This is a genomic window from Rufibacter psychrotolerans (assembly GCF_016924645.1).
Classification (GTDB): domain Bacteria; phylum Bacteroidota; class Bacteroidia; order Cytophagales; family Hymenobacteraceae; genus Nibribacter; species Nibribacter psychrotolerans.
Map to the genome: position 1 here is coordinate 115,343 of NZ_JAFFJV010000003.1, position 57,671 is coordinate 173,013.

Annotated in this window: 52 protein-coding genes (1 of these 52 cut by a window edge); 26 read left to right on the plus strand and 26 right to left on the minus strand. The window is 55.7% G+C overall.

The window, feature by feature from the left end:
- The 5 genes from JT718_RS03310 to JT718_RS03330 all read left to right on the plus strand — a co-directional run.
- Positions 1–75: the final stretch of an NADPH-dependent F420 reductase gene (locus tag JT718_RS03310; protein WP_205500370.1), read on the plus strand. It extends 528 nt beyond the left edge of the window; 75 of the gene's 603 nt are visible here — the last part of the coding sequence; the start codon falls outside the window, past its left edge; it ends in the stop codon at positions 73–75.
- A gap of 349 nt (positions 76–424) precedes the next feature.
- Positions 425–1,024: a hypothetical protein gene (locus JT718_RS03315; RefSeq protein ID WP_205500372.1), complete on the plus strand. Its 600-nt coding sequence runs from the start codon at positions 425–427 to the stop codon at positions 1,022–1,024.
- Positions 1,025–1,316: 292 nt separating this feature from the next.
- Entirely contained in the window at positions 1,317–2,783 is a 1,467-nt protein-coding gene (locus JT718_RS03320) for an SDR family oxidoreductase (RefSeq protein ID WP_205500374.1), read from the plus strand.
- A gap of 263 nt (positions 2,784–3,046) precedes the next feature.
- Positions 3,047–3,550, plus strand: coding sequence for a VOC family protein (locus JT718_RS03325; RefSeq protein ID WP_205500376.1), 504 nt, complete (start codon positions 3,047–3,049; stop codon positions 3,548–3,550).
- A 129-nt stretch (positions 3,551–3,679) separates the two neighbouring features.
- On the plus strand, positions 3,680–5,074 hold the full coding sequence (locus JT718_RS03330; protein WP_205500378.1) for an MATE family efflux transporter: 1,395 nt from the start codon (positions 3,680–3,682) through the stop codon (positions 5,072–5,074).
- A gap of 112 nt (positions 5,075–5,186) precedes the next feature.
- Here the strand turns inward: JT718_RS03330 and JT718_RS03335 are convergent, their stop codons facing one another.
- Entirely contained in the window at positions 5,187–6,101 is a 915-nt protein-coding gene (locus JT718_RS03335) for a M90 family metallopeptidase (RefSeq protein ID WP_240336894.1), read from the minus strand.
- A 302-nt stretch (positions 6,102–6,403) separates the two neighbouring features.
- Between JT718_RS03335 and JT718_RS03340 the strand changes: the two genes are divergently transcribed.
- Together JT718_RS03340 and JT718_RS03345 are read left to right on the plus strand one after the other, a co-directional pair.
- Entirely contained in the window at positions 6,404–6,859 is a 456-nt protein-coding gene (locus JT718_RS03340) for a DUF1801 domain-containing protein (protein WP_205500382.1), read from the plus strand.
- Positions 6,860–6,965: 106 nt separating this feature from the next.
- The gene (locus JT718_RS03345; protein ID WP_205500384.1) at positions 6,966–7,499 is read left to right on the plus strand and encodes a dihydrofolate reductase family protein; all 534 of its coding nucleotides are present in this window, start codon (positions 6,966–6,968) and stop codon (positions 7,497–7,499) included.
- Between the two features lie 282 nt (positions 7,500–7,781).
- Here JT718_RS03345 and JT718_RS03350 read toward each other — a convergent pair whose 3' ends face one another.
- Both JT718_RS03350 and JT718_RS03355 read right to left on the minus strand, forming a co-directional pair.
- A complete protein-coding gene (locus JT718_RS03350) occupies positions 7,782–8,660 on the minus strand; it encodes a c-type cytochrome (RefSeq protein WP_205500386.1) in 879 nt (292 codons plus the stop codon).
- Positions 8,661–8,912: 252 nt separating this feature from the next.
- Positions 8,913–11,033: a GAF domain-containing sensor histidine kinase gene (locus tag JT718_RS03355; protein WP_240336895.1), complete on the minus strand. Its 2,121-nt coding sequence runs from the start codon at positions 11,031–11,033 to the stop codon at positions 8,913–8,915.
- A 428-nt stretch (positions 11,034–11,461) separates the two neighbouring features.
- Between JT718_RS03355 and JT718_RS03360 the strand changes: the two genes are divergently transcribed.
- Together JT718_RS03360 and JT718_RS03365 are read left to right on the plus strand one after the other, a co-directional pair.
- On the plus strand, positions 11,462–14,455 hold the full coding sequence (locus tag JT718_RS03360) for a M16 family metallopeptidase (RefSeq protein ID WP_205500388.1): 2,994 nt from the start codon (positions 11,462–11,464) through the stop codon (positions 14,453–14,455).
- Between the two features lie 328 nt (positions 14,456–14,783).
- Positions 14,784–15,449: a YceI family protein gene (locus tag JT718_RS03365; RefSeq protein WP_205500391.1), complete on the plus strand. Its 666-nt coding sequence runs from the start codon at positions 14,784–14,786 to the stop codon at positions 15,447–15,449.
- Between the two features lie 146 nt (positions 15,450–15,595).
- Here the strand turns inward: JT718_RS03365 and JT718_RS03370 are convergent, their stop codons facing one another.
- The 3 genes from JT718_RS03370 to JT718_RS03380 all read right to left on the minus strand — a co-directional run bounded on the left by JT718_RS03370 (position 15,596) and on the right by JT718_RS03380 (position 18,588).
- Positions 15,596–16,231 carry a DUF4136 domain-containing protein gene (locus JT718_RS03370; protein ID WP_317195467.1) on the minus strand — a complete coding sequence of 212 codons (636 nt, stop codon included), beginning with the start codon at positions 16,229–16,231 and terminating at the stop codon, positions 15,596–15,598.
- Positions 16,232–16,439: 208 nt separating this feature from the next.
- Positions 16,440–17,378, minus strand: coding sequence for an alpha/beta hydrolase family protein (locus JT718_RS03375; RefSeq protein ID WP_240336896.1), 939 nt, complete (start codon positions 17,376–17,378; stop codon positions 16,440–16,442).
- Positions 17,379–17,529: 151 nt separating this feature from the next.
- On the minus strand, positions 17,530–18,588 hold the full coding sequence (locus JT718_RS03380; RefSeq protein WP_205500395.1) for a proline iminopeptidase-family hydrolase: 1,059 nt from the start codon (positions 18,586–18,588) through the stop codon (positions 17,530–17,532).
- 521 nt (positions 18,589–19,109) lie between these two features.
- Here JT718_RS03380 and JT718_RS03385 point away from each other — a divergent pair.
- The 3 genes from JT718_RS03385 to JT718_RS03395 all read left to right on the plus strand — a co-directional run bounded on the left by JT718_RS03385 (position 19,110) and on the right by JT718_RS03395 (position 20,839).
- Entirely contained in the window at positions 19,110–19,589 is a 480-nt protein-coding gene (locus tag JT718_RS03385; protein WP_205500397.1) for a hypothetical protein, read from the plus strand.
- 69 nt (positions 19,590–19,658) lie between these two features.
- The gene (locus JT718_RS03390) at positions 19,659–20,153 is read left to right on the plus strand and encodes a T9SS type A sorting domain-containing protein (RefSeq protein ID WP_205500399.1); all 495 of its coding nucleotides are present in this window, start codon (positions 19,659–19,661) and stop codon (positions 20,151–20,153) included.
- A 167-nt stretch (positions 20,154–20,320) separates the two neighbouring features.
- Complete coding sequence (locus tag JT718_RS03395; RefSeq protein ID WP_205500402.1) at positions 20,321–20,839, plus strand: transposase; 519 nt, start codon at positions 20,321–20,323, stop codon at positions 20,837–20,839.
- A gap of 376 nt (positions 20,840–21,215) precedes the next feature.
- Here the strand turns inward: JT718_RS03395 and ettA are convergent, their stop codons facing one another.
- A complete protein-coding gene (gene ettA, locus JT718_RS03400; RefSeq protein ID WP_205500404.1) occupies positions 21,216–22,883 on the minus strand; it encodes an energy-dependent translational throttle protein EttA in 1,668 nt (555 codons plus the stop codon).
- A 250-nt stretch (positions 22,884–23,133) separates the two neighbouring features.
- Here ettA and JT718_RS03405 point away from each other — a divergent pair, with 250 nt between their 5' ends.
- The 4 genes from JT718_RS03405 (at position 23,134) to JT718_RS03420 (ending at position 26,521) form a co-directional block, all read left to right on the plus strand.
- Entirely contained in the window at positions 23,134–24,450 is a 1,317-nt protein-coding gene (locus tag JT718_RS03405) for a DUF349 domain-containing protein (RefSeq protein ID WP_205500406.1), read from the plus strand.
- A 50-nt stretch (positions 24,451–24,500) separates the two neighbouring features.
- Positions 24,501–25,295 (plus strand): porin family protein, encoded by a 795-nt coding sequence (locus JT718_RS03410; RefSeq protein WP_205500426.1) that lies wholly within the window; start codon positions 24,501–24,503, stop codon positions 25,293–25,295.
- 176 nt (positions 25,296–25,471) lie between these two features.
- Positions 25,472–25,693, plus strand: coding sequence for a DUF2795 domain-containing protein (locus tag JT718_RS03415; RefSeq protein ID WP_022821757.1), 222 nt, complete (start codon positions 25,472–25,474; stop codon positions 25,691–25,693).
- Positions 25,694–25,783: 90 nt separating this feature from the next.
- Positions 25,784–26,521 carry an ABC transporter ATP-binding protein gene (locus JT718_RS03420; RefSeq protein ID WP_205500429.1) on the plus strand — a complete coding sequence of 246 codons (738 nt, stop codon included), beginning with the start codon at positions 25,784–25,786 and terminating at the stop codon, positions 26,519–26,521.
- On the opposite strand, the gene JT718_RS03425 is transcribed toward JT718_RS03420, so the two are convergent.
- From JT718_RS03425 to queA, 4 genes are all read right to left on the minus strand, one after another.
- Complete coding sequence (locus tag JT718_RS03425; protein ID WP_205500431.1) at positions 26,511–27,137, minus strand: hypothetical protein; 627 nt, start codon at positions 27,135–27,137, stop codon at positions 26,511–26,513. The genes JT718_RS03420 and JT718_RS03425 overlap by 11 nt on opposite strands.
- 94 nt (positions 27,138–27,231) lie before the next feature.
- Positions 27,232–27,954: a 2-C-methyl-D-erythritol 4-phosphate cytidylyltransferase gene (locus JT718_RS03430; RefSeq protein WP_205500433.1), complete on the minus strand. Its 723-nt coding sequence runs from the start codon at positions 27,952–27,954 to the stop codon at positions 27,232–27,234.
- Positions 27,955–28,090: 136 nt separating this feature from the next.
- Positions 28,091–30,685, minus strand: coding sequence for a PAS domain S-box protein (locus JT718_RS03435; RefSeq protein WP_205500435.1), 2,595 nt, complete (start codon positions 30,683–30,685; stop codon positions 28,091–28,093).
- Positions 30,686–31,058: 373 nt separating this feature from the next.
- Positions 31,059–32,105, minus strand: coding sequence for a tRNA preQ1(34) S-adenosylmethionine ribosyltransferase-isomerase QueA (queA, locus tag JT718_RS03440; protein WP_205500437.1), 1,047 nt, complete (start codon positions 32,103–32,105; stop codon positions 31,059–31,061).
- Positions 32,106–32,344: 239 nt separating this feature from the next.
- Here queA and JT718_RS03445 point away from each other — a divergent pair, with 239 nt between their 5' ends.
- The 8 genes from JT718_RS03445 (at position 32,345) to uvrA (ending at position 42,521) form a co-directional block, all read left to right on the plus strand.
- Complete coding sequence (locus JT718_RS03445) at positions 32,345–33,598, plus strand: ABC transporter permease (protein ID WP_205500450.1); 1,254 nt, start codon at positions 32,345–32,347, stop codon at positions 33,596–33,598.
- 108 nt (positions 33,599–33,706) lie between these two features.
- Entirely contained in the window at positions 33,707–34,570 is an 864-nt protein-coding gene (locus JT718_RS03450; protein WP_205500460.1) for an LOG family protein, read from the plus strand.
- Between the two features lie 201 nt (positions 34,571–34,771).
- Entirely contained in the window at positions 34,772–35,272 is a 501-nt protein-coding gene (locus tag JT718_RS03455) for a hypothetical protein (protein ID WP_205500462.1), read from the plus strand.
- A gap of 121 nt (positions 35,273–35,393) precedes the next feature.
- Positions 35,394–36,020, plus strand: a complete 627-nt coding sequence (locus JT718_RS03460; RefSeq protein ID WP_205500464.1) for a PepSY-associated TM helix domain-containing protein — start codon at positions 35,394–35,396, stop codon at positions 36,018–36,020.
- Positions 36,021–36,150: 130 nt separating this feature from the next.
- Positions 36,151–37,032, plus strand: a complete 882-nt coding sequence (locus tag JT718_RS03465; RefSeq protein ID WP_205500466.1) for a helix-turn-helix domain-containing protein — start codon at positions 36,151–36,153, stop codon at positions 37,030–37,032.
- A gap of 114 nt (positions 37,033–37,146) precedes the next feature.
- Positions 37,147–37,746, plus strand: coding sequence for a 3-keto-alpha-glucoside-1,2-lyase-like domain-containing protein (locus JT718_RS03470; protein WP_205500468.1), 600 nt, complete (start codon positions 37,147–37,149; stop codon positions 37,744–37,746).
- Positions 37,747–37,812: 66 nt separating this feature from the next.
- On the plus strand, positions 37,813–38,925 hold the full coding sequence (locus JT718_RS03475) for an alanine racemase (protein WP_205500470.1): 1,113 nt from the start codon (positions 37,813–37,815) through the stop codon (positions 38,923–38,925).
- Between the two features lie 569 nt (positions 38,926–39,494).
- The gene (uvrA, locus tag JT718_RS03480) at positions 39,495–42,521 is read left to right on the plus strand and encodes an excinuclease ABC subunit UvrA (protein ID WP_205500479.1); all 3,027 of its coding nucleotides are present in this window, start codon (positions 39,495–39,497) and stop codon (positions 42,519–42,521) included.
- 153 nt (positions 42,522–42,674) lie between these two features.
- On the opposite strand, the gene JT718_RS03485 is transcribed toward uvrA, so the two are convergent.
- From JT718_RS03485 to rpoN, 15 genes are all read right to left on the minus strand, one after another.
- Complete coding sequence (locus JT718_RS03485; protein ID WP_205500480.1) at positions 42,675–42,938, minus strand: hypothetical protein; 264 nt, start codon at positions 42,936–42,938, stop codon at positions 42,675–42,677.
- Between the two features lie 282 nt (positions 42,939–43,220).
- Complete coding sequence (locus tag JT718_RS03490) at positions 43,221–43,523, minus strand: hypothetical protein (RefSeq protein WP_205500481.1); 303 nt, start codon at positions 43,521–43,523, stop codon at positions 43,221–43,223.
- Between the two features lie 238 nt (positions 43,524–43,761).
- Positions 43,762–44,496 carry a DUF4142 domain-containing protein gene (locus tag JT718_RS03495; RefSeq protein WP_205500482.1) on the minus strand — a complete coding sequence of 245 codons (735 nt, stop codon included), beginning with the start codon at positions 44,494–44,496 and terminating at the stop codon, positions 43,762–43,764.
- A gap of 122 nt (positions 44,497–44,618) precedes the next feature.
- Positions 44,619–44,849, minus strand: a complete 231-nt coding sequence (locus JT718_RS03500) for a hypothetical protein (protein WP_205500483.1) — start codon at positions 44,847–44,849, stop codon at positions 44,619–44,621.
- Between the two features lie 85 nt (positions 44,850–44,934).
- Positions 44,935–45,555 (minus strand): DUF4142 domain-containing protein, encoded by a 621-nt coding sequence (locus JT718_RS03505; protein WP_205500484.1) that lies wholly within the window; start codon positions 45,553–45,555, stop codon positions 44,935–44,937.
- Between the two features lie 115 nt (positions 45,556–45,670).
- Positions 45,671–46,330 carry a DUF4142 domain-containing protein gene (locus JT718_RS03510; RefSeq protein WP_205500485.1) on the minus strand — a complete coding sequence of 220 codons (660 nt, stop codon included), beginning with the start codon at positions 46,328–46,330 and terminating at the stop codon, positions 45,671–45,673.
- Between the two features lie 57 nt (positions 46,331–46,387).
- Positions 46,388–46,945, minus strand: a complete 558-nt coding sequence (locus JT718_RS03515; RefSeq protein WP_205500486.1) for a DUF4142 domain-containing protein — start codon at positions 46,943–46,945, stop codon at positions 46,388–46,390.
- A 33-nt stretch (positions 46,946–46,978) separates the two neighbouring features.
- Positions 46,979–47,551, minus strand: coding sequence for a DUF4142 domain-containing protein (locus tag JT718_RS03520; RefSeq protein WP_205500487.1), 573 nt, complete (start codon positions 47,549–47,551; stop codon positions 46,979–46,981).
- Between the two features lie 314 nt (positions 47,552–47,865).
- Positions 47,866–48,333, minus strand: coding sequence for a hypothetical protein (locus JT718_RS03525; protein WP_205500488.1), 468 nt, complete (start codon positions 48,331–48,333; stop codon positions 47,866–47,868).
- A gap of 9 nt (positions 48,334–48,342) precedes the next feature.
- The gene (locus JT718_RS03530) at positions 48,343–48,528 is read right to left on the minus strand and encodes a hypothetical protein (RefSeq protein WP_205500489.1); all 186 of its coding nucleotides are present in this window, start codon (positions 48,526–48,528) and stop codon (positions 48,343–48,345) included.
- 120 nt (positions 48,529–48,648) lie between these two features.
- Positions 48,649–50,298, minus strand: coding sequence for a beta-N-acetylhexosaminidase (locus JT718_RS03535; RefSeq protein ID WP_205500490.1), 1,650 nt, complete (start codon positions 50,296–50,298; stop codon positions 48,649–48,651).
- 154 nt (positions 50,299–50,452) lie between these two features.
- On the minus strand, positions 50,453–52,009 hold the full coding sequence (locus tag JT718_RS03540) for a M20/M25/M40 family metallo-hydrolase (RefSeq protein WP_205500491.1): 1,557 nt from the start codon (positions 52,007–52,009) through the stop codon (positions 50,453–50,455).
- 100 nt (positions 52,010–52,109) lie between these two features.
- Positions 52,110–52,712 carry a hypothetical protein gene (locus tag JT718_RS03545; protein WP_205500492.1) on the minus strand — a complete coding sequence of 201 codons (603 nt, stop codon included), beginning with the start codon at positions 52,710–52,712 and terminating at the stop codon, positions 52,110–52,112.
- Positions 52,713–52,827: 115 nt separating this feature from the next.
- Positions 52,828–53,448 carry a hypothetical protein gene (locus JT718_RS03550; RefSeq protein WP_205500493.1) on the minus strand — a complete coding sequence of 207 codons (621 nt, stop codon included), beginning with the start codon at positions 53,446–53,448 and terminating at the stop codon, positions 52,828–52,830.
- A gap of 151 nt (positions 53,449–53,599) precedes the next feature.
- Positions 53,600–55,081 (minus strand): RNA polymerase factor sigma-54, encoded by a 1,482-nt coding sequence (gene rpoN, locus JT718_RS03555; protein WP_205500494.1) that lies wholly within the window; start codon positions 55,079–55,081, stop codon positions 53,600–53,602.
- 231 nt (positions 55,082–55,312) lie between these two features.
- Here rpoN and asnS point away from each other — a divergent pair, with 231 nt between their 5' ends.
- Together asnS and JT718_RS03565 are read left to right on the plus strand one after the other, a co-directional pair.
- Entirely contained in the window at positions 55,313–56,701 is a 1,389-nt protein-coding gene (asnS, locus tag JT718_RS03560) for an asparagine--tRNA ligase (RefSeq protein WP_205500495.1), read from the plus strand.
- Between the two features lie 408 nt (positions 56,702–57,109).
- Positions 57,110–57,610: a cell envelope integrity TolA family protein gene (locus JT718_RS03565; RefSeq protein WP_205500496.1), complete on the plus strand. Its 501-nt coding sequence runs from the start codon at positions 57,110–57,112 to the stop codon at positions 57,608–57,610.
- Positions 57,611–57,671 lie beyond the last annotated feature (61 nt).

The window sequence follows — 57,671 nt, forward strand, 5'->3', positions numbered from 1 at the left end:
CAGACCTCGGCCAAACTGCAGCAATTCCCCGGCGGCTCCCTGCCCGGCCTGAACCTGATCAAGCTGCCCGACTAAGAAAGAGCCCCTGGACCTATCTCACGACTTCCATCCACCCGCACATCCACTTGCTGGCTTTCTCCGTTTCCAACCTGTTTCTCCTAAAACAGGTGGAAAACGGCGGAAATCACCCGCGCTTTTGGTAGGCTGTTTTTCCCTTCCGCGTGGAAGAACGCATCGGCATTCCCCTTTCTCCCGGCGCTCCGTTTCTGACTTGTTTTGCTGAGGCTTAGGGGAAAAGGAACAGTAATCCGTCTTATACTCAGGAACCCAAAACCTGGGGAGGCCACCTCTTGCCCCCCTTTTCAAAGAGACTTAAGCTGTTTACACGCTCAAATCATTGAACCCCCACCAAACTTCTAAGCAAATGAAAAGAACTTACGGCCCTTATCTCTCCCTGCTTTCTCTGGCGCTGGCCTTGGGTACGTTGCTCTGCCTCCCTTCCTGTTCTGCAGACGATGAAGCCGAAAACCGCATTCCCAGCATTGCCGGCTACTATAGGTTTGTGTCCATCACCTCCTCAGCAGCCGTTGACCTGAACCAGGACGGAGTGCTCTCTACCAATCTACTGGCAGAAATTGAGGGGTATGATTTCACTTACCCCGAGGCAAACCTGGAACTGCGGCCCACCAGGCACAACACCACCAACCACAAACGCATTGACATCTTCTTCCCGCATCCTAACCTGGTACTGGACATCACCACCGGGCAGGAAGTGATGCTGTACACCAAGAACGCACTTAACGGCACCGGCTACACCTACAGCTATGATGAAAAGACCTCGGCCATTGACATCATTCGCACTGCCAATCACCCAGAAACGGAACAGGAATGGGGCCGGTTGAACCGTCTTACGGTGTCAGGAACGAACCAACTGGAGGCCAGCATCTCCAAAAGGTATTATGACTTTCACACCCAAAGCTGGCTCCCGCTGAACATCACCGCGGTCTATGAGAAGGTAGAGTAACCAGGCCGCTTTCTCCGGTTGCGCGGTTCTCTGGTTAGGCTTTCACATGCCCTCTAAAACCATATTTTCAAGCCAGTTTCAGGAAAACAGCCCGAAAACCCGCTGCGCGACCCACAGGAGCGATTGGCTGAAAACCCTTTCTTTTTACCCCGAAACCTTCTCGCCTACTCTTTCCGCAGAAGCGTCTATTTTTGCCCTTTTTTTCTGGAAAGGAGGCCAAAACAGGTTTGTTTATAACCTTCCGCGCCGAGGCTTGTTTTGGTTTCAATAACACGGGGAAACTCATTGGGGCATGAAGATTTTGTTGACAGGCGCTACGGGCTACATCGGGAAAAGGCTGCTGCCGGTGCTGCTGGAACAGGGCCACGAGGTCATCTGCTGCGTGCGCGACAAGAACCGGGTTCCTGCCGAGGGCGCGTACCAACACCCCAGGGTTTCTTTGCTGGAGATCGATTTTCTGCAGCAGAAGGAGACACCTGAAGCCATCCGTAACATAGACGCGGCCTATTACCTCATTCACTCCATGAGTTCTCCGCACCAGGATTTTCAGAAGTTGGAGGAAACCTCGGCCCAGAATTTCATGCAGCTGGTGGCGCAAACGGCGGCCCGGCAGATTATCTATCTGGGCGGCATTACCAATGAAGAGAAGCTCTCTCGGCACCTGGCCTCCCGGAAAAAGGTGGAGGAGATTCTGCGGCAAAGCGCTGTTCCGCTTACCTGCCTCAAAGCGGCCATTATTGTGGGCTCGGGCAGCGCTTCGTTTGAGATCATCCGGGATCTGGTGGAGAAACTGCCCGTCATGATCGCACCCAAATGGCTCAACACCAAGAGCCAGCCTATTGCCATCCGCAACGTGCTGGAATACCTCACCGGCGTTCTGCTCCGGCCCGAGACGTTTCACCAGTCCTATGACATCGGCGGGCCCGATGTGCTGTCTTACAAAGAGATGCTGCTTCAGTTTGCCGAGGTGCGCGGCCTGAAACGCTACATCTTCACGGTACCGGTCATGACTCCGCGGCTGTCCTCTTACTGGCTGTATTTTGTGACGTCTACTTCTTACACCCTGGCCGTGCACCTGGTGAACAGCATGAAGGTGGAGGTGATCGCCAAAGACAATGCGCTGGAACAGCTGTTGGGTATTCAGCCCATTTCTTACAAAAAGGCCGTGAAAATGGCGTTCCAGAAGATAGAGCAGAACAACGTGGTCTCCAGCTGGAAAGACGCCCTGGTGTCCAGTTACCAGGACAATTCCTTGCTGCAGCACATCCACGTGCCCACCAACGGGGTGTATGTGGATAAGCGGCAAAAGCCCATCACCAGCAATGCCCATCAGGTGCTGGAAAATATCTGGTCTATTGGCGGCAACCGTGGCTGGTACTACGCCGATTGGCTCTGGGAACTGCGGGGCTTTCTGGACAAAGTCTTTGGAGGGGTGGGTCTGCGCCGCGGCAGAACCAATGAGCATGCCATCCACACCGGCGACACCCTGGATTTCTGGCGTGTTCTGGCCGCCGACAAGCAAAACCAGCGCCTGCTGCTCTACGCTGAGATGAAACTGCCCGGCGAGGCCTGGCTGGAGTTCAACATCATCCGGAAGGAAGGCAAGCCCTACCTCACGCAAACCGCCACGTTCCGGCCCAAGGGTTTGCTGGGCCGGTTGTACTGGTACTCGGTGCTGCCGTTCCATTTCTTCATTTTTGATGGCATGGCCCAGAATCTTGTAGCGTATCAGCCTACGTCCCGTGCTCTGACTACTTAATCTGGAAATGGGAAGAACCAAGGCTTTTTCGCCTAAGAAGAGAAGCTGTTTTTAAGGCATTTTGCGGAAAACAGCCTGTAAACGGTCTCGCTTCATGGCCGCTGCTTTCCGTTATGAACGCTTTGCTCAGACGCGAAGCGTGTCTTAACCCACAGCAAAAAAACAGCCCAAGGCGCAAACCACCCCTCGTTTTGTCGTGTCTGCACCGCCTTTAAGTCAAAGCAGCTCAGTACGTTTGTATGGAACAAAACAAGACAAACGCTATGGAAATACAGCACAACCATCCCCAGAAAATTACGCCGTTTTTGTGGTTCAACGGCAACGCCGAGGAGGCCATGCACTTCTACACCTCGGTGTTCAAAGACTCCAAAATCTTGAACGTGATGCGCTACACCCAGGCCGGTCCCGGCCCCAAAGGCAGTGTGATGTCTGGCACGTTCCAGTTGGCGGGGCAAGAGTTCATGGCCCTGAACGGCGGACCGCAGTACGCATTTACGCCGGCCATCTCGTTCTTTGTGCACTGTGACACGCAGGCCGAGCTAGACGAGTACTGGGACAAGTTCCTGGATGGCGGGCAGCCACAACAATGCGGGTGGATTCAGGACAGGTTTGGGGTGTGCTGGCAGATTGTTCCTACCGCCCTAGGCCAGATGCTGCAGGACCCCGATGCCGAAAAAGCCGGCCGCGTAATGCAAGCCATGCTGCAGATGGTAAAGCTTGACATTGCCACCCTAAGGCAAGCGTACGAGGCCGAACCGGTGGCCTAACCTTGCGCAGCCGCGTACGCGAGGCGCCCGGCCCCATACGCCTCTCCCCCTGTGGCGCATGAGCACGGCTCTCCCTGATTTGTCACCCAGAAAACAGAACTTCCTGGCCCAGAAATGGTATCTTTCCCCATGAATTCGCGCAAAGAGCTGTTTCGTTTGATATGGGCGGCGGTGAAGGGACAAGAGCAAGACTACACCCGGCTTAGCCTCAAGAAATCTATCCTGCTGCTGGCCACGCCCATGATCCTGGAAATGCTCATGGAGTCGTTGTTCGCGGTGGTAGACATCTTCTTTGTGGGCCGGCTGGGGCCCGATGCCATTGCCACCGTGGGGCTCACCGAATCTATCCTGATGCTGATGTACGCCATAGGCATGGGCATTAGCATGGCGGGCACGGCCATGGTGGCGCGGCGCATTGGCGAAAAGCAGTACAAAAAAGCGGGCACCACCACGTTTCAGCTCCTGATCACTGGTCTGGTGCTGGCCTCGGCCATGGGCCTGCTCACGTTCCTGTTCGCCCCGGAAATCCTGCGCCTGATGGGGGCTACGCCCGAGATCCTGGCCATTGGGGTGCCGTACGCGCGCATCATCTTCGCCGGAAACCTCTCCATTATCCTGCTGTTCCTGATCAACGGGGCGTTCAGGGGGGCGGGGCAGCCGCACCTGGCCATGCGCACGCTTTGGTTCGCCAACGGGGTGAACATTATCCTGGCCCCGCTGCTCATTTTCGGGTTGGGACCCGTGGAGGGCCTGGGGCTGGCCGGGGCCGCCTGGGCCACCACCAGCGCCCGAACCCTGGGCGTGGTGTACCAGCTTTACCACCTGTTCAACGGCAAGCACCTGCTCAGGATTACCCGGGAGAACATGCGGGTGCAGTACAAGGTGGTGGTAGAGATCCTGAAAGTGTCGGTGGGCGGAATGGGCCAGTTCATGATTGACTCAGCCAGCTGGATTTTTCTCACCCGCATCATGGTGGAGTTCGGGAGCCATGCGCTGGCCGGCTACACCATTGCATTCCGGGTGATTTCGTTTACCCTGCTGCCGGCCTGGGGCCTGTCGTCGGCGGCGGCCACGCTGGTGGGCCAAAACCTGGGGGCCGGCAAGCCGCGCCGCGCCGAGCTGGCCGTCTGGCTCACCGCCCGGTACAACATGATCTTTCTGGCGGCCGCCACGCTGGGCTTCTTCCTGTTTGGCCGGTACCTCACCGGCTTTTTCACCCAGGACCCCGAGGTTATTGCCATTGGCACCGAGGGCCTGAAGATCATTACGCTGGGCTACGTGTTCTTCGGGCTGGGCATGGTAATGGTGCAGTCGTTCAACGGGGCCGGCGACACCAGGACCCCGGCCTTCATCAACATTCTGGTGCTCTGGTTTCTGGAGGTTCCCCTGGCCTACCTTTTTGCCGTGTACCTGAAGCTAGGGGCCACGGGCATCTTCATCATCATTGCCTTCAGCCACTCTACGCACGCGCTCATTAGCTGGTGGCTGTTCAGGAAAGGCCGCTGGAAAACGGTGAAAATTTAACCCACCGCGCACTGCGCCTTGCGTCAGCGGCTGCCAAGGGTTTCAGGGCTGTTTCTGGTAAAACAGGCCTAAAACAGGGATGGGTGAGCGCAAGCCCAGAGCCGGAGCGGCCTCAGGCAGCGGTTTTCTTGGGCAGGCAGCACTGCTTGTACTTCTGGCCGCTGCCGCAAGGGCACGGCTCGTTGCGGCCCAGGCGCTTGCCGTACGGGTTCAGCAACTCCCGGAAGTTAAGCCCGAACCGCCGTTTGGGGTTCTGGTGGAAAATCTTGGTGAGCAGGTTGTACAGCCGCGGGTGCCGCTCGGCCAGCTGGCCGGGTTTCTCAAAGAAATACTCCGTAGACACGGCAAAGAATTCGGCCTCATTGGTGGCCGCATACGGGTTGATGTCTGATTCGCCTTTCCTGATTTGTTTGATCTTGCGGTCTACCAGCTCCTGCCAGGGCTTTACCAGTTCATCGGGCAGGTACGCGGCGGGCGTGCCGTCAATCTCGCCGTCGGCCTGGTCCAGCAGGTGCGCAAACTCATGGATGCCCACGTTCTGGCGGTCGGCCATGTCGTTGAAGCCGCGCTCCAGGGCCGGTTTGGAGAGGGTCACGTAATGGTCGTTCTGGAACGGGTTTACGCGGCCCAGCACCTCAGAGACGGCCTCACTGTCTTCGTGCTTGAACCGCTCTAAACTGCCCGGAAACACCAGCACCTCGCCCAGGTTCTGGTACTCCCAGTCCTGAATGCCGAAGATGGGAATAATGGCGCTGGCCGCCACCAGCACTTTGGTGGTATCGTCTATGGCGACTTCAATGCCCGTGATGCGCTTCTCAGACAGGAACAGCTGCACCATCTTCTCAAAGCGGTGCTTTTCCTCCTCGGTCTTCAGGGTGTGGTAAAAGCCCACCCGGTCTGTGAGGATTTTGCGCCACTCCGCCGGAAACTCCTGCGCCAGCACTTTCTTGCGCCGGCGCGGCTTGCGGGTAGCCCACCGGTAAAACACCACCACCACTACCGCCACTACTACTAAAAATGCGACCATTCCCATAGCCGATTCCAACGTTCGTTGCGGGAGAAAGATATGCACCGGGCCAAGAATAGTGTTGCACCCAACGTTACCCCAAGCAACCGGCCCGTTGTTGGGCAGCGCCACCTCTTTCCCGTTCCTTTTCCGCAAAACGGCCCTGAAACGCCCCACCTTTGAACCCGTGCGCGGGTAAGCATCACAGGAGCGCCGCGGCCCCCAACCAGCCACTTGCAATGCACAGAATACTTTTTACATTTGGTGAACGGCACCCTTTCGGCGGTGCCTGGTTAGAAAAATCCACTGTAAACAAACTGGTTATGCCCACTACCGCCCTTCGTCCACAGGACTACCTGGAAACCCTGCCCGAGGACCGCAAACAAGCCATGGCGCAGTTGCGGAGCACCCTGCTGGAAAACCTGCCCAGCGGCTTTTCTGAGGAAATGAGCTATGGCATGATTGGCTACGTGGTGCCGCACACGCTCTACCCGGCTGGTTACCACTGCAACCCCAGTTTACCGCTGCCGTTCCTGAGCATTGCCTCGCAGAAAAACTTTATTGCCGTGTACCACATGGGTCTGTACGCCGACCCTGAGCTGCTGGCCTGGTTCACGGCGGAGTACCCCAAGCACAGCAAAACCAAACTGGACATGGGCAAAAGCTGCATCCGGTTCAAGAAGCCAGACCAGATTCCCTTTGAGCTGCTGGCCCAACTGGCCGCCAAAATAACGCCCCAGGACTGGATTGACCGGTACGAGGCCCAGTACAAAAAATAACGGGACCGCCCCCAGCGCTGGCCCATGCGGGCAAACCGCCGGTTAGGCCTAGCCAAGTCCTCCTTTCAAGGCTTTTTTCTGGTAAAAACCCCAAAAACACCCCGAGATGCGAAAGGTAGTTCTCTACATTGCCATGAGCCTGGACGGCTACATCGCCACGGAAGACGACAACATTGATTTCCTGAGTTTGGTGGAAAGGCCCGGTGAAGACTACGGGTACCGGGCATTCCAGCAGACGGTAGACACCCTTATCTGGGGCCGCCGCACCTATGAGAAAGTGCTCTCGTTTGGCATGCCCGAGTTTCCGCACAAAGACAAAAAGTGCTACGTGCTCTCCACCACCAGGACCGGCCATGACGAAAACGTGGAGTTCTACGGCGGCGACCTGAAAGACCTTATTTCCGCGCTGCGGCAACAGCCCGGCAAAGACATCTACTGTGATGGCGGCGGCGAGGTGGTCTACAGCCTGCTCAAAGAACGCCTCATTGACAAGCTGATCATCTCGGTGATTCCGCACCTGCTGGGCAGCGGCATAAGGCTGTTCAAAGACGGCCGCCCCGAGCAGCACCTCACCCTCACCCAAAGCCTCACGTTTCCTGCCTCGGGCCTGGTGCAGCTCTGGTTTGACAGAAAAGACTGATGAGTTCTGTTTCAACCCCGCTTTATTGACCGCAACAGCCAGCAACAAGGCAAAAGCAGCAACAAGACAAAAGAGCGTTTCTGGGCTGATTTCCTGAAATCAGCCCAGAAACGCTCCCTCGCTCGCCTCTGGCGAGTGTGCGCCATCAGGAGGCCTCTGGCCTCCACACACAGAAGTTTGCCTACCGTTCAAGCAAAGGGAAGCTCCTCTGCTCCTGCCCCTGCGCGAACCTTCTCCCAACCGGATTTCCTCTACTCCTTTCCAGGACCAGTTGCCAGCGGACTATTGAATAGATTGGCAATACTGGTATAGCGAGGCCAGTTCTTTGTCGGTGTACTGGGCGGTCATTTTCCAGGGCATGTTCTCGTTGCTCAGCTGCTTGCCCTCGGGGGTTTTGCCGGTACGCAGGGTTTGGATGAACTGCACCTTGGTCCATTTGCCCACGTGCCCGGCCCGGGTGATGTTGGGTACCGGCGGAAAACCCGGCGCCACCGGGTCGCCGCCCTGCAGGTTGGTGCCGTGGCAGCCGCTGCAGGAAACCGCCAGGTACTTGCCCATGGCCACGCCTTCCACGGTGTCTACCTGCGCCACCATCGGCTTGCCGTGGTCAATTTTTTCCACAGACAGCAGCGGCATCTTATCCAAATACGCCATTACTTTTACCACCGGCCCCAGGTCTGAGGCGGGCAAGGGTTTGTCTACGGGCGCCAGGCTTTGGCAATAGGCAATAATAGCGGCCATGTCCTGGGCCGACAGCAAGGTGGTCTCGTGCGAAGGCATGAACAGCAGGGCTTTGCCGTTGGGGTCCACCCCGTGCCTGAGCGCCCTTACCCAGTCGGTGGTGCTGTAATGGGCGGGCAGGCCGCCCTGCCCCTTGGTAAGATTGGCGGCCACCAGGCGGCCCAGCGCCCGGTCTTCAATCATGACCTTGCCCGCCAGGTCAGGGCCGTGGCAGTCGGTGCAGCCTTTGATGGCCACCAGGTGCTTCCCGCGGCTCAGCAGGGCCTGGTCCTGGGCTACGTCAAGGCGTTCGGGGGCAAACGTGTACTTCTTCTCCATGCGCTGGCCTATGTCATAAGACACGTAGGCGTACGCCAGACAAAGGATAACGAGGAAGGCCCCCAGGACCAGGCCCGTCCATTTCAGGATTTTCTTAACCATGTTCTCAGTGCTTTGCTTTTAAGTGATGCAGGCGGTAAGACCTGAACCGTATTTCAGCAAAGACCGGTAACCGGGGCGGTTTCCCCTACTTGGGTCTCAACAATTTAGCATGCAGCGGCCCGAATGCAGGCACCACCGTCCTCAGGCTGGCTGCTCTGCGCCTGGGCACGCAGACGTGGGGGGAGATTAGACAAACGGAAAGTGCGGGCGCGCAATCAACGGCAAGGTGCAGTTTGGGCTATTCTTTGTCTGCTAACGTTTGAAGTACACCCTAAACGTGGAGCCTTTGCCCTTCTCGCTTTCCACCTCTATGTGGCCGCCGGCGTTCTCCACAATGCGTTTTACAATGTAGAGGCCAATGCCGGTCCCTTCCACGTGGTCATGCAGGCGCTTGAACATGGTAAAGATCTTGGACTTGTCCTCGGGTTTCAGGCCCAAGCCGTTGTCTGAGACCGACAGCACCAGGTAACCCGGCACGGCCTGGGTGGAGATGTGCACCTGGGGCGTACGGTCTGGCGAGCGGTACTTAAGGGCATTGCTGAACAGGTTGTAGACAACGCTGCGCACGTTCTTGGCCGAAAAATTCACCACCGACTCGGGGGCGTAGTGGGTGATAATCTCGGCGCCGGTGTTCCTGATGGTGTTTTCAAAGTCCAGCTGCACCTCGGCCACCACCTCGGCCAGGTGAATGGGGGCAATGTCTTCGCCGGCGCCGCGCTGCACCTTGGCAACCTCGGTCAAGTCGGCCACGGCCCGCTTGAAGCGGCCCACCGAGGAGTTCATGAGGCTAAGCACCCGCTGCACCACCTCTTCCTCCCGCACCTGCGGAGGCAGGTACTCCACCAGGGTTTCAATGAGGCCCTCAATGTTGGAGATGGGGGCTTTGAGGTCATGCGAGGCCGAGTACACAAAATTATCCAGATCGGCGTTGATGGCGCGCAGCTCGGTGTTCATGGCTTCAATCTCGTGGCGGGCCTGCACCTGCTCGTTCACGCCAATGGCCACGGCAATTACCCCCACAATGTTGCCCCGGCGGTCGCGCATGGGGTGGTACACAAAACTGAAGTAGACGGGCTCCAGCTTGCCACCCCGCTCCAGCATCACCCTCAGCTCATTGTTCACGTAGGGCACGCCGGTGGTAAGCACCCCGTCCAGCAGCTCTTTGATGCCCTGGTCCTTCACCTCGGGCAAGGCTTGCAGGATGGGCTTGCCAATCACGTCACCGTGCCGCTTGCCCCACAGCTCGCAGATACCGGGGTTGGCCAGTTCTACCACGTGCTCGGGCCCCCGCAGAATGCAGATGGCCACGGGTGCCTGCTGGAACAGATCGGTGAGTTCGGCCTGCTGGCGGGCGGCTTCTTCGCGGGCCTGCACGCTGGCCACCGAAGTGGCAATCTGGCCGGCCAGCAGCTCATGGAAACTCTTGTAATCGGCGTCGTACTCCAGGTCTGGGCTGATGCCCGCCACAAAGAACCCCACCAACTGGTCATGCCCCGGCCGCAGGATGGGCAGAATGGCGGCCTGGTGCGGCAGCCTAGGGGTGGAGCCGGCGGGCTGCGGGTCTAGCAGGCCCTCCAGGTTGTCTAGCAGCAACATGCTCCTGGAGGCGGCCACTTCCTGCAGGGGCCACCCTTTTTCGGGGCTCTCCTCGCCTAAACGCACGTGGGTGGCCACGCGGGGCTTTACCTTTCCGGAGGAGCTGACCAGGTGGGCCTCTGTGCGGGCGCGGTTGAGCAGGTAGATCTGGCTGAACGGAATATCGCTTTCGTTGTGGCCCAGCAGGTTGCAGGTGGCCTGGCAGGCCTGCTCCAGGCTCTGGATCTGGGGCATGGCATCGGCAATGTCCCGCAGGGTCTTCAGCCGCCGCTGGTTTAAGATAGTGCTGGTGACCTCAGTACAGGCACAGAAAACGCCAAACTCCCGGCCCTGGTCATCAAAGGCGGGACTGTAGGAAAAAGTCCAATAGGTTTCCTCCGGGAAGCCTTTCCGCTCCAGGTACAGAAGAAGTCCTTCGGCATAGAATGGCTTGCCTCCGGCCAGGATGCTTTCGGCAATGCCGCCAATCTCTTTCCAGATTTCGGCCCAGACCTCCCTGGCCGGCGCTCCCAGGGCCTGGGGGTGCTTCTTGCCCAAAGCGGGCAGGTAAGGATCGTTGTGGAAGGCGTACAGCTCCTTAGACCACCAGATGAACATAGGAAAGCCCGAGTGCAGCAGCAGCCGGATGTTGGTTTTCAGGCTTTGGGGCCAGTGCGCGGGGTTTCCCAGCGGGTGCGCGTTCCAGTCATAGGCCCGCATGAGGGCTCCCATTTCACCGCCCCCCTGAAAAATGTTTAATGCCTCTGCCGAGGGCTCTTGTTTGTGGGGGTGTGTCATAGGGCAATGCTGGGCAATAGTACTGTGGTGTAGACCGGGTTCTGCAGTGTCTGTCCAAGGAACACCTTACACCGGTCTTACGCATTTCTCAGGCAAATTGTCTAAAAACATGAAAAAGCCAAAAGGGCCCACTTCTTGTTTTAGGGCTCTTTTTACAGAAACGGCCCCAAAAATGTTTCAACTGGCAGACAAGTATTTGCCCGGGGGCTGCAATTCAAATAGTTACATTTCTGAGGCGCTGCATGAAACTCAGCCTGGCCCTGGGGCTCTTCGCCGTGTACCGGTTCTCCCCCACCCTGCTTTTCCTTCTTCTCTGGGGGGGCGTTTTGCGTGAACTGCCAGGCACAAAAAGCCAATAATTAATTGGAATTTTGCTAAATTATACCAATATTACTCAACAAAGTCCCTCTAACTAAACAAACAGCCTTATGTCACAGAAGAGAATGCTAGCCCTGTTGCTGGCTGCCGCGCTGAGCACCCAAGCGCAGGCACAAACGCAGAAGAAGGCCACCCCGGCCAAAAAGCCGGTTTCCACCGCTGCGGCCAAGTCTCAAACAGGCCAGACAAGATTGGTAGAGAAGGTTACCCGCAAGGGAAGTGAACTCATGATTCCGTATGAAAAGTACGTGCTGCCCAACGGCCTTACCGTGGTGGTGCACGAAGACCACTCAGACCCCATTGTGCACGTAGACGTGACCTACCACGTGGGTTCGGCCCGCGAGGAAGTGGGTAAATCTGGTTTCGCGCACTTCTTTGAGCACATGATGTTCCAGGGCTCTGACAACGTGGGCGATGAGCAGCATTTCAAGATTGTGTCCGAAGCCGGCGGCACCCTGAACGGCACCACCAACCGCGACCGCACCAACTACTTTGAGACGCTCCCCAGCAACCAGCTGGAGACCGCCCTGTGGCTGGAGGCCGACCGCATGGGCTTTTTGCTGGACGCCGTTACCCAGAAGAAATTTGAGGTGCAGCGCGAGACCGTGAAGAACGAGCGCGGTCAGAACTATGACAACCGGCCGTACGGGCTGGTGTACGAGAAAGTGAGCGCCGCTTTATACCCCTACGGGCATCCTTACTCCTGGACTACCATTGGGTACATTGAGGACCTGAACCGCGTAGACGTGAACGACCTCAAGAACTTCTTCCTGCGTTGGTACGGACCCAACAACGCCACTTTGACCGTGGGTGGTGACGTAACCCCAGAGCAAGTAGTGAAGCTGGCCGAGAAATACTTCGGCTCCATTCCGCGCGGCCCCGAGGTGAAAAACATGAAACTACCGGCCCCGGTCTTGACCCAGGACCGCTACGTTTCCTATGAAGACAACATTCGCTTCCCTATGCTGCAGATGACGTTCCCTACGGTGCCCAACTATCACCCAGACGAAGTTCCCTTAGACGTACTGGCAGAGATTTTGGGCGGCAGCAAGACCTCTATTCTGTACCAGAACCTCACCAAAACCCAGAAAGCGGTACAAGCCAGCGCCGGGCACCCCTGCTCGGAGCTGGCCGGCGAGTTTACCCTCAACGTGCTTCCGCTCCCGGGCCACACCCTGGCCGACATGGAGAAGGAGCTGCGCAATGCCCTGCTGGAGTTTGAGAAAAGAGGCGTCACCGATGATGACATTGAGCGCTTCAAGGCCTCTTATGAAGCCAACATCATCAACAGCCTGTCCAGCGTGGCCGGCAAAACCTCTACCCTGGCTTCTTACCAGACCTTCACGGGCAACCCCAATTACCTGACCAACCAGCTCAAAGCCCACCGTGCCGTGACCAAGGCCGATGTGATGCGCGTGTACAACCAGTACATCAAAGGCAAGCCCGCCGTGCTCCTGAGCGTGGTGCCCAAGGGCAAACCAGAGATGGTGGCCAAGGCCAATAACTTCACCGTGGACAAAGCGGGTTACAAAGCCCCTACAGACCAGTACGCCGGCCTTAAGTACGTAAAGGCGAAAGACACCTTTGACCGCAGCAAGCGTCCGGCCGTCGGAGCCGCCCCGTCCATTACCGTGCCGCCGTTCTGGAAGCAGAACCTGGCCAATGGCATCAAGGTGATCGGCTCCAAGAGCGATGAGGTACCCACCGTGACCCTGCTGTTCACCCTGCAGGGCGGGCACAAGCTGGAGGCGCATGACCCCTCCAAAGCGGGCATTGCCTCCCTTACCGCGTCCATCATGAACGAAGCCTCAGAGAAGTTCACCGCCGAGGAAATCAGCACCAGACTGGAGAAAATGGGTTCTTCCATCTCTTTTGGCAGCGGTGCCGAGACTATGACGGTACAGGTGCAAAGCCAGGTGAAGAACCTGGATGCCACGCTGGCCCTGCTGGAGGAGCGCATGCTGCACCCGCGTTTCGCGCAGGAAGATTTTGACCGCCTCAAGAAACAGCGCTTGGAGGCCATCAAGAACCAGAGCACCCAGCCCACCGTCATCGCCAACAACGTGTACAACAAAATGCTGTACGGCGAGGGTCACATCCAGGCCATTCCGGTGATTGGCACCACCCAAACCGTGGAGAGCATCACCCTGGACGACGTGAAGAAATTCTACCAGAACTACTTCTCACCCAGCGTGACCAACCTGGTGATTGTGGGCGACGTGGAGCAAAACCAGATCATGCCCAAGCTGGCGTTCCTGAACCAGTGGGCCGCCAAGCCCGTGACCATGCCCACCAACACCAAATGGGCCACCATTGACAAAACCAAGCTGTTTATTGTAGACAAAGAAAAAGCCGCCCAGTCAGAGATCCGCATTGGGTACATGGCCATGCCGTATGATGCCACCGGCGAGTTCTACAAGGCCAGCCTCATGAACTACGTGCTGGGCGGGGCTTTCAACAGCCGCATCAACCTGAACCTGCGCGAAGACAAAGGCTACACCTATGGCGCCGGTTCTTACTTCTCCGGCACTGAATCCGCCGGCCCGTACACGGCTTACGCCGGGGTGCGCTCCAACGTGTCAGACAGCGCCGTGGTAGAGTTCATGAAAGAGATCAAACGCTTCCGCGAGGAAGGCATCACCGACGAGGAGTTGGCCTTCATGAAGAGCGCCATCGGGCAGTCCGATGCCCGCAAGTATGAGACCTCGTTCCAGAAAGCTTCGTTCCTGAACAACATGCTGCGCTACAACCTGGAGCCCGACTACGTGGCCAAGCAAAACGAGATCCTGCGAAACATCACCAAGGAAGAAATCAACGCGCTGGCCAAGAAGTACCTGCAGGTAGAGAAAATGAGCATCATGCTGGTAGGCGACAAGGCCGCTATTAAACCCGGCCTGGAGAAACTGGGCTACGAGGTGGTGGAACTGGATCCAGACGGCGCTCCCATTGTGGCCAAGGTAGAAGCCCCTCTGGTAGAAGCCGAGCCTAAGAAAACCGAACCCGTAAAAGGCAAAAAATCCAAAAAGCAAGGGCGCATTTTCTAAGCGTTTTCACCAAATCTTCCTGAAAACAGGAGGAGTACTTTTAGAGGCGTTTCCGGGAAAACACCCCGGAAACGCCTCTATTTTTTGTGCTCTCAGGCACTCTTAAAGGCCCTCTTCCGCCTCCCAGATACAGGTGAGCAACCAGGCGGTTCCTGTACAGATTTTCTGCCAGCGGTGAGTCGCCGTCAGGTAGTTCTCCTGCGGCCAGCGGCGGGCGAGGTAAAAAAGACCCGCCCAGGAATATAAACTAATCTATGGCTCTGTCGTTATATAGCAAAACACAAATACATTTGTGCAGCTACATTGTTTCATCTTACCCTAAAGAACTATGAAAATCAGAACCATGTGCCTAGCCCTGGTGGCGGGCGTGGCGTTTGCTTCCTGCAACCAGGCTCCCAAAGGCGACCAGGCCACCATCACCGATGCCCAGCAGGCCGCCAACACCTCGGGTCAGACCTTTGTGGTAGACACCGCCAACTCTGAGGTGAAGTTCACGGGGCACGGCGTGGGCAAGAACCACCCGGGCACGTTCCAGCTCTCCTCCGGAACGGTAGCCGTGGCCAATGAGCAGATCACGGGCGGCGAGTTTGTCATCAACATCAAGTCACTGGCCCTAGAAGAGCAGGGAGAGATGTTCCAGACCAAGCTGAAGCCCCACCTGCTGAGCGGCGACTTCTTTGACGCCGAGAAATTCGGGACGGCCAAATTTGTGATCACCCAGGTGGAGCCGTACAAAGCCAACGGCCAGGACACTTCTCTGGTAGAGGGCGCCAACTTTAGCGTGAGCGGCAACTTCACCCTGAAAGGCGTGACCAAGAACATCACGTTTCCGGCCCGCATTGAACTGGATGACAATACCCTGGAGGCCGAGGCCAACTTTGACATAGACCGCCGCCAGTGGCAGATGAACTACGGCAATGACCGAACCCTGGGCGACCAGTTCATTTCTGAAACCGTGAACATTGAACTGGACCTGGCCGCCAAGCGGCAGTAACTGCTTCTGAAGCTCTTTCACAGAAAAAGCCCGGGAACCCTGTTTCCGGGCTTTTTCTGTGAAAACAGGGGTAAAACCGCAGGCAGAAGCTTTGCCACCCTTGTGCCGGGGTACCCCATGGTTGAAACGGTCAAGCGCCTAACACCTTACCTGATCAGGTTCTCCTGCTGCATCCGGGCCACGGTGATCTCCCCGAACTTCTCAGAGAAGCGCTGCAAGCTGGACGGGTTATAGGACTGCGACTGCGCCGACCACAGCAGCTTCTCAGTAGCGGCATCGTAGAGATTGGTCTCTAGGAAATACACTTTGTCTTCGCGGTAGTACCCGGGGTCATACATCATGGGCCGCCAGTAGGTGTAGTACCCCCGGAACGTGCCGTACCAGGCAAACCGCGTCACGGGCCGGTACACCGTGTTGCCCGGCACGTAACGGGTCTCGGTCTCGGTGTTCACCAGCGCCACGGTTAAGATGGCATCGTACTGGTCGCCTTTGATTTTATCCAGGAGGGCATCGGCGGTGTTGCCTTCGCCGCGCGTGAGGGCCGGCGGCACCACGTCTATGCTTTTGGCGGCTGTGATGCCGCGCTGCTGCAGTTGGGTCTGAAGCTGCGCCTCCAGGGTCTGCCGGGCAATGGCATTGTCAGTGAGCGCGGCCACAAGGATTCTGTTGTAGGTAGTGGTGGTCGCCTCGGGGCTCTTCCAGGTTCCGGTAATCTGGGTAGCGGGTGCGCAGCCCGCCACCAGGGCCATGACCAGCAAGCACATTCCCGTGAGAACCTTCACCTTTGCTAAAATACATCTCTCCATACTCCTTCACATTCATTGGGTACAACATGCGGTATGGTTAAAAACGAATGTCCCTGAAATTGGATGCTGTTCTGCCGAGCTTCCCGTTTTGCCCCTTTTTTCTGAAACAGGCTTAAAAACACGAAAACCGGTGTCCTGGCTCCCGTTTGTGGGCTTGCCTATCTGTAGCAAGGAGTTAAGGGGTCTACCGGCCGGCTTCCTGGGGGCGGGAGTCGCTCCCCTGGGGCAGGGCTAGCGCTTCGCGTACGGCTTTTTCAACGGCCGACCAGGCGGGTGAACTGGGAGCCACCAGGTCAAAATGGCCCGCCTCTGGCAACAACACCACCTGGGCCTTGCTGCCTTTTACTTCGGCCAGGGCCACAAATTTCTGGGCTTGCTCAACGGGCACAATAGGGTCACGGGCGCCCTGCACCAACAGCAGGGGCACTTTCAGGGGCAGCAACTGCATGGGCGATGCCTCGGCGTACCGCTCGGGTAATTGCTGGGGCAGGCCCCCCATCAGTTGCTCCACGGCGGCGTTGCAGCTGCCCTTCTCTGCGCTGTAGCTGGCCAAATCGGTGATGCCCGCCAGGGCCACTGCTCCTGTGATCTTCAGCGGATGCCGCGAGTACAGCGGGCTGGTCCTGGGCAGTTTGGGCCTCGCGGCGGCCCACAGGGCCAGATGCCCACCCGCCGAATGGCCCAGAACGGCTACTTTCTTCCCGTTCACGGGATACTGTTTGGCCAGCTCGCGCACAAAGTCCACGGCCTTCCCCACGTCTTGGAAGGTCCCCGGCCAGCCCCCGCCCGGACTGCCCACCCGCCGAAATTCAATGTTCCAGGTGGCGTAGCCAGCCCGGGTGAGCGCGGCGCTGAGGTGGTTCATGTACCCGTGGTTGTACTGCGAAAGCCAGCACCCGCCGTGGATGACCACCACCACCGGAAAAGGCCCCTTGCCCGGTGGCACCCGCAACTCACCAAACTGCAGGGAGTCTGGGCCATACATGATGCGCATACCAGCGGCGGGCGCGGGCGTTTGCACCAGGTCTTGCCAGGTCACCAGTTTCGGCTCCTGATTCTGGGCCCGGAGCGCAGGGGCACATAGCAGAAGAAAGAGGCACAGCGCCGCGGAGAAAGACTTCATAACAGCAGGCATAGCGGTAAGGGTTAAACAAACCAGACATAGTTGTCCCAGACGCCAATGGCCCTCCTTGCCGCCGGAGGGCTGAAGGAAGGCCATTAAATGTGTTGGGTTGGTTCTATAAACGAAAGGACTAAACAGACGTTAGCCCCAGCTATAACTTTACTTTTTTCTCCCCGTCGGCCACGCCCTTCAGGAAAGCAATGAGGCCTTTCATGTAGGTTTGCTGGTCGTCATAGAAGGCCATGTGGCTGCCGTTGGGGCAGTACAGGTAACTGCCGTTCTGCACCTGGGTGGCCATCCATTGCATGTGTTTGGGGTCCATGGTGTCATGCTCCGCCCCAATGGACAAGGTAGGCACGGAGATGTTCTTGAGGTCGGCCTTGCGGTCCCACCTGGCCAGTTTGCCTGAGATCCCGAACTCGCTGGGCCCCTGCATGGTCACGTAGAACGACTGGTTCATCTTGGCGAAGGAACGGTTCACGGGCTCGGGCCACTCTTGCAGGGGAAGGCGCAGCACGTGCCGGGTGTAGAAGTGCGGCATGAGCAGCTCCATGTACCGGGGGTTCTGGTAATCTTTCCGGGCCTCAATCTCGCGCACCTGCGCGAGCACCTGCGGGTCCATCTGCTTGGCCAACACCTCCTCGGCGTACTTTCCGTAGTCAATGGCGCTGGCCATCATGTTGGAGATAATGAGCCCCTTCAGGTTTTGCTGGTACTTGAGCGCGTACTCCATGGCTAGGATTCCGCCCCAGGAATGGCCCAGCAGGTAGAAATTATCGGTGCCCAGGTTTAGGCCCTTGCGCACCTGCTCCACTTCCTCCACATACCGGGCCAGGTCCCACATGGTGGTGTCCTGCGGGTTGTCTGAGTTTCCGCAGCCCAGTTGGTCATAGTAGATGAACTCAATGCCTTCGGCGGGCAGGAAGTTTTCCAGGCACTCAAAGTACTCGTGCGTGGCGCCCGGACCGCCGTTCAACAACAGCAGCTTGATCTTGGGGTTGTTGCCGATGCGCTTGGTCCAGACGTTGAAAGTGCCTTTCGCCGTCTGGATGGGAATCATCTTCACACCGCCGTCCTGAATGCCTTGCTCAGTCTGGGCAAAGTAGTCACTGGTGGGAGTTGCGGCTGTTTCTGCGGTGTTTTTCTGGTTGGAGCAGGAAAACAGAAGGGTGAAGACCAGCAGGCAAGTGCCTGGTAGAAGTTTGTTCATGGGTTATCTGGGTTAATGAGGGAGTGCGTTGCTGCTGATGCAAGGAGCCGCGGCTTTGTTGGCAGCTAATGGCCACTAGCGGCAGCCTTTGCTCTACTTAAGATATAGAATTATCTGCATACTCCCGCGGCAGGCGGCCTATTTTCTTCGGGCTTGCCAAGCGGGTACACTTTCCTGCTCAGGCGGCGCGGATGGGTTTATGGGCCGTTTTTAAAAAATAAGCGCAAAACGGGTGGCTTGCCTGAACCGCCACCGTCTCCTTGTACTTTACTCATTTATAAGTATTTACTTTCAACCGCAGCCTGTCTACATTTATCTACAGCCAGAAGCACCGGCTCCTCCCCTTTGCCCCACCACCCGCAGAAATGATTTGTATGCGCTAGACCAGAGCCCACGTTTATCCCTATAGCAGCATGAAACGCTCAGCCTCCCTCCTGTTCATTGCTTTTCTTATTTCCACAACCTGTTTCGGCCAGGGAGCAACAAGCCATCCCTCCGGCTTTCCTAAACCCCACGGTTGCATGGGTGCTGATGGTAGCTTGCAGGGGGGCAACCTGACGGAGGTGATCGCGCAGGCGGGGCGGAGGGCCACGGAAAAGACCGTCAGGATTATCTACCTGGTTCCGGCGGACAAGCAGGAAAACCCGAATTACACCAAAAGCCTGACGGAGGCGGTTAAGCACCTGCAGATCTGGTACCGAAACCAACTGGGCAACGGAAAGACTTTTCAGTTGCATGACACACCCGTAGAAGTGTACAAAACCCCGCACAATGCGTTGTGGTACTCGCAAAACCCCAACGGCGATCTGTTTGTCCAGTTCTGGAACAATGTGCTGGCCGATGGGTTTCCTCTGACAAATGGCAAGTTCAATGACCCTGACCACATCTATGCGTACTACATAGACGCTGATCCGGCGTGCGGGCAATGCGGCGGTTGCGGCACCTCGGGCGTGCTGGTGATCAGCGCCAATGATCTGCGGGGCTTGACCGGAGGCGAATAGCTCCCGAGTTGTCCGGGTGAGAATTTCACCTTTAAACCCTGCAGATTTGTTGGAGGCTTGGGCCACGAGTTGGGTCACGCTTTGGGCTTGCCCCACCCGCCGGGCTGTGATGCCGGCCAGGCCTCTTGTGACCAAGGCTCCATCATGTGGACCGGCCTTTACTCTTACCCCAACACGTATTTCTCTGCGGCTGAAAAAGACTTATTGAACAAGAGTCCCTTCATTACCAATGTGGAGCTTTCACATACTTTGCCGGGTTGCTCCAACCTGCTCTCAGCCTCGGGCGAGGCAGTAGCGTCCCGTAAAAACTTCCTGTTGGAGAACGTACCCAACCCTTTTTCTTCGGAAACCTCCATCACCGTACAGCTGCAGCATTCAGAAAACATTTCAATAGACATTCTGGATGTGTGGGGAAGGCCCATGCAGAGGGTTGCTGCAGGCAATCTGCGGCCCGGTAAACACACTTTCACCTGGCACGCGCAAGGGAAGGCAAGGGGCGTATACGTTTGCCGCCTGCAGGCCGGCAACCACGTGGAGACCAGAAAAATCCTCTTGGTCAAGTAACACGCTGTTGCGCCTCAGCATTGGTAAGGCCATCGCTTCTAAATTACTAAGCTGCCCATGTACTGAGCCCCACACGGTTTGGGTTCCGGCTCCGTTATTAGTGTTTCTGGGCCATTGTTGGTGTTATCACCAACAATTTTCAACTGCGGCTCAGTATCTACCTTACAATGGAGGATCAACGGCATATCTCCTTCTTTACGGCTACTATCCTGGAGTGGAAACACCTGCTGAAACCAGAGAAATACAAGAACATCATCTTAGACAGCCTCCAGTTTCTGGTGACGCAAAAGCGGGTGAAAGTCTATGGCTTCGTGATCATGCCCAACCACCTGCACCTGCTCTGGAAGATGGAAGAGCCGCACCTACGAGAAAACGTACAGCGCGATTTCCTGAAGTTTACTGGCCAGCAGTTAAAGTTTAATCTGGCACAGAACCACCCGGCTGTCCTGGAGCGGTTCCGGGTAAATGCCAAGGATAGGCAGTACCAGATCTGGGAGCGAAATCCTTTGTCTGTGTACTGTTACTCTGTTGCCATGACAGAACAGAAATTGGAGTACATTCACCAAAACCCAGTACAGGAGAAGTGGAAATTAGCAGAGACGCCGGAAGACTATTATTACTCCTCAGCCAGGTTTTATCGGGTGAACAAGGATGACTTCGGGTTTCTAACGCATTATCTTGAGTAAGGAGCCGCAGTTATGGTTGTTGGTGATAACACCATCAACGGTGAGATAACGGCAAATCATTTCTAAATTCAAAGGCCGTATCCTCTGCCTTACAATAAGGGAACCAGCACTTAAAATGATACTCACTAAATGATACTCACTAGAACCAGCAAAAGGATTATCAACTGCTTTTGCCCTTGTTGGTGTTATCAACAACAAGCTCATCAACTGTTCAAGGAGTATAATACTCGCCTGTGTTTTCCTCCTCCCCCTTGTTGGTGTTATCACCAACAAGCCCAGCCACCGCTCAAGCAGCAACCCTAAATTCACCCAAAACCAAAAGAGCCCGGAAACTCACGTTTCCGGGCTCTTTTCATAAAATCAGGCGCTAAACAGACTAGTCCATCAGCTTTTTGTAACGGATACGCTTCGGCTCTATGTCACCCAGGCGTTTCTTCTTGGCTTCTTCGTAGTCTGAGAAGTTTCCTTCAAACCAAACCACTTGGGAGTCACCCTCAAAGGCCAGGATGTGGGTAGCAATTCTATCCAGGAACCAGCGGTCGTGGCTGATGACTACGGCGCAACCGGCGAAGTTTTCCAGCGCGTCTTCCAGAGCGCGGATGGCGTTCACGTCCAGGTCGTTGGTAGGCTCATCTAGCAGCAGCAGGTTGGCGCCTTGCTTCAGGGTCATGGCCAGGTGCACGCGGTTGCGCTCCCCACCCGACAGTACGCCCACTTTCTTCTCCTGGTCACCGCCGGTGAAGTTGAACTTGCTCACGTACGCGCGGGCGTTCACCTGGCGGCCGGCCAACAGCATGGTCTCGGTGCCGCCGGAGATGGTCTCGAACACGGTTTTGTTGGGGTCCAGGCTTTCGTGCTGCTGGTCAACGTAGGCGGTTTCCACGGTGGGGCCCACAGTGATGGTTCCGGCATCGGCTTGCTCACGGCCGGTGATGAGGCGGAACAAGGTTGATTTACCCGCGCCGTTCGGGCCGATGATCCCCACGATACCCGCTGGTGGCAGGCTGAAGGTCAAATCTTCAAACAGGAGTTTATCACCGAAGGCTTTGCTCAGTCCCTCGGCCTCAATCACCACGTTCCCCAGGCGCGGACCGTCTGGGATGAAGAGCTCCAGTTTCTGCTCTTTCTCTTTGGCTTCCTCAGAGGCCATTTTCTCGTAGTTGCCCAGACGCGCTTTGGATTTGGCCTGGCGGGCTTTCGGGCTCATGCGGGCCCACTCCAGTTCGCGTTGCAGGGTTTTCTGGCGCTTGCTTTCGGTTTTCTCTTCTTTGGCCAGGCGCTCGGCTTTCTGCTCCAGCCAGCTGGAGTAATTGCCTTTCCACGGAATGCCTTCGCCGCGGTCCAGTTCCAAGATCCAGCCGGCCACGTTGTCCAGGAAGTAACGGTCGTGGGTAACGGCAATCACGGTGCCTTTGTACTGCTGCAGGTGTTGCTCCAGCCACAGCACAGACTCGGCGTCCAGGTGGTTGGTAGGCTCATCCAGCAACAACACGTCGGGCTCCTGCAACAGCAGGCGGCAGAGGGCCACGCGGCGTTTCTCCCCCCCGGACAGGTTGCCAATCACGGCTTCGCCCGGCGGGGTGCGCAGGGCGTCCATAGCGCGCTCCAGTTTGCTGTCCAGGTCCCAGGCCCCCAGGTGGTCCAGGCGCTCCTGCACTTCGCCCTGGCGGGCCATGAGTTTGTCAAAATCAGCGTTTTCATCGGCGAAGGCCTCGTTGATCTCGTCGTACTCCTTTAACAGGGCCACGGTCTCGGCCACGCCTTCCTGCACAATCTCCATCACGGTCTTGGCGGGGTCCAACTGCGGTTCCTGCTCCAGGTAGCCCACGCTGTAGCCCGGCGAGAAGGCCACCTCGCCCTGGTATTGCTTGTCTACGCCGGCAATCACCTTCAGCAAAGACGACTTACCGGAGCCGTTAAGCCCCAGCACCCCAATCTTGGCGCCGTAAAAGAAAGAGAGGTAAATGTTCTTGAGAACTTGTTTCTGCGGCGGGTAAATTTTACTCACCCCCGCCATGGAGAAGATGATGGTTTCGTTGCTCATGAATGTATAGGTTCAGGTCAGTTGAGGGGCAGGGAGCGCTTTGGGGCGGTTTTCCAGAAAACGGCTCCAGAACAAAACAGATAACCTTGTGCACGAAAATCAGTATGCAAACAAACGTCAGGTTTCGTCTTTTTCCTGCTTACGGCAGCAAATATCGGAAATTTTGGTGGGGGTGGGTTATGAAAATTGGCGTTAATTCATAAACTTGTACCAAAATATACTTTGATTTTTTCAGTTAATTATCCAGTAGATGGAAACCAAAGATTTGTCTGAGGAGGCCCATAAATACGGCTACATTGAGGGTAACCAGGTGTGGTTGAAGCCATTTATGCATTTCCCGGCCCGCCAGGTAGGCGAGGTGAAAGAGGTCCCCGAGGAATCACTGCAGTACTTTGCTCACAGGTTTGAGAACTTCAAACAGAAGGTAGACGCCCTTCTGGAGAAGATTGCCACCTCTGAGAACAAAGGTTCTTTCCTGATGAAGGTACTGCACCTTAAAGAGCAGATTGAGAAGTATGACGCCATTGGCGACTTTGAATCTTTGCACCAACGCCTTTCGGCCGCCGAGGCCGAAATAAAGGAAGCCATTGCCAAGAACCGCGACAAGAACCTGGCCACCAAGATCACGCTCATTCAACAAGCCGAGGCCCTGCAGACCAGCATTGACTGGCAGGAAACCACCGAGAAGCTGAAGGAACTGCGCCAGACCTGGATCAAGACCGGACCGGTAGACAAGGCCATCACCGATGAGCTGGAGGAACGGTTCAAGGCGGCGCTGGAAGGCTTCTTTACCCGCAAGAAAGAGTTCTTCCAGGACAAGAAAGACATGCTTTCGCGCACGGTAGACAAGTACAAGGCCCTCATTGCCCAGTCAGAGGCTCTTAAGAACTCTGATGAGTGGGAAGAGACCAGCAAGAAGCTCAAAGACCTGCAGAACCAGTGGAAAGAGATTGGCGGCACCCTGCCCCGCAAGATGTCCAACGACCTGTGGAACAGCTTCAGGGCGGCCAACAACCACTTCTTTGAGCGCCTTAAAAAACACATCAACAGCCAGAAGAACGAGTCTAAGGACAAATACCTGGAGGAAAACCTGGAAAAGAAACGTTCCCTGGTAGCCCAGGCCGAGGCCTTACTGGAGGAACCTGTTCAACAGGCCGTGCCCAAAGCCAAGGAGTTGCAGGCCGCCTGGAAGAAAGTGGGACCGGTAAAGCAGGAAGAGTCTGACGCCGTGTGGGAAAGTTTCCTGGTGGCCTGCGACAAGATCTTTGAACTGAGCAGCCTGGAGCACTACATGCGCAAGCGCCCCCTGCCCGAAGGCAAGAACACCGAGGCCGACCAGCTGCACGCCCGCATCAACGCCCTGCGTGACTTTATCAAGTATGACAAGCAGGAGCTGGAGGTGCTGGAAACCAACCTGGGCAGGCTCAATCCAAATCCGGGGAACGAGGCGTTCCGGTCTATGCTGGAAGGCAAGATCAAGAACTTCAACCGCAAAATCCGCACTAAAAACGAGCTGATAGAACTGCTCCGCAAAAAGTCTGGCGTGACAAGCAACAAAACCGCCTAATCTATTCGTAAGGCGTTAGAGATTATATCCTATTTCTAACGCCTTACGCTATGAGAAAATACTTTTTACTCTTATTCCTATCTTTTCCTTTCCTCACGCAGGCCCAGAACATCAAGGGGCCTTACCTGGGCGTTACCACCCAATTCCAGAACACCTGGATCATCAATGATGAACAGTACGAGGACGTGAACTACAAACACCGGTTCACCACCAAATGGGCGCCGTTTGGGGCGGTACTGGGCTACAAGTTCAACGAGAACCACAACGTACAGGTAGAACTCTACCACTCTAACCAAGGCGAGAAATTTGACCTGGTAGACCAGGACGGCAACAAGGCCGGCGAGAAGACCATTGACCTGGAGTATTGGAATATTCCGTTGCTGTTCAAGTACACCACCACGGGTACGCTGCGCTTCAACTTCCAGGTGGGTCCCCAGTTGGGCATCCTGCGGAAAGGCCTGGAGGAAAACCGCTTTTCGCGCGCCGCCACTTACCAGGTCAAAGACCGGAGCTTTACCATTGGCCCGGGCTATCACCTCATGGCCAGTACCGAGGAAAGCGACCGCGCCCGTGACACGCGGGTAGGGATGTTCAATGAGTATGACGCGGGTATTCTGCTGGGGGCCGGCCTGGAGTACAGCCTGGGCTCTAATGTCATCCTTACGGCCAACCTGCGCTACAATTACAACTTTGTGAACATCCGCCAGGAAGAGCACCTGGAAGACTACACCAGAGACCCAGACTACTACACGCTGCGCCAGAACATGGTAGCGGGCATCCAACTAGGGCTCAATTACTTGTTCAACACCGGCGACGGCCGAACCAAGGCCCGGCATCAGGAATAAAAAGGGACAAGTGTCCCAACTTTTTAATATTTTGCCCGTTGTGTTTTAACATTGCAGGGGTTGCGTTAAGAATAAAACTTTGAATTATCAAACATATTTTTATTTTTGCAGCCCGTTGATTTTTGCAACCTATTTGCAACCAATTTGTATAGCCATACTTTAAAAGCGAACTTACTATGTATTGGACACTAGAACTTGCCTCTTATTTGGAAGATGCGCCCTGGCCAGCTACCAAAGACGAATTAATTGATTACTCTATCCGTTCCGGCGCCCCCATGGAAGTGGTAGAGAACTTACAGGCGTTGGAAGACGATGGTCAGCCGTACGAGAGCATTGAAGAAGTTTGGCCAGACTATCCTACCAAAGAAGACTTCATGTTCAACGAGGACGAATATTAATCTCACTTAAGAATGGAGAATTAGGAATTAAGAATGGCAGCATCTGCCCATAATTCTTGCTTTTAGATTCTTACTTCTTAATAAAACAGGTTGAGCGTCTTAGAAATAAAAGAACTGGTTGCGGGATACGACGAGCGCGTACTCCTCCGCAACCTTTCTTTTTTAGTGCCGGCGCCTACCTTCATTGCCATCATTGGCCACAACGGCAGCGGCAAATCTACCTTTCTCAAGACCTTGACCGGCCAGGTGCCCTACCAGGGGCAGATCTTGGTGCAGGGACATCCCCTTCCCACCCGCAGCGGCCCATTGTCGCGCTTTCTCTCTTACCTTCCGCAGAAAAACACGGTCGCGTTCCCCATCAACGTGCGGGAACTGGTAGTGATGGGCTTGTTCCGGCAGAAGCGTCTGCTGGAGCACTACACCGCCGCAGACTACGCCCGCGCCGAGCATACGCTAGAGCACCTGCACATGGGACACCTGGCGGAGCGCTCGTTTACCGACCTGTCTGGGGGCGAGCAGCAACTGGTGTGGCTGGCGCAGCTCATGCTGCAGAACGCGCCCATCGCGCTCCTGGACGAGCCTACCCAGCAACTGGATGTGTACCACAAAAAGCGCGTCTTTGACCTGATGACCAGTTGGGTGCGCGAAGAGCAGAAAACCGTGCTGTGCATCACCCATGATTTGCTCAACCTGCTGCCGCTGCAAGGCTACCTGCTCAACATCTCGCACCCCAGCCCGGCCCTGGAGAAAATCACGCCAGAGACGGTACTGGCGCACCAGCGCCTGCTGGAAGAAAAACCCGCCAGACTGGCAAAGCTCAAGGCGTAGCGCCTACCGTGGTTTTGCTTACAAAGGTGAGCTCCCCAGAAGCAAGGTGGTAGAGGTACACCTTTGATTCGTCTTTGAAGTCAAACTTGTTATCCTGGTTAGAGTCTGGCCGGGTAATGAAGAGAATGGCGCCGGTTTGCTTGTTCACCGTCCACTCTACCAACGACTCGCCGCCCGGCGACACTTGTTTCAGGTGCTGCCCGCTGGCCGTGACAATAAACAAAACGTTGGGGTCTTCCCACTCCAGTTTAGCTTTCTTGTTCCAGTCTTTGTTCTTGCCCCGCAAGACCACCAACCGCTCGCCTTGGTAGCGGGCCGGCACGTTGAAGTTGGTGTTGTTAATCACATACCCGGGGGGAAGCTCCAGCAGTTTGCTCTGCCCTGTTTTGGTGTTCACAAACAGCAGGCTCACCATGTCGGGGAAACCCGCCGTCCATTTGCTGTACGCCTCCTGCGAGGCCACCACCATGTCAGTAGAATCAATGGAGGAGAGCTTGTTGTACCCCAGGGAATACTTCTCCTGAGCCCGGACCTGCCCCAACGCCCCCAGGCACAGCAAACCCAGCACAACCAGGATTTTTGCAGACAAAGCGGCCAAAGGCTTATAACAGTTCATGTTCAATGGTTTTAAATGGGATGGCTCATTCTGGTTTCTGGGCTGTTTTTCTGAAAACGCCGCCAAAACGGAAGACCACTAGATTTCTATCTGATCAGGATGAGGGATGTTGGGTAAGCCTTTCGGCTTTTTCCTGCTGCAGGAACGCCTCGGCCAGGATTAAGTCTTCGGGGGTGGTCAGTTTGATGTTGCGGAAACTGCCCTCCACCAGTTGAACCTTGTGCCCGAAGCGCTCCACCACCGAGGCATCGTCGGTGAACAGCGGGATTTCGGGCTGGGCGTAGGCCCGCCGCAGCAAAGGCAACCGGAAACACTGCGGTGTCTGCACCAGGCGGTACGCGCTACGGTCCACGGCTTTGGAACTGCCGCCCCGCACCCTTCTGATGGACTCCTTCAGCGCCACCGCCACCACCGCCGAGCCCTTTTCGGCCGCTGTGCCGTACGCCGTCTCCAGCATGGCTTGGTCTACAAACGGGCGCACGCCGTCGTGCACGGCCACTACGCCGTCGGTCTCCGCCTCCAAAGTCGCCAACCCGTTCTTCACCGACTGGAAACGGGTGCTTCCGCCTGGCACCACCCGGTGCGGGATGAGGCACCCGTGTGCCGCACAAAGGTTTTGCCAGGTGGAGATCTCCCCTTCCGGCAGCACCACCACCAATTGCACGTCTGGGTCAAAGGCATGGAAACGGCGCAGCGTGTGCAGCAGCACCGGCTCGCCGGCAATGGGCAAAAACTGCTTGGGCATGGCCGCCTGCATTCTGCTGCCGGAGCCACCGGCTACTATAATGGCGTATTTCTTCAGGGCAGTTGAAAGCATGGCGCAAGATACACATTCCGGGTTGGCAAGGCCAAGGCTCTTTTAAGCCTGATTTCCGGAAAACGGCGCCAAAACAGGCTGGGAGCTTTATCGGCCCCACCGCATTCTCCGCCTCACGGAAACCCGGTTGCTTTGGTTAGAATTCCAGGATGAACGTGGAGCCTTTGTCTACCTCGCTGGTGACGCTTAGGTTACCGCCCATGGCTTTGGCCTGCGAGTGGGCAATGTACAGCCCCATGCCCTTGCTGTCTTTGTGCTGGTGAAACCGCTGGTACAGGCCAAAGATGCGCTCGCCGTAGCGGTTCAGGTCAATGCCCAGGCCGTTGTCTGAGAAGTACAGCACCTCTTTGCCGTCTTTTTTCTGGGTTTTCACCTGTATGCGCAGTTTGCGGTTGGGCGAGCGGTATTTGATGGCGTTGGTGAGCAGGTTCAGCAAAATGCTGTGCAGGTAACTGGCGTTGAAATACACCTGGGGCACCTCTGAGAAGTCTGCCTCCAGCTCCACGTCGGTTTCCTCCAGCATCGCGCCCACAGACATGACCACCTGGTCAAAGGCTTTCTGCAGGTCTACCTCCTCTTTGTTGCTGTGCGGGTTGTTTCTGATGACCAGAATCTCCAGCAGGTCATTGATCACGGTGTTCATCTGCGCCGTTGCCTCCATGAATTTCTGGATCAGGAGCTTGTTTCTTCCTTCGGGCAGGGCGTTCAGGTCAATGAGGTTGGCAATGCCGGTAAGGTTGGCCAGCGGCGAACGCAGGTTGTGGGAGGTAATGAAGGTGAACTGCTTGAGGTCTGCGTTGTTCTGGGTGAGCTCAGAGATAAGCACCTCGCGCTCCTGCTCATAGTGCTTGCGGGCTGTGATGTCGCGCATCATGGAAACCCAGTGCGTGAGTTCCTCTCTGTGGTTGAAGATAGGCATCACCAGCAGTTGCGTCCAGAACCAGCTGCCGTCTTTGCGGAAGGTTTTCACCTCTACCTCATGGGGCTGGTGCTGGGCCATGCGGTCCTGCAGCCTTTCTATTGCCTGCGGGTCTGTTCCGGGCCCAATCAGGAAGCGCAGGTCCCTGCCCATCACTTCCTCCTGGGTGTAACCGGTCATTTTAAAGAAAGCCGTGTTGAAGAAGATGGTCTTAAACTCCAGGGGATTCCCGTGGGTTGTTTCACTGATCACAATCCCGTCTAGGGTGTTGGTGATCACAGACACCAGCACTTGCTGCCGCTGCTCTTCTTCCTTCTGCCGGGTAATGTCTGTGAGCATGGCGAAGACGCTCTCTCCCCGGCCCTCTTTGTCCAGCAGCGGCTGTATCTGCAGTTTGAGCCAGAACTTCTCGCCGGCCTTGGTGTATTGGATGAGCTCTGTTTCCAAGGGCTCCATGGCCTTAAGCTTGCCCCTGATGAACTGGAGGGTCTCGGGGTTGGTGGCGGGGCCGCTCATGAAGGAACTGGGCAGTTTGCCGCGCACCTCCTCCAGGGTATAGCCGGTCATGCGCGTAAAGGCCGCGTTCACCCACTGGATGGTCAGGTCGGGGTTCATGATCACCACCCCGTTAATGGTTTCGCGGGCCACCACTGACAGCTTGTGCAGCTTCTCTGTTACCTGCTTCTGGGCGGTAATGTCCTGCACGGCGCCTACCATCTTTACGGGCCGGCCCTGCTCATCCCTGATCAGGGAGCCCTGGTCTGCCACGTGGGCGTACTCGCCGTTGGCCTTTCTGAAGCGGTATTCTTCGCGCCAGAAATCGGTGGGCGCCTTGGTCATCATCTCCTCCAGGGAAGTCTGCACCCGGTCCACGTCCTCTGGGTGCACGTATTTGGCCCATTCTGACAGTTCGGGCCCAAATTCATCAATCTTGAACCCAAACAGCTTTTCAAACCCAATGCCCCAATACAGTTTCCGGGCGGCAATGTCTACCTCCCAGATGGCGTCATTGGTGGCCAGGGTGGCGTAATAGTAGCGTTCATTGCTGAGGCGTAGTTCCTGCTCGGCCAGTTTGTTTTCCAGGATCAGCTGGAGCAAGCGCCTGATGCTCTCCAGGGTTTCTTCCTCCTCTGGGGTGGGGGCTTTCTCTTCCTGGTAGTACACGGCCACGGTGCCCAGCACTTTCTGGTTGGTTCCCACCAGGGGGAAAGACCAGCAGGCCTGCATGCCATAGTTCAGGATGTTAGAATAATGGTCTTTCCACAGCGGGTCTGTCACAATGTTGGTCACAATCACCTTTTGCCCCAGGTAGGCGGCGGTACCGCAGGAGCCAACCCGCTCGCCAATGAACAGGCCGTTCAGGCCCTCACTGAAACTCCTGGGCAGGCTGGGGGCCGCCAGGGTATAGAGCTGATTTCCTTCCAACCGCATGCAGGAGCAATACATGCCTTTGTGCATGTTTTCTATGCCTTTGAGGTAGTAACTCACGGTTGCCTCAAGGGTGCTGCCGGGCATGGTGTTCATCTCCAGCACCTGCTTGCCCAGCCGCTCCAACTCCATGACCCGCTTGTACTCGCTTACCTCCAGCAGCAGGTTGGTGTTGATCTTCTCTGAGGCGATGCGCCTGATATCGGCCTTGGCCGCTTCCAGTTCTTGCCTGGTCTTCTCCAGTTCCTGGCGCAGGGCCTCGGCTTCTGAGGGGGCAGAAGGCAAAGCGGTTCCCGCCGGCCATGGCTGGCTTGCCGGATTGTTTGTGTTAGGGGGGAAAGACATGCTGTTACCTTCCTTCTCCATCATAGTGCCGTGAAACATAGAGCCAGCAATGGGTTGTTGCCTGGGATTGCTGTTTTTGCGGCCTTTTCGCAGATTCTTCTGTAAACCGGAAACAAAGAAACACCTCCACCAAAGCAGGCAGGCTACCCCTTAGGCAGGGCAGCAATACGCCTTACAAATTACAAATTTATATTAATACAATACAAGTCTATTCTACCAACTACACGCGGGGGAAAGCAAAGCGTTAAGGCCCTGCCAATTACCTGGCCACCCAGAGCAACTCTGTAGGGCTGCAGCAAGGCGTAGGCGATAAACCAACTGGGTGTTTTTTTGCCAAATGTAGCAAAAACGGGCCAAAAAAGCCCACCCCATGGGCTGGGGTGGGCTTGGTTTTGCTGCACGGGGCGTGTGCTTAGAGAATCAGCATCACGTCTCCGTAGCTGAAGAACTTATATTTCTCTTTGATAGCGGTCTGGTAGGCCTCCATGATGAGTTCATAGCCGCCAAAGGCCGCCGCCATCATGAGCAGCGTAGACTCAGACATGTGGAAGTTGGTCACCAAGCTATTGGCAATCTTGAAGTCGTAAGGCGGGAAGATGAATTTATCGGTCCAGCCCTCGTTAGGCTTCAGGCGGCTGTTGGCCGACACCGATGATTCCAGGGCCCGCATGGTGGTGGTCCCGATGGAGCACACGCGTTTCTTGGCATCCAGGGCCTTGTTCACCATTCTGGCGGTTTCCTCAGTCACGAAGAACTGCTCAGAGTCCATCTTGTGCTTGGTGAGGTCTTCCACGTCTACCTGACGGAACGTACCTAAGCCCACGTGCAGGGTGATAGGCGTTACGTCCACGCCCTTCAACTCAAGGCGTTTTAATACCTCACGGGTGAAGTGCAGCCCGGCGGTGGGGGCGGCTACGGCACCGGTTACCTCGGCGTACACGGTCTGGTACCGCTCCTCGTCCTCGGGCTCGGGCTCGCGCTTGATGTATTTGGGCAGTGGGGTCTCGCCCAGGCTGTGCACCACTTTGTAGAACTCCTCGTCCGGGCCGTCATACAGGAACTTGATGGTACGGCCGCGCGAGGTGGTGTTGTCAATGACTTCCGCTACCAGGTCACTGTCTCCGAAGTAGAGCTTGTTACCTACCCTGATCTTACGGGCCGGGTCTACCAGCACGTCCCACAGATGAATGCGCTTGTCCAGCTCGCGCAGCAGGAACACCTCAATCTTGGCACCGGTTTTCTCCTTGTTCCCGTACAAACGGGCCGGAAACACCTTGGTGTTGTTGGTGACCATCACGTCGCCCTCGTCAAAGTAGGTGATGATGTCTTTGAAGATTTTATGCTCTATCTTGCCGCTGTCGCGGTGAACAACCATCATGCGGGCTTCATCGCGGTTTTGGGCCGGGTGGGTGGCCATCAACTCGTTGGGCAGGTCAAACTTGAACTCTGATAACTTCATTTTTAATATTACGGTATTAAAATATTGGCAAAAATAGAGCGCAAAGGTAGGCAGTTTGAACTAATTTATTTTACTTTTAGCCAAATTAAGTATCTTGGCCCGCTTAACCCTGCGCGCTGGCAGGGGGCGTGCCGTGCCGCCAGGCTACTACCGCGCTAAAAGCCAAGCGTTTACCTTTATAACGAGGCCGGAAAGGGCTGGTTCTCTTTCCCTCCTGTAAAAACCTGCAGCTCACTCCAATGATTTACTTACGGCTGGTACTTGAAAGTTTCAGATTTGCGTGGCAGGCCCTCAAGGCCAACGTGCTGCGCACGATTCTTTCGTTGCTGGGCGTGACCATTGGTATTTTTGCCATTATCTCGGTGTTCACCATTGTGGACTCGCTGGAGCGCAGCATCAGGGAAAGCATGAGTTTTGTGGGCGAGCGCATCATCTACGTGGAAAAGTGGCCCTGGATCTTCAAAGACGGCGACATACCCTGGTGGAAATACATGAAACGCCCCTCCCCCACCACGCGGGAGTTCAGGTTCCTGAACGAGCAGTTGGAGAACGACGAGGGAGTGGCCTTGGTGGCCCGCCGCTCAGGCAACACCTTCAAGCAGCACAACAACAGCATGAGCGGCATCATGCTGCAGGGCGTGACCGAGGACTTCAACAAAGTGGCCGAGGTGCCCATAGAAGAAGGCCGTTTCTTCACCCAGCAGGAAATAGACGGCTCCCGCAACGTGATCATCATTGGGGCCGAGGTGGCCCAAAGCCTTTTCCCCTACAGCAGCGCCTTGGGCGGCAGCATTAGAATAAGGGGGCAGAAGTTCACGGTGATTGGCGTGATGGAGAAGCAGGGCGCAGGGCTCTTTGAGGGCATGCCCACCAACGACAAAAACGCCTACGTGCCGTTTGGCGCGTTTGGGAAAATGTTCGCCAGCGGCCCCCGGGGGGTGCAGCCCACGCTCATGATCAAGGGCCGGGCCGATGACGTGAACCTGCAGAACCTGGAGTACGAGGTAAAAGGCAAGATGCGCACCATCAGGGGCCTCAAACCCTACGAGGAAGACAACTTTGCCATTAACCGCTCAGAGATGATGGCCGACGCCATTGGCGAGATGTTCTCCATCATTGGCATTGCGGGCTGGGTGATTGGGGGCTTCTCCATTCTGGTGGGCGGTTTTGGCATTGCCAACATCATGTTCGTCTCAGTGAAGGAGCGCACCAACATCATCGGCATCCAAAAATCACTGGGCGCCAAGAATTTCTTCATCCTGTTCCAGTTCCTGTTTGAGTCTGTGTTCCTGAGCCTGATAGGGGGCGGGGTGGGCATCCTGCTGGTGTCTTTGATCACCCTCATCCCCATGGGCTCGCTGGAGATTATCCTTACGCCGGGCAACATTCTCCTGGGCTTAGGCGTATCGGTGGTGATTGGCGTACTCTCAGGCATTATTCCGGCGGTTATTGCTTCCCATCTGGACCCCGTGATTGCCATAAGGTCTAAATAGCCTTTCTAACCCTTTTTGTTTGTCCTCACTATTTTTTAATAGATAATTTTTTGACGCGCCCGTTTTTCGGCCCTTTTCCGTAAAATAGGCGATATACCCGATTGATATATGACGAAGTTGAGAAAAACCAGCAAGACCCAGCTGCAGGATGAGGTAACCAACGCCGGCAGCGGCACCATCATCAGCCAGCCCGAAGCCAATGACAACAAAGCCGCGTCGCTGCACGAGGCCAAGAAACTGGCCAAGCAAGAGGCTCCCCTGCTCTCTGAAGACGACAAGCGCATCCGCGAGGCGTTCACCGATAAAGACTGGAACGAGATCAAGATTGCCGACTCCTGGCAGATCTTTAAGGTGATGTCTGAGTTTGTGGAAGGCTTTGAGAAACTGGCCAAGATTGGGCCCTGCGTGTCTATCTTCGGGTCTGCCCGCACCAAGCCAGACAACCCGTACTACATCATGGCCGAGGAGATTGCCGCCAAACTGGTGCGCCACGGCTACGGGGTGATCACGGGCGGCGGCCCGGGCATTATGGAGGCGGGCAACAAGGGCGCGCACTCTGAGGGGGGCCGCTCGGTAGGGCTCAACATCCACCTGCCGTTTGAGCAGTTCCACAACGTGTACATTGACTCAGACAAACTCATCAACTTTGACTATTTCTTTGTACGCAAGGTGATGTTTGTGAAATACGCCCAGGGCTTTATTGTGATGCCCGGCGGCTTTGGCACCCTGGATGAACTGTTTGAGGCCATTACCCTCATCCAGACCAAAAAGATTGGCCGCTTCCCCATCATTCTGGTGGGCCGCGCCTACTGGGGCGGTCTGTTTGACTGGATCAAGGACGTGATGCTGACCCAGGAGAGCAACATCAGCCCCGAGGACATGGACCTGATCAGCATTGTGGACAACGCCACCGATGCCGTGAAAGTGATTGATGATTTCTACAGCAAATACCTGCTCTCGCCCAACTTCTAGGCGTCAGCCGGTTTTGCCTTGTTTTCAGGAAAAGAGCCCGCAAACTGCCGGGCTCTTTTTTATTTTACCTATGCCATGATTTTTTTACCTGCCGGGCCCACCAGGCGCACGCTATATAGAGAATTATTATATTTTTGCAGCCTTCTATCACCCCAATCCATATACAACCTTTAAATCTTACCAACCCTTTATTTAAACACCATGAAAAAAGCTTTACTCATGCTTTTGTGCGGCACCACGCTGTTTGCTTCTGGCTGCGCCTCTATTGTAAGCAAAACCAAGTACCCCATCAGTCTATCAAGCGCCCCAGACGGAGCGTCGTTCACCATCACTGACCGGAACGGCCGCGAGGTGGCCACCGGGCAAACGCCTACCGTGGTTACCCTGAAGGCCGGTAACGGCTTTTTCAAAAAAGGAATCTACGCCATCAAGTTCACCAAAGAGGGTTACTCAGACAAAACCCTCACCTTGGAGGCCGACCTGAATGGCTGGTACTTCGGCAACATCCTCTTCGGTGGGGTGATTGGCCTGCTGATTGTGGACCCGGCCACCGGCGCCATGTACAAGTTCAACCAGAAAGACGTGCAGGCCCTGCTTAGCCAAAGCACCGCCTTTGCCCCGCAGCAAGGCGAGACCCTCAAGATTGTTTCTGTGAATGACATTCCGCAGGAACTTAGAGACAAACTGGTGGAGATCAAATAAGCAGGTTTTACCCGCTTTTTCGGCAAAAGGGCCCCTAAACGCTTGGGGCCCCTTTTGCTTTTAAGGGCAAGAGGCTGTACATTCCGCCTGAAGATCTGTTTGCCCTTGCTTTCCCCCGCGTATGATTGATTCCACCAAACGACAGAGACAAGCCCGCGTGCTGCGCGACTTCCGGAAAGTGCACCGCCTTACCGGGGCCCTGCTATTCGTGTTTTTCTTTGTCATTTCCCTTACCGGGCTGCTCCTGGGCTGGAAGAAACACACCGGCGGTCTCATTCTGGCCAAAACCTACCAGGGCACCTCTACCAATCTCAAAGACTGGCTCTCGGTAGACAGCCTGACGGCGAAGGCTTTCCGGGCCGTGCAGGATTCCCTGGGGCCCAATCTCTCCCTCACGCTGGACCGCATTGACATGCGCCCCGACAAAGGCACCGTCAAATTCCTCTTTGTGGAAGATTACCTGGGCGTACAGCTAGACGCCGCCACCGGCAACGTGCTGCACCTGGAATCACGCCGTGCCGATTTTATCGAAAACCTGCACGACGGCACCATTCTGGACCGTTGGTTTGGGGTAGATAGCGGCGTCTTGAAAGTGATGTACAGCAGCATTATGGGCGTGGCGCTGCTCATCTTTACCATCACCGGCTTCTGGCTCTGGTACGGCCCCAAGCGCATGAAACAGGAAAAACCCGGCACAGTCTCTAAACGCGGTACCCCTAACAAGGGGAGCACCATGCAGCCAACATAACTTCCATATACAGGTGAATTTTGGCCCGTTTTCAAGAAAATGCCCCAGAATCGCGCTCCTCAGGGTGGCTCTGGCAGATTCTTTTGCCTGCTTCTGCTTAACCAATTAACCTTGATTTGTCTTAGCGCCCATGCCCCGCTCTGCCCAGCACATTCCCCACTTTGATTTCCTCCGGAACAAATATGGTCCGGAACTGCTGCTGGACGTGGGGCACATAGAAAGCCTGAAGAACTTTGTGCTGGATGACACGCCCCACACGCTGTCTTTCTACGATGTGCTGTTTCTGCAGGAAGGGAGCGGCACGTTTAGCCTGGACCAGGTGGTGCATACGCTGGAACCCGGCAAAATCATCTTCACCTCGCCGGGACAGGTGCGGCGCTGGCGGGTAGAGCAGCCCGTGCGCGGGTACACCCTTTTCTTTGAAGAAGGCTTTATCTCTTCGTTTTTCAATGACCCGCTGTTTCTGCACCGTTTTCAGTTTTTCCACAACCCCACCCGGCCTAATGCGGTCGTTACCACGGCAGCGGAATTTGAGAAGTTCATTCAGCAGGTGGAAGCCATAGAGCAGGAGTTCAGGCAACTACAGAACGATAGTCCGCACATGATCAGGGCGCTACTCTACCAGATGCTGCTGCACCTGAACCGCCTGTTCGCCCAGCAACACCAAACCGATTCTGACACCGAGGGAAATGCGGCTATCTACTCGTTCCGGAAACTGCTGGAAACGCACTTCAAGGAACGGCACCAGGTGCAGGAGTACGCCGATCTGCTGCACATCACGCCCGCTTACCTGAACGAGATCACCCAGCGCTATTTCGGCACCTCTGCCTCTGCCTTGATCAAAGGCCGGCTTTTGCTGGAAGCCAAACGGGAACTCTTGTACACGCCCAAAACCGTGGCTGAGATAGCGTATCACCTGCACTTCTCAGACACTGCCAATTTCAACCGTTTTTTTAGGGCCAGCTGCGGCCTTACACCCAAAGCGTACCGTGAGCAGGCATTGGCAAAATGACCATAAACGCCTGTAAACTGACCTGTTCTCCCTCTGCTTCCGCTTGCACCTTTGTATCACCCACAGGAGCTTATTGCTCCGCTACATTCAACTTCAAACAAAGGAGGCAAAAAAATGAAAAACCTACTTTTAGGACTGGCATTCTCTTCTTTAACGGCCAATTTCCCCGTTGAGCTGAAACGTGATTTCTCCTCGGCTAATTGGCAGCTCCCCGCAAGCGGCAGCGGCATGGTGCATTATCTGGGCCAGGAAAGCTTGTACATGAGCAAAGGTGTGGCCCTGTATGGCGATGAGAAATACCATGAGGGCATTATAGAAGTAGACATAGCCGATGATGATGCAAAAGGAGAAGCCGGCATTGTTTTCCGGTATACCTCAGATGGAGCTTACCGCGGCATCACCCTGAATTTACACGCCATCAATTCCCCTGAGTCTGCCCATCCGGTAGCGGCAGCTTTGAAACAGAATTCAGCGGCCTGCACTCCGCATGCGGTCAAACCTGCCGCCTGGACGCACCTGAAGATTGTCATACAAGACAATACCGCCCGGGTTTTCCTGAACGACGCCACCCAACCCGCTTCAGAAATAAAGCTACCATCCACCAAAAAGCCAGTAAAAGGACAAATAGGCTTGATGGCCGCTGGCGGAGCCTATTTCAGCAACTTCAAATACGCGCCCTTGCCGTGCGCCCCTGCCATGGCCAAGGCAGAATAGCCGCGCAGCCGCCCCTGAGAGAACCGGAGACTTCTGTATCTTTGGGTTCTGTCAACTACTGCTGCCATGTCTTTCCTGGACCAAATCTCTGAACCCACCCTCCTGCTGAACGAGCAGATTGCCCGCACCAACATCCGCCGCATGGCAGAGAAAGCTGGGCGACACAACGTACGGCTGCGGCCTCACTTCAAGACGCACCAAAGCTGGCAGGTGGGCGAATGGTTCCGGGAAGAAGGCGTAACGGCCATCACGGTTTCGTCGGTGAAGATGGCGCAGTACTTTGCCCGGCACGGCTGGCAGGACATCACGGTGGCTTTTCCGCTGAACCGCAGGCAACTGCCCCAAATCACGGAACTGGCGCAGCAGATCACCTTGAATATCACCATCACCTCAGCCGATGACGTGGTTTTCCTGCGTGAGCAGCTTTCAACACCCGTCAACATTTGGGTGAAAGCAGACACCGGCTACGGCCGCACCGGCATTAGAACCGAAGACACTGCTGCGTTAGATGCCGTTTTGCAGGAACTGGCCCAAACGCCGCAACACCCGTTCCTGGGCTTTCTGGCGCACGCGGGCCACACGTACAAAGCCAGAAACCATGAAAGCATCGCCGCCATTCACCACGAAACGCTGGAAAAGATGCGGAGCCTGAAAGAGCGGTATGCCGGCACCTGGCCCCACCTGCAACTCTCCGTTGGCGACACCCCCAGTTGTAGCGTGATGGAAGATTTCTCGGGCATGGACGAGATCAGGCCCGGCAACTTTGTTTTCTATGACCTCATGCAACACCTCATCGGCTCCTGCCGTCTGCAAGACATTGCCGTAGCCGTGGCCTGTCCCGTGGTAGCCCTGCACCCAGAACGCAATGAGGTGATACTCTATGGGGGTGCCGTGCATTTCTCCAAAGACGCCCTGCCGCAGGCTGATGGTAGCGTCATCTTCGGGCTGGTGGTGTCGCTCACGGAGAATGGCTGGGGAGCGCCTTTGCCAGACACGGCTGTTGTATCGCTTTCACAGGAGCACGGCGTGGTGCGCACTTCCCCAAAAATATTCTCCCAGTTTAAAGTGGGTGAGTTAGTAGGCGTGCTACCGGTGCACTCCTGTTTAACGGCTGATTTGATGAAGGGCTATCTCACATTGGCGGGTGAACGGCTGGAGCATTTGAGTGCGCCTGTCTGAAGCAGGATTTTCTGGATTTAATTGATTTTCAGGATTCATTTCGCTGGCGCGAGCTTGCAGCTCGTGTCCGCGCGCATGGCTGCTCTCTTTCCTGGGCTGCAAGTTCGCATCAGGGAGAATGTACCTTGTTAAGAACTGGGCGAGAAAGGCACGGAGGTAACTTCCGCGCCATAGAAAGATGGGCTAGTCTTCACCTGTTTCAGAGAAGACACCTAAGAAACGTAACTGGCATAGACCCTCGTAGGAGCTTCGCACACTACGAGGTCTTTTGAGTAACGGCTGATCTCTGCGGTAACTAGTAATGAAGCGCCTACTCAAAAGACCTTGCAGTGTCTTCCAGACCTGCGAGGGTCTTTGCCATCAGCGGTTGCCTAACAACTCCCCTTTTTCATCCCTTTTCCCAAAACAGCCCCAAAACGCTCCCACTAATAACTAGCAACTGACAACTTAAAACTAATACCCCTCCACTAAACTAATCCGCTGTAAATTCGGTTAAGAAGAGATGGATTGCTCGCTGCGTTTCTAGCGCGGGAATGCCTACCTTTGCTCTTTAAAACCGAACCTATCGGATGACGCCAAAAGAATCTGCCGCTACGCCTGTAGCCAATCATAGTTCCACCGCGGATGTGCCTTTCATTGAAGTATATGGCGCCCGCGAGCATAACCTGAAAAACATCAGCCTGAGAATACCGCGCAATGAGTTGGTGGTGTTCACGGGTATCTCGGGCAGCGGGAAGTCCTCGCTCGCCTTTGACACCATCTACGCCGAGGGGCAGCGCCGTTACATGGAGACCTTCTCGGCCTACGCCCGCTCATTTTTGGGCGGACTAGAGCGCCCCAACGTAGACAAGATTGAGGGGCTTTCGCCGGTGATTTCCATTGAGCAGAAAACCACCTCGCGCAATCCGCGCTCCACGGTGGGCACCATCACCGAGATTTACGACTTCCTGCGCCTGCTCTACGCCCGTACCGCCGAAGCCTTCAGCTACGTGACCGGCGAGAAGATGATCAAACAGTCCGATGACCAGATTGTGCAGCACGTGCTGGAGCATTTCAGCGGCAAGCGCACCATTGTGCTGGCCCCCGTAGTGAAAGGCCGGAAAGGCCACTACCGTGAACTGTTTGAGCAGATCCGGAAGATGGGCTTCATTAGGGCGCGTATTGACGGCGAACTGGTGGAGCTCACGCCCAAGATGCAGGTAGACCGCTACAAGATCCACGACATCGAGATTGTGATTGATAAGCTGGTGCCTTCGGTTGAGGACCGTTACCGTTTGTCCACCTCCATCCAGAATGCGCTGCAACACGGCAAAGGCACGGTGCTCATCCTGGACGCCGACACCAACGCTACCCACTTCTATTCCCGCCACCTGATGGACCCGGCCACCGGCATCGCCTATGATGATCCGGCGCCTAACACCTTCTCGTTCAACTCGCCGTACGGGGCTTGCCCGGTGTGTAACGGTTTGGGCGAGATTGAGGAACTCACCGAGGAATCTATCGTACCCAGCAAGAGCCTGAGCATCAGCCGGGGCGGCATTGCGCCGCTGGGCGAGTACCGCGACATCTGGATTTTTACCCAGATCACGGCCCTGCTCAAACGCCACAAACTGTCCTTGATGGCCCCCATTTCTGACATTCCTGCCGAGGCTTGGCACCAGCTCATGTACGGTTTTGAAGAGGAAGACCCCAAAGGCAAGAAAGAGCCATTCGTGTTTGAGGGCGTCATGAGTTTCCTCAAAAAGCAGCTGGAATCTGACTCTGAGAACGTGCGCGCCTGGATTCAGGAATACACCACCCAAAGTACCTGCCCCGAGTGTAACGGCTACCGTCTGAAGAAGGAATCTTTGCACTTCAAGCTGGACAACAAACACATCGGTGAACTGGCCGAGATGGACATTGCCGAACTGGCAGGTTGGATGGCGAACCTGGAAGAACGCCTGAGCGAGCGCCAGAACCTTATTGCCCGTGAGCTGCTGAAAGAGATTCGCAAGCGGATCGGTTTCCTGGTAGACGTGGGATTGGAGTATCTGCACCTGCACCGCTCCGTACGCACGCTTTCCGGCGGCGAGAGCCAGCGGATTCGTCTGGCTACGCAGATCGGGACGCAGTTGGTGGGCGTGTTGTACATCATGGATGAACCCAGCATTGGGCTGCACCAGCGCGACAACGAAAAACTCATCAAAGCCCTGCAAGATCTGCGGGACCTGGGCAATAGCGTGGTAGTGGTGGAGCACGACAAAGACATGATCCTGAACGCCGACTACGTGGTAGACATCGGGCCGGGTGCGGGGGCGCACGGCGGCCAGGTAGTGACGGCGGGTACCCCGAAGGAGATGATGGAAAGCGGCACTGTAACGGCAGATTACCTGAGCCACCGCCGTGGAATTCCGGTGCGCAAGCAAAAACGGGCCGGAAACGGCCAGAGTCTCATTCTGCGCGGTGCCACGGGCCACAACCTGAAAGACGTGACACTGGAATTGCCGCTGGGCAAGTTCCTGTGCGTGACCGGCGTTTCGGGCTCCGGGAAATCGTCTCTGATTCATGATACGCTGTTCCCCATCCTGAACAAGCATTTCTTCAACGCCAAGCGCGAACCGCTTCCCTATAAAGAAATAGAAGGCCTGAAGAACATTGACAAGGTGATTGAAGTGGACCAAAGCCCCATCGGGCGGACGCCGCGTTCAAACCCAGCCACCTACACCGGGGTGTTCACCGAGATCAGAAGCCTGTTCGCGTCCTTGCCGGAAGCTAAAATCAGAGGCTACTCGGCAGGAAGGTTCTCGTTCAACGTGAAAGGCGGTCGGTGCGAGACCTGCGAGGGTGCCGGGATGCGCACCATTGAGATGAACTTCATGCCCGATGTGTACGTGCCCTGCGAGACCTGCAAAGGCAAACGCTACAACCGCGAGACCCTGGAAGTGCGTTTCAAAGGCAAGTCAATTACGGATGTGCTGGACATGACCGTGGAGCACGCCGTGGAGTTCTTCGAGAACCAGCCGCGTATCCTGCGCAAAATCCAGACCCTGAACCAGGTGGGCTTAGGCTATATCACTCTGGGTCAGCAGGCTACGACCTTATCAGGTGGTGAGGCGCAGCGCGTGAAACTGGCCACCGAGCTTTCCAAGAAAGATACCGGCCGTACGCTCTATATTCTGGATGAGCCTACCACCGGTCTGCACTTCCAGGACATCCAGCACCTCTCAGACGTGCTGAACCGCCTGGTAGACAAAGGCAATAGCGTACTGATCATTGAGCACAACATGGACTTGATCAAGGTAGCCGACCATATCATTGACATTGGGCCCGAAGGCGGTGCCAAAGGCGGAACCATTGTAGCCCAGGGCACGCCGGAAGAAGTAGCCGAAAGCCCGATTGGCTATACTGCCCGTTTCCTGAAAGAGGAGCTGAGCACCAGCCTGTACGTGGATGCGCCGGTGTACGTGGAGGAAACGCCGGAAGAAGACGAGCCGGAAGAACCCGCTGAACCGGTTAAGAAAACCAGAGGCCGCAAGAAGAAAGAAACCGTTGAGGCAGATGCCGCCGCTCCGGTCAAGGAAAAGAAAACGCCGGGCAGAAAGAAGAAAACCGAATAGCGTTTCCTGGCTTCTTCTTAGGAAACAGCCCTAAAACAGAAAAGCCTTGCTCTAGGAGCAAGGCTTTTCTGTTTTACCAGGAAGCAAAAACAGGATTTCCTTGACATTGAAACCCTTCCCTTACTTCTGTAATGACACTAAGTTTTTAGATTACTAGTGAGCGGCTTCTTCTGTATGGGCAGCTTCTTCGGCTTTAGGGGCAGCGGCGCTGTCAGCTTTCGCCTCAGTGTCGACAGGAGCTGGAGTGGCAGCTGGCTCTGTGGTGTGGGCCTCGGTGGCAGGCGCGTCTGTCACCACATCTTCCGTGAGGGCAGTGCCGGAACCTCTGTCGTTAGGATCGGTGGTGGAGGTATAGGTAGAGCAGGCTACACCGGCAAACAGGGTAAAAGCAGCAAATAAGGGCAGTATATGTTTCATTGTTTTTGTAAAATTTGGCCCAAAGGTACATTCGGGCGCTTAAAAAACAATCTGCTTTTATTGCCGGGGCAAAGCGTCTAGCTCTCCGTTACTTCATTGCCTGATGCGGAACTGCTTTGCCGGTTTGCCTATAACAGAATACCCGCACCGGTGGCGCGGGTATTCTGTGGTAAACTCCAAAACCCGCATACCGGCCTCGGCTTGCGGAGTATGTCTCCTGAAAAACAGGTTTACGCCCGTTTTCAGGTAGGTGCGGCGCTACTGCCTAAGAATAGGCCTTATTTATTGGTTGTCTACCCCAACCCTGATGGGGGCAGACTCACCGGCTCTCTGCTGGGCGGTGCTGTCGGCTTGGGGGCGGGCCCGGGTGCTGTCGGTGGCGGCTCCGGTGGCCTGGTTGTCAAACGTGGCATTGTTGTTAGCCTCGGCTACTCCCATGCTGCTGTTGTTCCCGGTGCCTTCCTGGTTGTCAGAGAGCGCGTAACCGGTGCCAAGGTCGTCTGGGTCTGTACTGGAGGTATAAGTAGAGCAAGCGGCTCCCGTTAACATGAGAGCGGCAGCCATCATCAACATCTCTTTTTTCATAGTTTTCATGGTTTTGGCGTGGTATTCAAATTAATTGAATCTATACGAAGCCCGATGCCGGGGGGTTAATACTGGCTCCCTCTGCGGCAATCACCCGAACGGTAGGTTTGTACAGAACGGGCCCAGGATCTGACCGCCAGTTCCTGCGGGATGCTCAACAAATAAAACTGCCTGGTTTCTGGGGTGTTTTTAGAAAAACACCCCAGAAACCAGGCAGTTTTAGCGTAAGGAAGCCGGGTTAGTCTACCCGGTCTTCCAGGTCAGTAGCCATCTTTTTATGCGACCTCAGCATAGGCAGCGTTTTGGTGGCGAAGGCTTTCACGGTAGGAGTCTCGGCGTTGTTGCTCTTCAGCTCAAACATGGCAATGTCCATGTCGTGCGCGGTTTCCATGGCATCCATGTAGTCCTCGTCAAAGGCTTTGCCGGTTTTGCCTTGCAGTTTGTCCAGAATGGCCTGGTGCGGTGGCATTAGGGTGGTGGGCAGGGTCACGTTCATCTGGGAGGCCACGGTCTTCAACTCCTGGGTGGCTTTGGTGTGATGGTCAATCATCATCTGCCCGAATTTCTTCACATCGGCGTTGGTGGCGTTTTGGGTGGCCAGTTTACCGGCCTGTAGTTCCAGCATGTTGCTGCTGGCAGCTGTCATTAAAAACATGGCATCGGTCATGTTTGTCAAGTCTGCGGTGGCCCCGGCGGTAGCCGCAGTGCCGGCGGTGGTACCAGTAGTGCTTCCGGCTGCTGTGCCAGCGGTTGTTCCAGTTGTTCCAGTTGTTCCGGTAGTACCAGTAGTTGTTCCGCTTGCAGTGGTGGCTCCGCCGGTTGCAGTACCACCGGTGGTAGTGCTCATGGTGGTACCGGTAGTGGTGGTAGCGGTTTCAGCCGTGTTGTTGCCGGTTGAGTCGGTGGTGGTGCTGGTACAGGCGGTGCCCGCAAGCATGGCGCCGGACACTAACAATGACATTAATTTTTTCATAGTCCTGTTCGTTATTTCGTGAATGTTTTGCCTTTATACGCCCTAATTCTCAACTGGTTAACACCGTTCATGTATTAAATCCTATTTTGAAACGTACAAGGCCCTGCCTACCTCCCCGAATTTTACGGGCGGTTTGCGGAATCTGGCGGAATGGTGTCTGCGGCGAGTGCATGGGTATTGGTGGCGCCTCCCATTCCGCTGCTGCCTGCGCTACTGGTGGCGGCGGTTGGGCTGGGCGTGGTCTCAGGGCGGGCAGCGTCTGTGTCTGTGGTGGAGCGGGTGCCCTGCTCCTGGGTACAAGCCTGGCTTGCCAGCAACAGTAAGGCAAGCAGGGGCGGCATGGACTGTCTCATAGTTGGAGGTTGGTTACAAAGGTGACAAGTACAAAGCCCCACCAAAGAGCCCAGCTGCGGATTGTTCTGCCTATACCAGGTGACGTTAATCAACCTTATCTTCCAGACGGGTGGCCATTTCAAAGTGCGACCGCAGGATGGGCAGGTGCTTGGCGGCAAACTCCTTCACCCTGTTGTTCTCAGCGTTCTGGCTCTTCAACTCAAACTTGGCGATATCTAGCCGGTGCGCGGTTTCCATGGCATCCATGTACGCCACGTCAAACTCGGGCCCCGTGAGACCGGTCAGCTTTTCTACAAGGGCCTGGTGCTCCTGCGTTAAGGTAGTGGGCAAGGTCACGTTCAGCTGCGCGGCCACCTGTTTCAGCTCATTGGTGGCGTTGGCGTGGTGGTCTGCCATCATCTGCCCGAACTGCTTCACCTCGGGGTTAGTCGCTTTTTGAGCCGCCAGCTGCCCCAGCTGAATTTCCAGCAGGTTGCTGCTGCCGGCGTCTATGAGGAACATAGGGTCTTGCATGTCTAAAATCTGGTCACCGGTTGCCTCCCTTCCACCTGGCCCCGTGGGGTTTTGCCCGGCGGCCACATCGGCAATGGTGGTGGTTTCTGCGGTAGTGGTGGCAGCCGCTGTGTCTGTGGAAGTGTCTGTGCTGGTGCAGGCGGCGGTTGCCAGTAAGGCAACGGCCAGCAGGCTTTTCATAGTTTTGTGCATAGTCATACAAGTTGTTTGAAAGCCGGTTCCCTGTAAACCGGCCATTCATGGGTTGGGTTAGCTTTACAAAAAGAAAGCCTGCACAGACAGGCTTTCCTCTTAAGAACAGGGAATGTTACTCTACGTTGTCGTCCAGTTTGTCGGCGTGGTGTTCGTGCATGCGTAGCACGGCCAAGGTTCTGATGGCGAAGGCCTTCACGGTGGTGGTTGGGGCACCGTTGCTGACCACCTCAAACAAGGCGATGTCCCGTTCATGGGCCTCCTCCATCTCATCTGCGTACTTCTTGTCAAACTCAGAACCGGTGAGTTTGGAGAGTTTGTCTACCAGTTTCTGGTGATCGGGCAGGAGCGCGGTGGGTAGCGTGAGGTTCATTCCAGAGGCCAGCGTTGTCAGTTCCTGGTTGGCCTTGGTATGGTGGTCTATGATCATGCGGGCAAATTCCTTTACCTCCGGGCGCGCCGACCGCTCCAGAGCCAGCTTGGCCAACTGCAGTTCCATCATGCTGCTGCTGGCGGCCTCGGTGAGGAAAGAGGCTTCGGTGATGGTGCGGGTGCCGTAGAGCATGGTGCCGGGCACGGTGGAAGTGGCCGCCGGCGGGGTAGCGTAGGCATCGGCGGTGGTGCCCACCACGCCGGCTCCGCTATGGGTGGCCGTTACCGTGGCGGCGTAGTTGTCTGCGGTAGGCACTGTGTTAGAGGTATTGGCATCAATGCGGCTGCAGGCGGTTCCTGCCGCCAGGGCCCCCAGGGCCAGTACACTGAGTATCTTTTTCATAACTTTTCTTCTTTAGGTTTTACATTCAACACACAACATCAACAACCTGCTGCTGCGCTAAGGCAGAATATTCTTAAGCTGGGTAGCCAGCCGGAGTTGCCCCTGCATAATGGGCGTGGTTTTAAGGATGTGGCCCCGCAACGCGAAGTTGGTGGTAGCCGAGCCGGCATTCTGGTACACCGAGATATCCTGCAGGAACGATTGCTCTACCTCCCGCACGTAAGACCGGTCAAAGTCTGAGCCGCTGAGCCCGGCCACGCGGTCATACACCGCTTTATGCGCCTGTTTCAGCTCTGTTGGGTACGTGATCCGGAGTTGCTGCGCAATGTCCCGGAGCTCAGACCGGGTAGTGGTCTGTTGCTTGGCCAGCAGCCGGGCAAACTCCCGCACCTCCAGGTTAGAGGTTTTCTGCTGCGCCAGTTCGCTCAGCTGCAGCCGCAACTGTCCGCCACTGGCGGCATTCTCCACAAACTCCCTTTCGGCCTGGGTGGTGGTGATGGGCCCTCCGGTGCCGGTACCGGTTCTGTCTGTAGTGCCGCCGGTGCCGGTGGTGGCACAGCTGGCCAGTACCCAGGCCAGGCACCCAAGCAGAAAAGCCGTAGTTCTGTTCATCATTCGCATATGGTCTAGTGCGTGCTGCACAATGGTTTATGGTTGAAGCTGCTCCTCCAGCTGCTCGGCCTGGGCCAGGTGCGCGCGCAGGGTGGGCAGGTTTCTGGCCGCAAAGTTCTTCAGTTCTGTGTCGGTGCCCTGGTCGGCCATTTCCTCAAAGCGGTCTATGGTTTGCTCGTGGTCTTTGATGATGGCCTCCAGGTAGGCCCGGTCAAAGGCGGCCCCGGAAAGCCCCAGCACCTGGTTGAAAGTCTCCTGGTGGTCTTCGCCCAGGCTGGTGGGCACCATCAGGTTCTTGAGTTCGGCCACCTGCTTCAGTTGAGTGTTGGCCTGGGTATGGTGGTCCAGCATGAGTTGGCCAAACTGCTTGAGGGCCGGGCTCTGGGCTTTGCTGCTGGCCAGCCGCCCCATCTCTACCTCAAACAGGCCGCCGCTGGTCACCTCGGCCACAAACCAGCCTGCCTTGTTGTCTTTGCCGGTGCTTTCCAGCACCTCCTCGTTGTGCTCTCCGGCGGCATCTACCGAGGTCGTCTCGGGCGAGGCCCCGCCACAGCCTGTCAGCAGGTGCAGCCAAGCCAGGAACAGCAGGTAGAACAGATTGTTTTTCATAGTTTAGATCTTGTACTGATGGCATACAGGCTACCCTGCACAGTCTTTTTTACGGGTACATTCAGCTAGGGTTAACGTTGCCTCCGGCGCTGCCAGGGGCCTTTAGGCTGTAATCCATGTTTCGCCGGCGCAAACCTGGTTTTTGTAGAAAAGAAAGAATCTCCGTTTCCTGAAGAGATTACCCCGTTTGGCCTTAGGCAATAAAAAAACCGAAGGGCGTTTTGGGGCTGTTTTTCTACAAACAACCCCAAAACGCCCTTCGGCTCCTGATCTGGTTCTTTACGTCTGGTTCTTCCTGAAGCTGCTTACGCTGGTTACAAGCTCACGCCTTTGCGCTTGCCAGCCTGCCTAATCGCGTTTTTCACTGTTTCTTCGTACTCCTCAGGGATGGAGTCAAACTCCACCTGCCCCGTCTGCCCGCTGCTTAGCCTGTACAGGAGCTTGTCTGGCAGCACGCGCAGCAGGCTGATGCTGCTCCAGGGCAAGGTGACCGGCTCCTGGGTAAGGGAGAGTTTCAGCTCCAGGTGTTCTTCGGTGACCTGCACGTAGCGGGCACCGGCGGGTTTCCGGCGGCGCCAGGCCACCACCAGGTACGAGACGGCCAGCAGCAGCTGCACCACCGGCAAAATGTACACGGTGGCCGCAACTTCCTCTGCGGTGAGCTGCCGGTACACGCCCAGGCCGCCCAGGAGGAGGAACACCACGGCCATGAAGAGGTACAGCTTTGCCAGCGCAGAGCCGTTGGAATTACCGGGTGAAAGGTTTAAGAAGAAAGATTCCATAGGCCTTTGTTACTTGGAAGATTTACTTTTCCGCTCCCGCAGCACCAGGATGAACTTCAGCACCACAAACATCATAAAGCCCAGAAAGGCCATGAGGGTGACCAGGATGTTAGGGTCTTCCAGACGCCACATCAAGATCAGGAACGAGATGGTAAGCATGCAGTTAAGCAGCAGGTTAGCCGAGCGCAAATTCATGGGCACTAAATATGGGTAGCCAGTAAAGATACAAAGTTGCCCCCAAGACTCAAGCTTCTGCTGTTTCTGAGCCCCTTTTTTGAAACGGAGCCAGAACTGAATTAGTGCCTTCCAGAGCCACTATTTATCGGCTAAGGTCCACCGCTCAAAGTCCTTGAAATAGGCGCTTCCCCAGAAGGTATAGCGGGGCAGAATGGCTGCTTTGAGCCTCCGTTTGAAGTCTGCGAAGTCTTTTTGTTTGGGATCGGTCCAGAGCACTTCGCTCAGGGCGGTCATGCGCGGGAACACCATGTACTCCACCTTTGACGGGTAGCCCATGTACTCGGTCCAGACGTTGGCTTGCGCCCCCAGAATGTAGCGGTCCAGTTTGAGTTGCTGCAACTCTGCGGGCACCGGGTTGAAGTGGTACACGGCATCTAAAGGGTTGTACCCATGGATGGCCAGGCTGTCTTTAGGGTCTTTGGACTGGTAGTTGTCAAAGTAGAGCGGATTGCCCGGCGACATGATTACGGGGTGCCGGCGCTGAGCGGCCTCAATCCCTTGCTTGGCCCCGCCCCAGTTCATGACCACGGCGGTAGTATCTAAATTGCCTTCCAGGATCTCGTGCCAGCCAATGACTTTCTTGTTCTTCTGAGCCAGGTAACCAGACACCTGCTTGATGAAATAGGTCTGCAGTTCTTTCTCGTCTTTGATTCCGTTGGCTTTCATGAAGGCCTGCGTCTTGGGATCGGCTTTCCACCACATCTTGCTGCACTCATCGCCGCCAAGGTGGATGTACTCAGACGGGAACAGATCGGCTACCTCGTGGAACACGGTTTCCAGGAACTTGAACGTAGCCGGATTTGGTGCCAGCACGTTGTTCTGCCGGTTGTACATGCCCCACGTATTGGCCACCTGCCAGGCCGAGTCTGGTTTGGTGCTGAATTCTGGATAAGAGGCGATAATCGCGCGGCTGTGGCCCGGGATATCAATCTCAGGGATTACGTTGATGCCCCGCACTGCCGCGTACTGCACAATCTCCCGCACCTGGTCCTGGGTGTAAAATCCGCCGTAGCGGGTAGAGTCATAGCGGGCGGGGGTGTCTTTGAAGTGCCCGATGAGGGTGGAGTTACGCCAGGCGCCTACCTGGGTGAGTTTAGGATAACTTTTAATTTCCAGGCGCCAGCCCTGGTCATCGGTGAGGTGCCAGTGGAAGTTGTTGAATTTATGGAACGCCAGGTAATCAATGTACTTCTTCAGGAAATCTACGGGGAAGATGTGGCGGCTCACATCCAGGTGCATGCCGCGGTAGGCAAACCTTGGGTAATCTTTGATCTCTACCGTAGGGAACTTCACTTCCTTTACCTTGCCCAGCGGCAGCAGCTGCAAGAAGGTCTGAATGCCGTGTACCATGCCCGCCACGTCTCTCGCCTTTATCCTGACAACCGGTCCACCAGATTCCAGCCAGTACATCTCGGGCCGGTTGGCTTCAATGGTGTCGTGCACCAGCATAATGCGGGAATGCCGGCCCACCTTGGTGTCTGGCGGGGCAATGGCCAGAGCCAGATCGCACTGGTCCAGCAGCAGTCCCTGCAGGTACTCGGCTTGTGCTTTGTACTCGTCATCGGCCAAAATCACGGTGTGCCGGCTCAGGGTGACCGGTCTTTCATCAGTGGCAGTGTAGGAAACGGGCTTGGGGACAATGTTATTGACGGAAGGTGCCTGCCCCCGGCAGTGCAGGGAGATAACAGTTCCTAAAACAGAGAACAAGGCCAGCCAGCGTTTCTTCATGGGTCAGGGGTTTTGTGAGGTTTAGCGGTACAATGCCACAAGCAGATGGAAGGTGTAAATGTAAGCGCAAATTCAGGACAGAGGCAAAACAAAACGGCCTTTCTTCAGAAGGACTGAAGAAAGGCCGTTTTCAAGGTGATTTTCTTAAAACAGCTTAAGACTGCGGCTTCACCTGAGGAAGCGCCTTGCGCGGCAGTTTATCTTTCCGGATGGCGGTCTGGTACACAAACGACGCCACAATCACAGAGGCTTGCTTCAGGTCATCGGCCTGCAGACGGTCATAGGTATCCATGTTGGTGTGGTGCGTACGGGTGTTGTACTCCAGACCGTCCTGGATGAACTGGAAGCCGGGCAAGCCCAATCCGTCAAACGACAGGTGGTCGGTGCCGCCGGTGTTGCGGTTGGTCACAGTGGTGGCGCCTAAATCATTGAACGGCTTCAGCCACTCTTTAAACAAAGGAGCCACGGCCTCGTTGCCCTGCGTGTAAATTCCTCTGATTTTACCCGAGCCGTTGTCCAGGTTAAAGTAACCGGCAATTTTGGCGTGCTCTGGCAACAGTTTCATGGTAGCCGGGTCGCCCAGGTGTTTCTTGGCGTATCCGCGGGAACCGTGCAGGCCTTGCTCCTCGCCGCCCCACAGCGCAATCCGGATGGTGCGTTTTGGTTGCAGGTTCAGGGCTTTGATGATACGAACGGCTTCCATCATCACGGCCACGCCGGCGGCGTTATCGGTGGCGCCGGTAGCCGCGTGCCAGGAGTCAATGTGCCCGCCCAGCATCACAATCTCTGATTTCAGTTTTTTATCGGTGCCCGGAATCTCCGCGATCACGTTGTAGCCTTGCGGATCTTCGGTGAGGAAACGGGTTTTGCTTTCCAGCTCCACTTCCACCGGAATACCGGCGGCCAACAGGCGGCTCATGCGGGCCAAATCTTCCTGGGCCATCTCAAACTCAGGCAACACGGCTGGGGCATCCATGGCATAAGAAGCGCCATTGGTAGTGAAGTACGTTCCATGCGAACCACCGCGGCCGCTGAACACGGCTACGGCTCCTTCTTTCTGGAACATCTCGTTCATCTTGGCCAGGAGGGCGCGGCGGGCCTGGAAAGCGGCTCTTTGCTCCTCGGTCATGGGCGTGCGGCCCGCAGATGATTGTACCGGCTCGGCCAGTTTCTGCAACTGCTCATCGGTGTAACGGGTGGCATCGGCGGTGAAAGTGGTTTTGATAGGAGTAGTTACTTCCATCATCACTACTTTGCCTCTCAGCTTACCGGCGTACTGCGCCAGGTCTTCTTCTTTGGCGGCTTTCACCAGAGCTACCTGTGCTTTGATGGCTCCGTTGGTGCCCGGTGTCCAGGCTTTGGGCGAGCCAATCATAGGCTGGTAATACGGCTTGGTGAGCGCCAGATACGATTTTTCCACTTCCCATCCTTTGCCAAACGTACCCCAAGGCTCAATCACGGCGTTTTTCAGACCCCAGGAAGTCAGTTTGTCTTTGGTCCACTGGTTGGCTTTGGCCAGACCGGTAGAACCGGAAAGACGCGGGCCGTTTACATCGGTCAGGTAAAAGGCGATGTCCATCACCTGGGAGTTCTTCAATCCTTCCTGGCGGATTTTCTCCACCACGGCGGCATCTAAAGGCTCCACTTGCTGGGCAAAGGCAGGCATCGCCAGAAAAGCGGCGCCTAAAATGAGTTGTAGGGTTTTGTTCATTAGAGAAGTGTTATGTTAAATATAGTAAAGGCGATATGAGAACCCAACGCAGCCATAAAAGCCCAGGGAGCAACCACCTGGCCTTGGGGTCATGGGTTCTTTAGCGCTCGGTTCTCTGGTAGCAGTTCTCAAACCTGAACTGCCCAGACTCCAAAATGCGGTAAGCCTCCAAGCAAGTCCAGCGGCTGTACACTTTCTCTGCGTGAAAATGCCGCTTCACCAGGATCAGTTTCTTGGCAGGAATTAGAATGGGGTACGAGTAGGCGTAGTACGCGGCGGGTGCCAGGCCCAACTCCTGCACCACTACTATCTCCTCGGGAAAGTCTTCCTCTGTCCACTCCTGCTTTTGCTGGTGCCTGATCTTTGCCTTGATCTGCTCAAATTCCTTGTTGGTAAGGCGGTAATCCATGCGCAGCTGGGGGCCGGCCCCGTGCAGGCCTTGCCGGGCGGCAATCCGGCTCTGGTCCGAGAAGTCAACCTTGGCCCACAACGAGTCATTCAGGTACACTTCGCTCAGTTTCCAGGGCAGAAGCTGCTTGTCTACCCGGTTGTGCCGGCCGTTCTGGGAGGCCAGGAACCGCAGGAATTCTTTGGTGATCTGGGCCTCGGATCTGGCGGGTTTGGCCGTTTGGGCTACTGCTTCAGCAGCACCTGCCAGCAGCAGGCAAAGCAACCCATAAAGCAAGAGAAACTTAAGACGCATGAGGAGGTAATCAGGAAAATATTCCCTAATATCTGAAAATTAGGCCAGCAATCATAAAGCTTAGGGACGAGGAGGCCTTCCTGGACGTTTTGGGCCTGTTTTCAGGGAAAAAGGCCTACAACTGCACGCCCCACAGGCTGATGCCCAGCAGAAAACCCAGGGCGAAACCGGTGTACACCTGCTTGGCCGTATGCGCCCCCAAGGCCAGCCTCGCCGACAGCACCGCCCCGCAGATGACGCAGCCCGCCACAATGGGGTAGAGCAAATACGCCTCGGGCAACCAGGCGTGCAGCAGCACCAGAATCCCCAGGGCACCGCCCAGCCCAATGCTGTGGGCGCTGATTTTCCAGAACTGGTTGATGACCAGCGCCAGGTACACCGAGGCCGTGATGATGCCCATGATCATATAAAACAGGTGGTCAAAGAAGGACATGCGGTAGAACACCACCGTGAGCACGGTAAAGCAGGTAGCGGCCAGCAGAAGGGGCCAACGCCGGTCGGTGCGCTCCTCCAGGGTAAGCGAGGCCACGATTCCGGCCTGTTGTAGCAAAAGGGTGCCAAAAACAGGAAGCAGAAACGTGATGATGAACACCAACAGCACAATCAGCCGCCGGCCTTCGGGTGGGTACGAGAACACCTCGGGCGGCAGGTAATACAGCAGCAGACTGAACAGGTAGGTGGGAATCAGCAACGGGTGGAAGGCTACCGAAAGCACCGTTGCAAGGCGGGAACTCACGCTTATTTTAATTAGGAATTAAGAATTGACAATCGGGAATGAGCATTGGTTAATCAGAACCAGAAGTAGGCAGAACGAACATCTAGAAAGGCGGCGCTTTCCCAATCTTAATTCTTAATGCCTAATTCTGAATTCATCATTCACCTGCGGGTTAGAGTTCTTTGCGCAGGCGGGCTACCGGAATGTTCAGCTGCTCACGGTACTTGGCCACGGTGCGGCGGGCAATGTTGTAGCCTTTCTCATTGAGCATCTTCTCAATTTTGTCGTCTGAGAGCGGCTTGCGCTTGTCTTCTGCGTCAATGATGTCTTTGAGAATGGCTTTCACCTCGCGGCTGCTGGCATCTTCGCCGGCATCGGTGGCAATGCCTTCAGAGAAGAAGAACTTCAACGGAATAATCCCGAACTCGGTCTGCACGCTCTTGCTGTTGGCCACGCGGCTCACGGTAGAGATGTCCATGCCAATGTCCTCGGCGATGTCTTTCAGGATCATGGGCTTGAGTTTGCTTTCGTCGCCCTCCAGGAAATAGTCGTACTGGCGGCGCATGATGGCTTCCATGGTGCGGAGCAAGGTATTCTGGCGCTGCTTGATGGCGTCAATGAACCACTTGGCGGCGTCTAACTTCTGCTTCACAAAGGAAACCGTCTCCTTCAGCTTCTTGTCTTTCTTGGCGCTCTTGTCATAGGCGTCAAACATCTCGGCGTAGGAGCGGGAAATGCGCAGGTCTGGGGCGTTGCGGGCGTTCAAAGAAAGCTGCAACTGCCCGTCTTCATTGGTGATGATGAAGTCTGGGATCACGTACTGCACACGGGTGGCGCCGCCGGTTCCGCCGGGCTTGGGATTCAGCTTCAGGATCAGGTCAATGGCGGCTTTGAGCTCAAAGTCCTCCAGTTCCAGTTTCTGCTGAATCTTGGCGTAATGCTTCTTGGTAAACTCGTCAAAGCAGTCATGGATGATCTGCTCGGCAATCTCAGTGATGTCATCGGGGTCGCGGCGCTCCAGCTGGAGCAGCAAGCACTCCTGCAGGTCACGGGCCGCGATGCCGGGCGGGTCAAAGGCCTGGATGCGGCGCAGCACGTCTTCAATCTCCTCAGGGGTGGCGTCTATGTTCTGCGAGAAGGCCAGGTCATTGGAAATGGCCTGCAACTCCCGGCGGATGTAGCCATCCTGGTCAATGCTGCCAATGAGCTGCATGCCAATGGCCAGCTGCTTTTCATCCAGGTTCAGGAAGCCCAGTTGGTCCAGGAGGGCATCGGTGAGCGAGCCAGTGAAGGCAATGGGCATTTCGCGGTCTTCCTCGTCGCCGGGGCCGTCGCCCTGCATTTTGTAGCCAGCTATCTCGTCGTCGTTGAGGTAGTCGCCCAGGTCCACGTCATCGTCGTCGCGGCGCACTTCCTCATCGGCAAAATCATCCTCGGTGTTGTCGAATTCATCATCGGCATCACTACTGGAGTCATCATTATCGGTAGTAGGCTCATCGGCGGCGTCTCCCTCCTCCAGGGCGGGATTCACCTCCAGTTCTTCTTTGATGCGGGCCTCCAGTTCAGCGGTAGGCACCTGCAACAACTTGATGAACTGAATCTGCTGCGGCGATAATTTCTGAGATAAAAGCTGTTTTAGGTCAAGTCTCTGCATAAGCGAACGGCACGTGCCACACAAGTGCGGACTATGCCAAAGTTATGGATTTTTACTACTGGATTGCAAAAAAGGTTAATTTTGGCACGCGCCAATGGCGCGAGGTATCAAGTATCAGGTATCAGGTAGCAAGACTCTTCCTTAAGTAAAGACTTTCTGCGGCCAGATACCTACTTTTGCACGGATGAACTACGTGCTACTTGATACAGGCTACGTGATACTACAAACAACATGAAAAGAACCAAAGTTAAAGCATTGCTCCAGATGCCTGCCCAAGATGAGCCTGTACTTGTAAAAGGCTGGGTACGCACTAAGCGCGGCAACAAATATGTAACATTCATTGCTGTGAATGACGGCTCTACCATTCACAATATTCAGGTAGTAGCTGACATGACCATATTCTCTGAAGACACATTAAGAGAGGTTACTACCGGAGCAAGCGTGGCTGTAGTGGGCAAGTTGGTAGAAAGTCAAGGCAAAGGACAGACGGTCGAGATACAAGCCAACAACATTAAAGTACTGGGCACCGCCGACCCGGAGACCTATCCTTTGCAGAAAAAAGGTCACTCTCTGGAGTTTCTGCGCGAGATTGCCCACCTGCGCCCCCGTACCAACACGTTTGGCGCGGTGCTGCGCGTACGCCACGCCATGGCATTTGCCGTGCACCAGTACTTCAACCAGAAAGGGTTCTTCTACATCCATACGCCTATCATTACGGCCTCTGATGCCGAAGGAGCCGGCGAGATGTTCCGGGTAACCACTTTAGACCCGGTGAACCCACCCCGCACCGAGGACGGCGCCGTGGATTTCTCCGAGGACTTCTTCGGGCGTTCCACCAACCTGACCGTGTCTGGTCAGTTGGAGGGTGAAGTGACTGCCATGGCACTTTCTGAGATTTACACCTTTGGCCCCACGTTCCGGGCTGAGAATTCCAATACCAGTCGCCACCTGGCCGAGTTCTGGATGATTGAGCCCGAGATGGCCTTCTACGAACTGGAAGACAACATGGAGCTGGCCGAGGACTTCCTGAAGTACCTGGTGCGCTACGCCCTGGATAACTGTCAGGACGATCTCCAGTTCCTGAACGACATGTACGACAAGGAACTGCTCAGCCGCCTGAACTTTGTGGTAGAGAATGACTTCCAGCGCCTCACGTACACCCAGGCCATTGAGATTCTGCAGGGTGCCAAGCAGAAGTTTGAGTACAAAGTAGAATGGGGCACCGATTTGCAGAGCGAGCATGAGCGCTACCTGGTGGAGAAGCACTTCAAGAAGCCGGTTATCCTGATTGACTACCCCAAAGACATCAAATCTTTCTACATGAAGCTCAACGAAGACGGCAAAACCGTGCGCGCCATGGACGTGCTGTTCCCGGGCATTGGGGAGATCATTGGCGGTTCTCAGCGCGAGGAAAGCTACGAGAAACTGGTGGCCCGCATGCAGGAGATGGGCGTGCCGGAGAAAGAGATGTGGTGGTTCCTGGACACCCGCCGCTTTGGCACCGTGCCGCACAGCGGCTTCGGGTTAGGATTTGAGCGCCTGTTGCTGTTTGTCACCGGCATGGGCAACATCAGAGACGTGATCCCGTTCCCCCGCTTCCCCAAAAACGCCGAGTTCTAATTTCGCTTCTTTTTCCCAAAAATAGGCCAAAAACGCCCTACCGACAGCTTCGGCAGGGCGTTTTTGTTTTCTTGCCCACTGCCCCTTTTCAGATGAACCCAGGCAAAGGCTTAGCCTTGGTATCATACAGCTTTACGGCTCGGGCAGGGCTACTCTGCTGTCCCTCTTTCTGCGCGCCATTGCCAGATCACAAGACGTACGTACCTGTCTCTTCCAGTCCGTATAGAAACGCATAGGCCTCTGCTCACCCCCTTCCTACTACGCCAAACAACATTATATGCAAACCTCAGTATACATAAGAGACAATCTTGATCATTAATGTACCTTATCTTTTAAATATTTGCATTTAAACAATAAAGTATTGTTATTTAGCACTTACTTTGGTTCTACCTTAACTCGTGAAAGCCTATGTCTAAACACTTTACTCTTTTCTTATTCCTTACCTTACTTGCCATTGGCACGGCCAATGGCCAAACGGCTAAGCAAAAGCAGAAAGAACGCGCCGCCCAAATGAAGCAAAAGCAAAAAGAGCGGGAGGCACTGGCGAAGCAAACGGAAAAGGAACGGCGCGAATTTGCCAAACAGAAACAGATTGCCCGTGAAGCGCAGTTAGACGCCAAGTATGAAGCCCTTGACGAAGCGCTCCTGCAAAAAGAGGAAGCCCGCAAATTAGCCGAAAGAGAAAGGAAAGCCGCTATTAAACAAAAGGAGCAGGAAAGAAAAGAAGCCCTGAAGGAGAGAGCCTTGGCTGCCAAGGAGAAAAAGCGTCAGGCCGAGTTAGCGCTGAAAGAAAAAGAGGAAGCCCGCAAGTTAGCCGCCAAAGAGAAAGCCCAGGCTCTGAAGGAAAAAGAAGTGGCGCGCCGGCCAGCCATGAAAGAGGCCGCCAGGAATGTTGCCGCCAACGAGTAACCAGCAAGCATAAAACAGGCAAAGCCCAATCATCTGCCAACCGCCGGTGATTGGGCTTTGC

Bases quoted from the DNA above. Each gene is read 5' to 3' on its own strand.
- JT718_RS03325 (WP_205500376.1), top strand. From the start codon at position 3,047: ATGGAAATACAGCACAACCATCCCCAGAAAATTACGCCGTTTTTGTGG.
- JT718_RS03565 (WP_205500496.1), top strand. From the start codon at position 57,110: ATGTCTAAACACTTTACTCTTTTCTTATTCCTTACCTTACTTGCCATT.
- JT718_RS03535 (WP_205500490.1), bottom strand. From the start codon at position 50,298: ATGAAGAAACGCTGGCTGGCCTTGTTCTCTGTTTTAGGAACTGTTATC.
- JT718_RS03350 (WP_205500386.1), bottom strand. From the start codon at position 8,660: ATGGTTAAGAAAATCCTGAAATGGACGGGCCTGGTCCTGGGGGCCTTC.
- JT718_RS03395 (WP_205500402.1), top strand. From the start codon at position 20,321: ATGGAGGATCAACGGCATATCTCCTTCTTTACGGCTACTATCCTGGAG.
- asnS (WP_205500495.1), top strand. From the start codon at position 55,313: ATGAAAAGAACCAAAGTTAAAGCATTGCTCCAGATGCCTGCCCAAGAT.
- rpoN (WP_205500494.1), bottom strand. From the start codon at position 55,081: ATGCAGAGACTTGACCTAAAACAGCTTTTATCTCAGAAATTATCGCCG.
- JT718_RS03365 (WP_205500391.1), top strand. From the start codon at position 14,784: ATGAAAATCAGAACCATGTGCCTAGCCCTGGTGGCGGGCGTGGCGTTT.
- JT718_RS03425 (WP_205500431.1), bottom strand. From the start codon at position 27,137: ATGAACTGTTATAAGCCTTTGGCCGCTTTGTCTGCAAAAATCCTGGTT.
- JT718_RS03345 (WP_205500384.1), top strand. From the start codon at position 6,966: ATGCGAAAGGTAGTTCTCTACATTGCCATGAGCCTGGACGGCTACATC.
- JT718_RS03415 (WP_022821757.1), top strand. From the start codon at position 25,472: ATGTATTGGACACTAGAACTTGCCTCTTATTTGGAAGATGCGCCCTGG.
- JT718_RS03445 (WP_205500450.1), top strand. From the start codon at position 32,345: ATGATTTACTTACGGCTGGTACTTGAAAGTTTCAGATTTGCGTGGCAG.
- JT718_RS03450 (WP_205500460.1), top strand. From the start codon at position 33,707: ATGACGAAGTTGAGAAAAACCAGCAAGACCCAGCTGCAGGATGAGGTA.
- JT718_RS03340 (WP_205500382.1), top strand. From the start codon at position 6,404: ATGCCCACTACCGCCCTTCGTCCACAGGACTACCTGGAAACCCTGCCC.
- queA (WP_205500437.1), bottom strand. From the start codon at position 32,105: ATGAAGTTATCAGAGTTCAAGTTTGACCTGCCCAACGAGTTGATGGCC.
- JT718_RS03380 (WP_205500395.1), bottom strand. From the start codon at position 18,588: ATGAACAAACTTCTACCAGGCACTTGCCTGCTGGTCTTCACCCTTCTG.
- JT718_RS03530 (WP_205500489.1), bottom strand. From the start codon at position 48,528: ATGAATTTGCGCTCGGCTAACCTGCTGCTTAACTGCATGCTTACCATC.
- JT718_RS03525 (WP_205500488.1), bottom strand. From the start codon at position 48,333: ATGGAATCTTTCTTCTTAAACCTTTCACCCGGTAATTCCAACGGCTCT.
- JT718_RS03545 (WP_205500492.1), bottom strand. From the start codon at position 52,712: ATGCGTCTTAAGTTTCTCTTGCTTTATGGGTTGCTTTGCCTGCTGCTG.
- JT718_RS03490 (WP_205500481.1), bottom strand. From the start codon at position 43,523: ATGAAAAAAGAGATGTTGATGATGGCTGCCGCTCTCATGTTAACGGGA.
- JT718_RS03330 (WP_205500378.1), top strand. From the start codon at position 3,680: ATGAATTCGCGCAAAGAGCTGTTTCGTTTGATATGGGCGGCGGTGAAG.
- JT718_RS03405 (WP_205500406.1), top strand. From the start codon at position 23,134: ATGGAAACCAAAGATTTGTCTGAGGAGGCCCATAAATACGGCTACATT.
- JT718_RS03435 (WP_205500435.1), bottom strand. From the start codon at position 30,685: ATGTTTCACGGCACTATGATGGAGAAGGAAGGTAACAGCATGTCTTTC.
- JT718_RS03470 (WP_205500468.1), top strand. From the start codon at position 37,147: ATGAAAAACCTACTTTTAGGACTGGCATTCTCTTCTTTAACGGCCAAT.
- JT718_RS03515 (WP_205500486.1), bottom strand. From the start codon at position 46,945: ATGATGAACAGAACTACGGCTTTTCTGCTTGGGTGCCTGGCCTGGGTA.
- ettA (WP_205500404.1), bottom strand. From the start codon at position 22,883: ATGAGCAACGAAACCATCATCTTCTCCATGGCGGGGGTGAGTAAAATT.
- JT718_RS03375 (WP_240336896.1), bottom strand. From the start codon at position 17,378: ATGAAGTCTTTCTCCGCGGCGCTGTGCCTCTTTCTTCTGCTATGTGCC.
- JT718_RS03485 (WP_205500480.1), bottom strand. From the start codon at position 42,938: ATGAAACATATACTGCCCTTATTTGCTGCTTTTACCCTGTTTGCCGGT.
- JT718_RS03385 (WP_205500397.1), top strand. From the start codon at position 19,110: ATGGGTGCTGATGGTAGCTTGCAGGGGGGCAACCTGACGGAGGTGATC.
- JT718_RS03510 (WP_205500485.1), bottom strand. From the start codon at position 46,330: ATGAAAAAGATACTCAGTGTACTGGCCCTGGGGGCCCTGGCGGCAGGA.
- JT718_RS03495 (WP_205500482.1), bottom strand. From the start codon at position 44,496: ATGAAAAAATTAATGTCATTGTTAGTGTCCGGCGCCATGCTTGCGGGC.
- JT718_RS03315 (WP_205500372.1), top strand. From the start codon at position 425: ATGAAAAGAACTTACGGCCCTTATCTCTCCCTGCTTTCTCTGGCGCTG.
- JT718_RS03475 (WP_205500470.1), top strand. From the start codon at position 37,813: ATGTCTTTCCTGGACCAAATCTCTGAACCCACCCTCCTGCTGAACGAG.
- JT718_RS03360 (WP_205500388.1), top strand. From the start codon at position 11,462: ATGTCACAGAAGAGAATGCTAGCCCTGTTGCTGGCTGCCGCGCTGAGC.
- uvrA (WP_205500479.1), top strand. From the start codon at position 39,495: ATGACGCCAAAAGAATCTGCCGCTACGCCTGTAGCCAATCATAGTTCC.
- JT718_RS03320 (WP_205500374.1), top strand. From the start codon at position 1,317: ATGAAGATTTTGTTGACAGGCGCTACGGGCTACATCGGGAAAAGGCTG.
- JT718_RS03355 (WP_240336895.1), bottom strand. From the start codon at position 11,033: ATGACACACCCCCACAAACAAGAGCCCTCGGCAGAGGCATTAAACATT.
- JT718_RS03335 (WP_240336894.1), bottom strand. From the start codon at position 6,101: ATGGTCGCATTTTTAGTAGTAGTGGCGGTAGTGGTGGTGGTGTTTTAC.
- JT718_RS03465 (WP_205500466.1), top strand. From the start codon at position 36,151: ATGCCCCGCTCTGCCCAGCACATTCCCCACTTTGATTTCCTCCGGAAC.
- JT718_RS03500 (WP_205500483.1), bottom strand. From the start codon at position 44,849: ATGAGACAGTCCATGCCGCCCCTGCTTGCCTTACTGTTGCTGGCAAGC.
- JT718_RS03410 (WP_205500426.1), top strand. From the start codon at position 24,501: ATGAGAAAATACTTTTTACTCTTATTCCTATCTTTTCCTTTCCTCACG.
- JT718_RS03540 (WP_205500491.1), bottom strand. From the start codon at position 52,009: ATGAACAAAACCCTACAACTCATTTTAGGCGCCGCTTTTCTGGCGATG.
- JT718_RS03430 (WP_205500433.1), bottom strand. From the start codon at position 27,954: ATGCTTTCAACTGCCCTGAAGAAATACGCCATTATAGTAGCCGGTGGC.
- JT718_RS03455 (WP_205500462.1), top strand. From the start codon at position 34,772: ATGAAAAAAGCTTTACTCATGCTTTTGTGCGGCACCACGCTGTTTGCT.
- JT718_RS03505 (WP_205500484.1), bottom strand. From the start codon at position 45,555: ATGCACAAAACTATGAAAAGCCTGCTGGCCGTTGCCTTACTGGCAACC.
- JT718_RS03460 (WP_205500464.1), top strand. From the start codon at position 35,394: ATGATTGATTCCACCAAACGACAGAGACAAGCCCGCGTGCTGCGCGAC.
- JT718_RS03520 (WP_205500487.1), bottom strand. From the start codon at position 47,551: ATGAAAAACAATCTGTTCTACCTGCTGTTCCTGGCTTGGCTGCACCTG.